Source organism: Persicobacter diffluens (assembly GCF_036244895.1).
GTDB lineage: Bacteria > Bacteroidota > Bacteroidia > Cytophagales > Cyclobacteriaceae > Persicobacter > Persicobacter diffluens.
The window spans coordinates 461,372-519,042 of record NZ_BQKE01000002.1; the positions used below are offsets into that span (position 1 = coordinate 461,372).

At 41.7% G+C, this 57,671-nt stretch carries 35 protein-coding genes (1 of these 35 cut by a window edge); 13 read left to right on the forward strand and 22 right to left on the reverse strand.

Features of this window, described 5'->3' with window-relative positions; genetic code table 11:
- The 3 genes from AAA970_RS16495 to AAA970_RS16505 all read right to left on the reverse strand — a co-directional run.
- Positions 1–205, reverse strand: the 5' end (the start) of a protein-coding gene (locus tag AAA970_RS16495; protein ID WP_338237989.1) for an SRPBCC family protein. It extends 323 nt beyond the left edge of the window; 205 of the gene's 528 nt are visible here — the first part of the coding sequence; it begins with the start codon at positions 203–205; its stop codon lies off the left edge, out of view.
- Positions 206–432: 227 nt separating this feature from the next.
- Complete coding sequence (locus AAA970_RS16500) at positions 433–3,468, reverse strand: PAS domain S-box protein (protein ID WP_338237990.1); 3,036 nt, start codon at positions 3,466–3,468, stop codon at positions 433–435.
- 1,080 nt (positions 3,469–4,548) lie between these two features.
- Complete coding sequence (locus AAA970_RS16505; RefSeq protein ID WP_338237991.1) at positions 4,549–6,087, reverse strand: arylsulfatase; 1,539 nt, start codon at positions 6,085–6,087, stop codon at positions 4,549–4,551.
- 1,037 nt (positions 6,088–7,124) lie between these two features.
- Between AAA970_RS16505 and AAA970_RS16510 the strand changes: the two genes are divergently transcribed.
- Both AAA970_RS16510 and AAA970_RS16515 read left to right on the forward strand, forming a co-directional pair.
- Positions 7,125–9,638 (forward strand): glycoside hydrolase family 2 TIM barrel-domain containing protein, encoded by a 2,514-nt coding sequence (locus AAA970_RS16510; RefSeq protein WP_338237992.1) that lies wholly within the window; start codon positions 7,125–7,127, stop codon positions 9,636–9,638.
- A 518-nt stretch (positions 9,639–10,156) separates the two neighbouring features.
- Positions 10,157–11,314 carry an acetyltransferase domain-containing protein gene (locus tag AAA970_RS16515; RefSeq protein WP_338237993.1) on the forward strand — a complete coding sequence of 386 codons (1,158 nt, stop codon included), beginning with the start codon at positions 10,157–10,159 and terminating at the stop codon, positions 11,312–11,314.
- A 490-nt stretch (positions 11,315–11,804) separates the two neighbouring features.
- Here the strand turns inward: AAA970_RS16515 and AAA970_RS16520 are convergent, their stop codons facing one another.
- Positions 11,805–14,705: a triple tyrosine motif-containing protein gene (locus tag AAA970_RS16520; RefSeq protein ID WP_338237994.1), complete on the reverse strand. Its 2,901-nt coding sequence runs from the start codon at positions 14,703–14,705 to the stop codon at positions 11,805–11,807.
- Positions 14,706–14,924: 219 nt separating this feature from the next.
- On the opposite strand from AAA970_RS16520, the gene AAA970_RS16525 reads away from it, so the two are divergent.
- The gene (locus AAA970_RS16525) at positions 14,925–17,207 is read left to right on the forward strand and encodes a family 20 glycosylhydrolase (protein ID WP_338237995.1); all 2,283 of its coding nucleotides are present in this window, start codon (positions 14,925–14,927) and stop codon (positions 17,205–17,207) included.
- 412 nt (positions 17,208–17,619) lie between these two features.
- Here the strand turns inward: AAA970_RS16525 and AAA970_RS16530 are convergent, their stop codons facing one another.
- Positions 17,620–17,880, reverse strand: a complete 261-nt coding sequence (locus AAA970_RS16530) for a PID-CTERM protein-sorting domain-containing protein (RefSeq protein ID WP_338237996.1) — start codon at positions 17,878–17,880, stop codon at positions 17,620–17,622.
- Between the two features lie 15 nt (positions 17,881–17,895).
- Positions 17,896–21,330: a hypothetical protein gene (locus AAA970_RS16535; RefSeq protein WP_338237997.1), complete on the reverse strand. Its 3,435-nt coding sequence runs from the start codon at positions 21,328–21,330 to the stop codon at positions 17,896–17,898.
- 627 nt (positions 21,331–21,957) lie between these two features.
- Between AAA970_RS16535 and AAA970_RS16540 the strand changes: the two genes are divergently transcribed.
- On the forward strand, positions 21,958–22,365 hold the full coding sequence (locus AAA970_RS16540) for a DUF4174 domain-containing protein (protein ID WP_338237998.1): 408 nt from the start codon (positions 21,958–21,960) through the stop codon (positions 22,363–22,365).
- Between the two features lie 37 nt (positions 22,366–22,402).
- Here AAA970_RS16540 and AAA970_RS16545 read toward each other — a convergent pair whose 3' ends face one another.
- The 3 genes from AAA970_RS16545 to AAA970_RS16555 all read right to left on the reverse strand — a co-directional run bounded on the left by AAA970_RS16545 (position 22,403) and on the right by AAA970_RS16555 (position 26,801).
- Positions 22,403–23,803, reverse strand: coding sequence for an alpha-amylase family glycosyl hydrolase (locus AAA970_RS16545; protein ID WP_338238000.1), 1,401 nt, complete (start codon positions 23,801–23,803; stop codon positions 22,403–22,405).
- Between the two features lie 780 nt (positions 23,804–24,583).
- Entirely contained in the window at positions 24,584–25,741 is a 1,158-nt protein-coding gene (locus AAA970_RS16550) for a hypothetical protein (protein ID WP_338238001.1), read from the reverse strand.
- Between the two features lie 187 nt (positions 25,742–25,928).
- Positions 25,929–26,801 (reverse strand): hypothetical protein, encoded by an 873-nt coding sequence (locus AAA970_RS16555; RefSeq protein WP_338238002.1) that lies wholly within the window; start codon positions 26,799–26,801, stop codon positions 25,929–25,931.
- Between the two features lie 409 nt (positions 26,802–27,210).
- Here AAA970_RS16555 and AAA970_RS16560 point away from each other — a divergent pair, with 409 nt between their 5' ends.
- The gene (locus tag AAA970_RS16560) at positions 27,211–29,133 is read left to right on the forward strand and encodes a tetratricopeptide repeat protein (protein WP_338238003.1); all 1,923 of its coding nucleotides are present in this window, start codon (positions 27,211–27,213) and stop codon (positions 29,131–29,133) included.
- Between the two features lie 233 nt (positions 29,134–29,366).
- Here AAA970_RS16560 and AAA970_RS16565 read toward each other — a convergent pair whose 3' ends face one another.
- The 5 genes from AAA970_RS16565 to AAA970_RS16585 all read right to left on the reverse strand — a co-directional run bounded on the left by AAA970_RS16565 (position 29,367) and on the right by AAA970_RS16585 (position 37,324).
- Positions 29,367–29,870 carry a DUF3347 domain-containing protein gene (locus tag AAA970_RS16565; RefSeq protein WP_338238004.1) on the reverse strand — a complete coding sequence of 168 codons (504 nt, stop codon included), beginning with the start codon at positions 29,868–29,870 and terminating at the stop codon, positions 29,367–29,369.
- 10 nt (positions 29,871–29,880) lie between these two features.
- Positions 29,881–31,623: an efflux RND transporter periplasmic adaptor subunit gene (locus AAA970_RS16570; protein ID WP_338238005.1), complete on the reverse strand. Its 1,743-nt coding sequence runs from the start codon at positions 31,621–31,623 to the stop codon at positions 29,881–29,883.
- Between the two features lie 15 nt (positions 31,624–31,638).
- Positions 31,639–32,859, reverse strand: a complete 1,221-nt coding sequence (locus AAA970_RS16575; RefSeq protein ID WP_338238006.1) for a TolC family protein — start codon at positions 32,857–32,859, stop codon at positions 31,639–31,641.
- The gene (locus AAA970_RS16580; protein WP_338238007.1) at positions 32,856–36,686 is read right to left on the reverse strand and encodes an efflux RND transporter permease subunit; all 3,831 of its coding nucleotides are present in this window, start codon (positions 36,684–36,686) and stop codon (positions 32,856–32,858) included. Before AAA970_RS16580 ends, AAA970_RS16575 begins: the two co-directional genes overlap by 4 nt.
- 233 nt (positions 36,687–36,919) lie before the next feature.
- Complete coding sequence (locus AAA970_RS16585; protein WP_338238008.1) at positions 36,920–37,324, reverse strand: HYC_CC_PP family protein; 405 nt, start codon at positions 37,322–37,324, stop codon at positions 36,920–36,922.
- 632 nt (positions 37,325–37,956) lie between these two features.
- On the opposite strand from AAA970_RS16585, the gene AAA970_RS16590 reads away from it, so the two are divergent.
- Complete coding sequence (locus tag AAA970_RS16590; protein WP_338238009.1) at positions 37,957–38,400, forward strand: hypothetical protein; 444 nt, start codon at positions 37,957–37,959, stop codon at positions 38,398–38,400.
- A gap of 431 nt (positions 38,401–38,831) precedes the next feature.
- Here AAA970_RS16590 and AAA970_RS16595 read toward each other — a convergent pair whose 3' ends face one another.
- Positions 38,832–39,656 (reverse strand): head GIN domain-containing protein, encoded by an 825-nt coding sequence (locus AAA970_RS16595; RefSeq protein ID WP_338238010.1) that lies wholly within the window; start codon positions 39,654–39,656, stop codon positions 38,832–38,834.
- A 180-nt stretch (positions 39,657–39,836) separates the two neighbouring features.
- The gene (locus AAA970_RS16600) at positions 39,837–41,105 is read right to left on the reverse strand and encodes a hypothetical protein (protein WP_338238011.1); all 1,269 of its coding nucleotides are present in this window, start codon (positions 41,103–41,105) and stop codon (positions 39,837–39,839) included.
- Between the two features lie 267 nt (positions 41,106–41,372).
- On the opposite strand from AAA970_RS16600, the gene AAA970_RS16605 reads away from it, so the two are divergent.
- The 3 genes from AAA970_RS16605 to AAA970_RS16615 all read left to right on the forward strand — a co-directional run bounded on the left by AAA970_RS16605 (position 41,373) and on the right by AAA970_RS16615 (position 45,220).
- The gene (locus AAA970_RS16605; RefSeq protein ID WP_338238012.1) at positions 41,373–43,151 is read left to right on the forward strand and encodes a L,D-transpeptidase family protein; all 1,779 of its coding nucleotides are present in this window, start codon (positions 41,373–41,375) and stop codon (positions 43,149–43,151) included.
- A gap of 91 nt (positions 43,152–43,242) precedes the next feature.
- Positions 43,243–43,947, forward strand: a complete 705-nt coding sequence (locus AAA970_RS16610; RefSeq protein WP_338238013.1) for a thioredoxin domain-containing protein — start codon at positions 43,243–43,245, stop codon at positions 43,945–43,947.
- 916 nt (positions 43,948–44,863) lie between these two features.
- Positions 44,864–45,220 carry a DoxX family protein gene (locus AAA970_RS16615; RefSeq protein ID WP_338238014.1) on the forward strand — a complete coding sequence of 119 codons (357 nt, stop codon included), beginning with the start codon at positions 44,864–44,866 and terminating at the stop codon, positions 45,218–45,220.
- Between the two features lies 1 nt (position 45,221).
- Here the strand turns inward: AAA970_RS16615 and AAA970_RS16620 are convergent, their stop codons facing one another.
- The 4 genes from AAA970_RS16620 to AAA970_RS16635 all read right to left on the reverse strand — a co-directional run bounded on the left by AAA970_RS16620 (position 45,222) and on the right by AAA970_RS16635 (position 50,181).
- The gene (locus AAA970_RS16620) at positions 45,222–46,025 is read right to left on the reverse strand and encodes an ATP-binding cassette domain-containing protein (protein WP_338238015.1); all 804 of its coding nucleotides are present in this window, start codon (positions 46,023–46,025) and stop codon (positions 45,222–45,224) included.
- Complete coding sequence (modB, locus tag AAA970_RS16625; protein WP_338238016.1) at positions 46,012–46,683, reverse strand: molybdate ABC transporter permease subunit; 672 nt, start codon at positions 46,681–46,683, stop codon at positions 46,012–46,014. Before modB ends, AAA970_RS16620 begins: the two co-directional genes overlap by 14 nt.
- A 16-nt stretch (positions 46,684–46,699) precedes the next feature.
- Entirely contained in the window at positions 46,700–47,482 is a 783-nt protein-coding gene (gene modA, locus AAA970_RS16630) for a molybdate ABC transporter substrate-binding protein (RefSeq protein WP_338238017.1), read from the reverse strand.
- 251 nt (positions 47,483–47,733) lie between these two features.
- Complete coding sequence (locus AAA970_RS16635) at positions 47,734–50,181, reverse strand: DUF5916 domain-containing protein (RefSeq protein WP_338238018.1); 2,448 nt, start codon at positions 50,179–50,181, stop codon at positions 47,734–47,736.
- A gap of 128 nt (positions 50,182–50,309) precedes the next feature.
- Between AAA970_RS16635 and AAA970_RS16640 the strand changes: the two genes are divergently transcribed.
- The 4 genes from AAA970_RS16640 to AAA970_RS16655 all read left to right on the forward strand — a co-directional run bounded on the left by AAA970_RS16640 (position 50,310) and on the right by AAA970_RS16655 (position 54,656).
- The gene (locus AAA970_RS16640) at positions 50,310–51,170 is read left to right on the forward strand and encodes a phosphatase PAP2 family protein (protein WP_338238019.1); all 861 of its coding nucleotides are present in this window, start codon (positions 50,310–50,312) and stop codon (positions 51,168–51,170) included.
- 321 nt (positions 51,171–51,491) lie between these two features.
- Positions 51,492–53,459 carry a cyclic nucleotide-binding domain-containing protein gene (locus AAA970_RS16645; RefSeq protein WP_338238020.1) on the forward strand — a complete coding sequence of 656 codons (1,968 nt, stop codon included), beginning with the start codon at positions 51,492–51,494 and terminating at the stop codon, positions 53,457–53,459.
- A 1-nt stretch (position 53,460) separates the two neighbouring features.
- Entirely contained in the window at positions 53,461–54,090 is a 630-nt protein-coding gene (locus tag AAA970_RS16650; RefSeq protein WP_338238021.1) for a GDSL-type esterase/lipase family protein, read from the forward strand.
- 110 nt (positions 54,091–54,200) lie between these two features.
- Positions 54,201–54,656, forward strand: a complete 456-nt coding sequence (locus AAA970_RS16655) for a hypothetical protein (protein ID WP_338238022.1) — start codon at positions 54,201–54,203, stop codon at positions 54,654–54,656.
- Positions 54,657–55,080: 424 nt separating this feature from the next.
- On the opposite strand, the gene AAA970_RS16660 is transcribed toward AAA970_RS16655, so the two are convergent.
- A complete protein-coding gene (locus tag AAA970_RS16660; RefSeq protein WP_338238023.1) occupies positions 55,081–56,793 on the reverse strand; it encodes a sulfatase family protein in 1,713 nt (570 codons plus the stop codon).
- A gap of 539 nt (positions 56,794–57,332) precedes the next feature.
- Complete coding sequence (locus AAA970_RS16665) at positions 57,333–57,533, reverse strand: hypothetical protein (RefSeq protein ID WP_338238024.1); 201 nt, start codon at positions 57,531–57,533, stop codon at positions 57,333–57,335.
- Positions 57,534–57,671 lie beyond the last annotated feature (138 nt).

The following is a 57,671-nucleotide window of genomic DNA, read 5'->3' on the forward strand; positions in this document are numbered from 1 at the left end:
GGCCCACATCAGGGTTTTGACTATCCCAGGTGGAAACAAATCCAACGGTGCCATCCTCCCCATTATAAGTATGGTGCTGGTCCGGATCCATTTTTTGCCAAACACTATATTCCTTTTGGTGCTTCAAATATTTGACATAATCAAAAACCTGCTCCACAGGCTTTTTTATAAGCACTTCTCTGGAAACTTTGTATTCTTTTTCCATGAACAAGGCAAAAATTAAGGGTATTGCAATAAACAAAACAATGATCACTCCAAGGATCTTCAAAAAGGTCTTCATAATTTTTAAGTTCTGAGGTTAGAAAAATGGTATAAATCATATAGAGCTCCTTTAATTATTGGGGGAACCGTACGGCAGCAACAGGAGTTCCATATTTTTTTTGCATTGTAAGTTTAATAGATAAACACAGTCACGTTATGTTAAATACATTATCATTTGAACACTACTGTAAATTCGGCGCCTTTATTAGGCTGACTTTTCAAATGAACACTGCCCTCCATTGCTTCTACCTGCCGCTTGATCATATACAGCCCCATGCCCTGGCCGGTACTAATCTCATGCATTCTACTGCCTAATTTAAAAAGCCGATCTTTAAATTTGTCCAGATCAATACCCAGACCATCATCTTTTACCACAAGAGCAATTTCTTTCTCCCCTCTTCTGGATGCTGAAAGAATGATCTTACTATTTTGATCTTTTAGTCCATATTTTAAAGCATTCGAAAATAGATTATAAACAATTGACTCTAAATAAGCAGGTATTACCCTTAGCTGAATCTCTGAAGCAATATTAATTTCCCACCTTTTCTCTTCCATTTTAGCCTCCTTCTGACAAAAATCTACCATCCTATTCACCACCTCTAAAAGATTAATGAACTTCATTTCCTGTGGATCAAATCGCTGTTCCACGTGTAAAATGTCTGCAATATTTCGAATAGTGGTATCTAACTTCATGGTCACCTGCTTCATAAGGTGCACATATTGCTTTTCTTCCGGATTTTGAATTAACAAATCCGATAATCCCATTAGGTTCGCTACAGAGGAGCGGATATTATGAGAGGTAATAAAGGCAAAATCTCTTAAACGTTCATTTTGGTCCGTGGTCGTTTTTAAAAACCGCTCAAATTCGCGCTGCTTATCCATTAAACGGGTAACATCACGACAAATAATAATGGAATAAAGAAAAACACCTTCCTGCTGGTAAATGGGTGTGGCTTCTACCTCCAGCCAATAGGGCAAACCATTTTCTACCTGAAAAGAAAGGATTTTCTTAAAGGGCCGTCTTGCCTTTAATGCCAGATCCAGGGATTTCCAATCCTTACTTTTCGCATCCCCCTTCGAGAGTAATTCACCCGGCAGACTCCCCAATAAGGTTGCCGCAGGCTGCTCCAATACCTTAAAACTGGCCTCATTTCCCCAGGTGACTTTCCCCTTTTCATCACAAATCAGCATTAAATCGGATGCTTTTTGCGCCACCAGGGCCAGCATTTCGATCTCCTTTTCCAACTTCACTTCCTCTGTAACATCCTGAAGGATTCCATACCAGGAAACGGAGCCATCCTCCCCTTTTTCTGGTTGAGACACCAAACGATGATACCGGAATTCCCCGGATTTCAATTGCAACATACAGGTTTGACGAAAAGGCCTCAAATTCTCCATAGTCGCTTTCCCCAACGAAATCATTCTACTCCTATCTTCCGGAATCAAAAGATTAAAGTAATTCATGGCATCAGCCTGACAATCCTCAACCGTTAAGCCTGGTACCAAATCCCTGAGATTTTCACTCACAAAAGGAAAGGTAAAGGTCCCGTCCGCCATAAGTTTTAAAACATAAAGCGTACCCGGAACAGAGGCCATCAGCTTTTCGAATTGTTGCTTGGTATGCCATAAATCCTCCCTGAGATGAATGGTTTCGGAAATATCAAAGGCCAATCCTCCAACAACGGTTTTACCGTTAGGAAGCTGGATTGGAAACTTATATTCTTCTAAAAATATTTCAGAACCATTTTTAAGATATTGCCAAATAAACTTGGTGAGCTTCACCCCTTGTTTCAGTACCTGTTCATCCTGCTCCTCCAACTGCAAAGCCACATCAGCAGGAAAAAGATCAATTGCCCTTTTTCCGTTAATTTCTTGTGGGGAAAGCTTTAAAAATTCTGCGGATTTAGGATTATTATAAATATGAATTTTTTCATCATTTTTCATATACAGATAGGCGGGTATCTGTTCTGCAAAGGTTCTAAATATGGTGATACTTTCCTCTAATTCGATTTGCATTTGCTTTAATAATGAAATATCTGTGAGCGTCCCCGACACAATTTCAGCTATCCCCCTTTCATCCCTTTGCACCACTTTACAGGTGCTTAAACACCATATCCAATTCCCGGATTTATGTCTTACTCGAAATTCCACCTGAAAAATACTAGCATCTCCAGCCAAATGCCCGTTTAAGAGTAAATTTAGCATCGCTCTATCCTCAGGATGAATACTTTTTGTCATTTTATCCCAATCAAAGGAAGACAACTCCCCATTCTCATAGCCCCGAATTTGTTCAAAGCGTTCATCCACTAAAATCAAGCCTGTTGCCACATCCACCTCCCACACCCCTGTGCTGGTTAATTTTAGGATTTGTTGTAGCTTATCATTCTCTTTTCTGTAAGCCTCCTCTCGTTGTTTCCTGACACTAATATCTCTCGAAACCGCCACTAAATACCCCTTCCCTGAAATTTTCTGATAAGTGACAGAAATCTCTACCGGAACAGACTTACGCTTTTTAACACTGAAATTCCTGCTTTCGCCTACCCATTTACCTACTCTCCTTACTTCTTCGACGTGCTTTTCCCACTCCCCCGCTACTTCAAACAAGGGTTCAAAATCTTTCACAAAATATTGATTTACTTCACTTTGCGGAATCTCAAGTCTGCGAGAAGCAACTTTGTTAATATACACCAGGCGGCCACTTTCATCCGCCACCTGAATGGCGTCAATGTTTGAATTGACAAACCCCTCTAACAATAATAGCCGATCAAATTCAGGAATGGAGATTGAAGCATTTAGATACTGGGGTGGAAACTCCTCCGGATTACTTTGTTTGAGCAGATTAAAAAAAAGCAATAGAGGTTGGTTAGCACTGGCATTCTGCTGTTGGGAAATTTGAAACCACTCCCAGTTTCCCTGCTCCACCTTTAATCGAAGCATTAGGGAAGAGTTCCGATCGTCTCCATGAAGCAATCCATTCCAAAGGTACAAATCAGCAGGATGTAATAGACCAGAAAATGTCAACAAATCTAAACTTGAAGCCTCAAGCCCGGTGATCTTTTGAAACGATGGATTTATCCAAACCTCCTGAGTCTCGGCCTCATACAGAAGGGCACCATCCTGACCAGCCTTTTCATAAAGTTCAAATAGCGCCTGATCTTTAGAAAGTAATTCAAAAAAAGTGGTTTTTAGAGTATGAGTTAGCGCCATATTGTAGTAGACAAAAAAATAGTCAGTAAAATTTATAAATAAAATAATCAAAATTATAACAATTTACAACTATTCGTTCGAACAAGCAAATATGAAAGGCATTCCCAATGATCTTTAGCCGAATTATGCAACGGAAGAAACCGGTGATCTAATCGAGAGGCATGTTGACAGCAAATTATAGTTGTCTTTTCATGCTTTTGATAGTTCAATTATGTAGGAGCTTACTTCTGATTCATCTGCTTTCTCGGAAAAAAAATCAAAACAAAGCATTAATCACTCTTTTGTCCCACCATTCAATTCATATGGAGTTGAATCCAAATATTTACCGCTGGATTTAGTAAGCCAAACTAAAGTGATTGATACCAAAGCTTCATAATAGATTTTCTGATTATCTAATCGTTTAAATTTTGGAGAAACTGGCTTTCTCTTCATTCCCTTGCTTCATTGGAGCAAACAAAAAATTGGAAACTATCTCTTCATTCTTCCGGCCAGGCGGCAAAACAAGAACTCAAGCATGAATAAATCGGGTGAAGATGGATGGGTTCAGTGTATTGATAATATTCATAATGCAAAAACCCGGCGGTAACCGGGTCTGTTTTTTTAAAGAAACATTTGTTTGACCAATAATTATTCACCTATTTTTTTAATAGGTATTCTCAGCCAATACTTTTTTGAGAATATTGACGTTGTTTTTGGGATTTTTATACCCCTCAAATAGGAATGAGCTTACTCCTTATTCATTTGTTTCGTTATAAAAATTCAAATGCGGGAGAAATCCATGAAATTCCCTCAACTTGCAATTACAGTTGGATTTCATCTTGCTACATTTAGCTTAACAGCGTGTTTAAAAACATTTCATCTGGCTTCAAATCAGAATGATTGAAAGCGATATTGGAAAATTTCACCACAATAGCGATTCCATTCTTTCAAAAGAATCGGGTATTGCTTCTGCAATATTTCAAATATCCGTTTCGAATTTTGGCTTTTAAACACGCTCTGAGAATTATTATTTAAATACGCCCTTTCAAGATCACAATTATTCCTGCTTTTGAAAGGGCGTAATTTTACTCCCCAACAAAATTATCTACTCTGAGATCCTTTCGTCATCATTTCCATTACCTGGTCAATGGTAAAGGAAGCGGCTTTTTGTCGGGGAGGATATTCTTTAAAGGTTTCTAAAAATTCTGCAACATAGCCCTGGGCAGGAACCATCAAAAAGACATGATCCAAATACCAATCCCAATAAGTATTAGAAGTAATAGTGGCCCTTTCGTATGGATCCTGCCTTAAATTATATAAAAGAGGGATCCGAAGGGGTACGAAGGGTTCCGCCCACACTTTTAAGGTCCCTTCCATCCGTTGTTCCATGAATATGGCTTTCCAGTCATTATAACGAAGCGCTGTCAAATCGCCATCATCCGAGAAATAGAAAATTTCCTTTCGCGGCCCTTTTGCTTGCTCTCCCATGAGATAAGGCAAAAAGTTATAGCCATCCAAATGCACCTTATAGGTCATATCTCCGGCTTTCATACCTTTCAGCAATTTATCTTTTACCGCATCATCGCCGGCAATAGCCGCAAAGGTGGGCATCCAGTCCATATGATGCATGATTTCATTACTTATCGTTCCCGGCTTAAATTTCCCCGGCCAACGCACCATCGCCGGCACGCGCCAGCCACCTTCCCAATTAGTGTTTTTCTCACCACGGAATGGCGTCATCGCGGCATCTGGCCAAGAATTCATATGTGGGCCATTATCAGTAGAATATAATACGATCGTGTTGTCGGCGATCCCCAATTCATCCAGTAAGTCTAATAATTCGCCAACATGTCGATCATGTTCCACCATACCATCACCGTATTCAGCCTGACCGGAAATACCTCGATTTTCTGCCTTAACATGGGTTCTAAAGTGCATCCGCGTACCATTCCACCAGCAAAAAAACGGCTCGCCGCTTTTACTTTTCCGGCTGATGAAATCTTTCGCCGCAGCAATAGTTTCATCATCAATGGTTTCCATTCGTTTTTTGGTCAATGGTCCCGTATCCTGAATATTGCCATCAGCACTGGATTTGATTACACCTCTAGGCCCATAACGCTTTCTAAATTCCGGATTTTTGGGATAATCCGGTAGCTCCGGCTCTTCCTCCGCATTTAAGTGATAAAGGTTTCCTAAAAATTCATCAAAACCATGCGCAGTGGGGAGGTATTCATCCTTATCGCCTAAATGGTTTTTACCAAACTGCCCGGTGGCATAACCCATTGGTTTCAAAATCTCCGCAATGGTGGGATCTTCTTTTTGCAGGCCCAGGTCTGCCCCCGGCATGCCCACCTTACTTAATCCTGTCCGAAAAACACTCTGACCGGTGATAAAACTGGATCTACCCGCCGTACAGGATTGTTCCCCATAATAATCCGTAAAGATAATTCCCTCTTTGGCAATGCGATCTATATTAGGGGTTTGATAGCCCATTAAACCCATCGTATAGGCTGAAATATTGGACTGACCAATATCATCACCCCAAATCACCAAAATATTGGGCTTTTTAGATTTTTTCTGTGCCATCGCCGGTATTACCAGTAAGGTCAGCATTAAAACAAATAAATTTTTAATTTTCATAAGGTAGGCATTTAGTTTTTAATGTAGGCTACGCCTTTAAAAGGGTGAGCATTCAATTCTTAATGAATAAAAAATGTAACTGATCAAGTTGTTATTCAAATTAAATATTTCCAATAATTAAAAAAACAGAAATCGGGCACTAAAGTTACATTAACCCCTTAGTTTACAGTGATTTATTTTCAAGGAGAAAACAGACCTCTACATTCCCCGAAAGAGCTAATGGAAAAACATTTCCGGAAAAGTCTTAGAATACCCGCATTGGTTAGCTAGTCAAAATTCCTCTCTGCTTAAAAACACTTCAAGAGACATTAAGAGCAAGTTTAAAAGCCAAAATTCGCAGCGAAAATTTGATTATTGCGGAAGCGATAAAGGATCATTTTGAGAAAATAGCATCGCTATTGTTGGGAATTTATCCAAAATCCCTCCCACAAATTCGAATTAGCAGCCAGATGGAGCCCTTTATAAACATACTCTGAGCCACTGACCAACCCATGGTGATCAGATATCTACCAAGAAATCTCGTCATGGACTAGGTTTCAGCATTGCCCAAACATTTACCCAACCTCAATTATTCACTGATAAATTTAGGATATCGCGCTGAGGAAATTGCTTTCAATACCTTATGGATATTTTACTTGTTTTTTATAGCCCCAATTAGGCTAGGCTTACTTTCGCCTCCTTTCTCTGCATCATGGAGGGTAATTTTAAATATTAAATTATCCTTTGTTTTCTCCGCCTTGCAGCTAAACGATGATTTAAGCAGGAATAATCTGGCTTAAGTAAGAATAATTCGAGATATCATTAAAAAATAGCCATCAATAATTTTTCTAATAAATAATGGCCATCCGCTTTTGGCCAGCTTCAATGGAATCCACCCCAATATTCAAATGGGTAGTTGGCTAATTTTTTTAAGGGATCGCTGAAAATATTTATAAACAGAAATTTCCCGAATATTTTTTCAACCCCTAAAAGGAAGGAAACACTTCCCCCCTCCTTTATTTTCTATCCCTTAGATTTCGAATATGAATTTATTTTTTATGAGACCGATATATTTTTTATTATTGATTATAGGAAATTTGGCTTGCCAAAGCACACCAGAAAGTCGAAAAGTGGAGGATTTTAATTTCAACTGGAAATTCCATTGGGGAGATGTCGGAGAAGCCTATCAAATGACTTTTAATGACACAAACTGGGAACAGCTCCGGCTTCCCCATGACTGGAGCATTCAATTCCCTTTTACCCAAAAAAATGCGGCAGGCGCCACCGGATTTTTACCGGGAGGAATCGGATGGTACCGAAAAAATTTTAGGGTACCTAAAACCGATCAGGGCAAACACGTATTCATTTGCTTCGATGGGGTGTACAACAATGCCGAGGTCTGGATTAATGGGCATTATTTAGGTAAACGACCCTATGGATATGTAAATTTCGAATATGAACTGACCCCTCATTTAAAATGGGGAGAAGAAAATATCATTGCGGTAAAAGCGGACCGTAGTGCTTTTATTGACAGTCGTTGGTATCCCGGATCAGGCATTTATCGAAATGTGAAATTAGTGACCACCCATGACCTTCATATTCCGATTCATGGCACATTTGTAGAGACGCTATCCATTGAGGAAGAGCGGGCAGAAATCAACATCGCCCTGGAATTGGTCAACTTATCCGCTGAAAAAGAAAATATCAAGCTCATCAATGAAGTCTGGTTTGACGGAAAAAAAATCACTCAAAAGGAAGAGAAGCTCAAACTTAAGGAGCAGTTTACACGTTCACATGCTTTAAAAATGGATATTGAGCAAGCCGTACTTTGGGATATTAGCCAACCAAAAATGTACCAGCTGATCACTAAAATTGAAATTCAGGGACAAGAGGTTGATCAATATACTACTCCCTTTGGCATTCGAACATTTGAGTTTACCAAAAATCAGGGATTCTTTTTAAACGGGCAAGACCGGATGATCAAGGGAGTCTGCCTACACCATGATGGCGGATTAGTCGGGGCTGCCGTGCCAAAAGGCGTTTGGAAACGACGACTAAAAAAACTAAAAAACGCGGGAGTAAATGCGATTCGTACGGCTCACAATCCCCCATCAGCGGAATTCCTGGACCTTTGCGACCAAATGGGCTTTATAGTCCAACATGAATTTTTTGACGAGTGGGATAACCCTAAAGACAAAAGACATAATTACAACCAGCAACAATCGGATTCTCTCACCATAGGCTATACCCGGTACTTCCGTGAATGGGGAGAAAGAGATCTGAAAGCAGTAATGAAAAGGGATCGTAATCATCCTTCCATTGTCATGTGGAGTATTGGCAATGAAATCGAATGGACCTACCCTTCTTATGGAAATGCAACGGGCTATTGGGGAAAGCATAAAACCGGCAATATCAATTATTACTGGGATGAACCGCGTCTAAACAAAGAAGAAATGCAGGACATTTTCGCACAATCAAAAAAGGATAATCCCGCATTAACTACCACTGCACAGCGACTTTCCAGATGGACCAAAGAGATGGATAAAAACCGACCGGTGACCGCGAATTTGGTAATGCCTACAGTAAGTAATTTTAGTGGGTATTCCGAAGCTTTAGATGTGGTAGGGCTAAGTTACCGACAAGCGGTATACGGGTATATGAGCCGCAACTATCCGGAAATGACATTCTTGGGCACAGAAAACTGGACCCGTTACCACGAATGGAAAGCCATTGAGGAGCATCCCGCCATGACCGGAATTTTCTTATGGACCGGCATCAACTATATGGGGGAATCCCGCTCCTGGCCCAAGAAAGGCTCCGGCAGTGGCTTATTGGATTTCGCAGGTTTTGAAAATCCTTCCTATCATATGTTCAAAAGTATTTGGAGCGAGGAGCCACATCTGTATATAACCACTCAGACTGCAGAAAAATCTCCCTATCGATTAGCAGGTAATCAAATAATGGAAAAGGAAGAGAATTGGGCGATAAGACAAAAGTGGGGATGGCAGGAAGTGAATGAGCACTGGAATTATGAGAAAGGAGCATTAATCGCGGTGGAGGTGTATACTAATCAAACAGCCATTGAATTATTCTTAAATGAAAAATCTTTGGGCATTCAAAAATTAAGCGATGTAAACGACCATATTTTAAAATGGATGGTACCTTTTCAGGCAGGAAAGCTGGAGGCCAGAGCGGTGAATGCGCCCAACATTTCGACTATTATTGAAACCGCCAAACAACCATCCAAAATGAAGCTCAACATGGTCGAAGGAGAAATCACCAAAGATCCTTATGCGGTAGCGCACCTTGAAGTACAATTGATGGATCAGGAGGGCCTACCGGTAAAACATAGCGAAGCCTATATTCAATTTGAGATTGAAGGCCCCGCAAAATTATTAGGCGTTGACAATGGCAGCCCGACAAACGTTCAAGCTTACCAAAATCACCAAATAGAAACACACCAGGGTAAAGCTTTAGCCATAATTCAGTCACAGGGAAAGGCCGGGAAGGTAAAAATCAATATAAATGGCGAAGGACTTGAACCCATAGAGAAGCACATTTACCTGAATTAAGTCAGATTATTCAACCTTCAATCCTCTTTTAGCGGCAAGGCGGGAAAAATGAAGGAATAGTTTCCTATTTCGAATTTTTTCCAAGGAAGCAGATGAATGAGGATTTTAGCATGAATAACCCGGCTTAAAACGTGTTTAAAAGCACACCATGCGGCTGCAAATTTGAATTATTGGAAGCGATTTTGGATTATGTATCAACAATAGCAATGCTATTCTCTCAAAAAAATCGGGTATCGCTTTTTCAATATTTTTAATTTTCACCACGAGTTTTGGTTTTTTAATACGGGTAAAAAAAAATGCGTTAAAACTATAAAACAGATTTTTTTATCAAATATATTGTACAAATAAACTTTAATTAAATAAGAATAAATAACTCATTCTTATTGATAAATCTTATTTCGGATAGTTTGTTATTATAACCCTCGCCTGATAAGGAGAAATAGATTAAGTCTTTTTGCATTATGTTAAATAAAATATAATAACTTTAACAAAAGTGCCAAAAGTTTAGTTGGCTCGGTGTGAAACAAACCAGAAGAATCAAAAGTTTAGACCTCCTCAAGGGGATTGTCATAATTTTAATGGCCTTGGACCATAGCCGCGATTTTTTCCATTATCAAGCCTTTCTTCATAGCCCCACAGACCCTACCCTAAGCAACCTGGCTACCTTTTTCACCCGCTGGCTCACACACTTATGTGCACCGGCATTTAGCCTGTTGGCGGGAATAAGTATATTTTTAAGCCAGCAGAAAAAAGGAAAATACCACAGCTCAGTATTCCTACTTAAAAGAGGTATTTGGTTAATATTCATTGAATTTACCCTCGTGAATTTTGCCTGGTTTTTCAATCCGACGTTTTCCTATTGGGCCTTTCTGGTCATATGGGTGCTAGGCATCAGCATGATCATAATGGCAGGATTAATTCACCTTCCCGTCAAAATCATGTGGTTCCTTTCCCTGGGGACCCTCATTTTTCATAACATTTTAGATGGACTACCAGAACCGACTCATCTAGGGGCAGCCCTCTGGCACCACAAATTCTTTCAAACACTCCCAGGGGGAGATAAAATATTGGTAGGATACCCTATCATCCCATGGTTTGCCGTGATGAGTCTGGGTTATTGTATAGGAACATTTTACAAAGCTGACTTCCCTCCAGCCAAAAGAAAAATCATTCTCTACCGAATGGGAACAGGCGCTTTACTGGGCTTTTTGGTTATTCGAGGTCTTAATGGCTATGGCAATGTTCAACATTGGAAGTGGCATGAAAGCCTAAAAGTAAGTATGATGGATTTTCTAAACCTTGAAAAATATCCCCCATCTCTCTCCTACCTGCTCGTGACCTTAGGCATGATTTTTATCCTACTTGCCTTATTCGAAAACCGAAGTTTTCCCATATTTGAAACCTTCGGCAAAGTCCCCTTTTTATTTTACGTTTTGCACCTATACTTCATACATTTACTGGCATTAATCGCCGCTAGCTTATCCGGTTTTGGATGGAAGAGCATGATTCTCAGTAGCTGGGTGAATGATAATAAAGCGCTGGAAGGCTACGGCTACTCCCTTTTTGCCGTCTATTTAGTAACATTTATAGTCGTATTGGCCCTATACCCTATCTGCCGGAAATTTCACCAATACAAGAAAAATTATCCTGATAAAAAATGGCTGTCCTATTGGTGAGGCGGAACAATAATATTGAACGCAAATCATTCATTTCCAAATTCATTTCCGCTGGTCATGCCATTCAAGCTCATCCTAATTACGGGAATTGCTCTTTGATTATTAATCACCCAAACTTAAGCAAACTAGCTTGCCCCTTTTTGAACAGCTTAGGAGGGAAAACTCATAAACGGCGACGACTCCTTCTTCCTTCCGACTAAACGTAATTTTAACCCGGATTATTCCTGCTTTAATCCTCCTTTAGCTGCATGGCGGGAAAAATGAAGGAATAGTTTACTATTCCGAGTTTTTTCCAACGAAGCAGATGAATGAGGAGAAAGCAAGCTTGACCAAATTTGGGCTATGAAAAAATCAGTCAGCAGGAGAATAATGAATTGATAATAAGTTGTTTACGGCAAACCGCTAAATCTAGCGGTGAATAATTCGGATTAAGCCAGTAGAATACAGCTCATGATAATTTAAGATCTGGCCTTGTATTGAATAAAATAAATCAAATAGTCAATATAAACTCCTGAAGATTTTCCTTAATTGTTAATCCTAATTTTTTCTTTAGCCTATACCTTGAAGTCTTAACGGAATCCGCTGAAATCCCTAATAAAGAAGCACATTCTGCCAGAGAAAGATTCAATCGAATCAGTGCGCAGTGTTTCAAATCCTGTGAGGAAAGATCCGGATGATTCAGTTTGAGCTTGGAATAAAAATTAGCATGCAATCCTTCAAAATAAAATTGAAATTCCTCCCAATCCTGATCAGTGGCATAGGACTGATCAATGAGTGTATTCAGCCTTTTGAGTTGCTTTTGCACCTGAGGAGAAATGGCCTCAATGCCGGAAATTTCCTTTTTTAAGCTCTCAAGAAAGGCATTTTTTTGTACCAGATTCAGGGTATGAGAAGTCATCTGGCGGTTTCGCCTTTGCAGTTCTCCCTCCAATTGAGTCGCCTTCATTCGGGCATTTTTCACTTCTGCTTCCGACAACGCTTTTTCTGTTTGATGAATCTGCTCTTGCTGACTCATCATCTCTTCCTGTTGTTGGATAATTTGATTTTTCTGTTCTACCTGAAGAGCTGTGCTTTGCTGAAGTTCCCGCGTTCTGTCATTCACCATCTTCTGTAATTCCACTGCCCTCTTTTTTAATCTGTTTGCATAAATTTTGAAGCCCATCCACAATAATAAAATTATGAAAATAAGCATCAATATTCGGAAAATAGAAGTGGCATACCATGGGGTTTTTATATGAAATGGCGTAACTATTACTTCCGAAGCAAATTTCCCCTTTTCCATTAACTGCACCTCTAATGCATAATCTCCGGGATCAAAATTCAAATAGGAAAGCTCATGGTTTTTACTCCATTTCGACCAGCTTGAATCCGTAGGCAAAAGACGATAGCGATAAGATAAACCCGCTGCGGGAAAAGTATTAGATTGAAAATTAAAAGTTAAATCCGCACGAAAAGGTAATCCCGCCAAATCAGGGCTTGCTTCAGCATTACCCGCGATACTTAAGCGGATTTCAGGCTTTGCAGAAGTCCTCAGTCTGAAGTCTATCATATTGCAATACACCAAAGATTTATCCGTCGCCACCCATAAATCACCCTGATAATCCACCTCTAAGCCACGCTCCTTAATTGAATTGGAAGGCAAGCCATTCGTTTTATCAAACCAAGCCAATTGACCATTTTGATAACAAAAAAGCCCGCGATCTGTCGCCACCCACAAATAGCCATTGGGAGTCCGGGCAATTCCGAGAGCATTAGGGCTTCCTAATAAATCAAAATCCAGCATTCGCTCCAGCTTTTGCTGAACATCTCGATGAATCTTCCAGAGACCATCAGAGGTAGCCAAAAAAATAGCCTCGGGACTCAAAAGCATATCCCGAATTTCAATGGACTGCCCCATAGCGGCTAAGGACCAATTTTCCCATTGTTGTTCATTATAATTAAATTTTTTAAAAAAAGGGCCCTCTGTTCCGCTACCGGCAGCAAATAAATCCCCTTCCAAATTAGATCGAATCACACTGGTGAAATTTATTCCATGAGCCGAGTCTTCAAAAACCTGCCAGTCTTCATTCACCGTTAAAAGACCCGCATTCCGATTGCCCGCTGCCCACATTTGCCCCTGCTGATCTTCCTGTAAGGCCGTGATGGCATAATCGGGGCGTCTATTCCCTAATGGCTGTACTTGAGCCGTATTTGAAATTCGATATAATTGTCCACCATAAGTCCCCATGATCCAGTCCGACTGGAATGGGCGCACAATACGACAACTAAATTTTCCTGTAGAAATGGTTTGTTCCAATTGCCACTTTCCTTGGCGATGTTTCAACAACCGCAATCGCTGCCCTTCGGAAAATATTAAATTCTCTTCATCAATCGCATATATACTTTCTACCAAATGGGATTTTCCCGCTATCTTAAATTGCTGAAAAGGACGCTTACGCAGTTGCCCCAAGGCTTCGGAACTGCCAATCCACCAGCCTTCTTTTCCGGCTTCAATGGCAATGATATCCTTGGCATTATTAGAGGTGGGAATACCCTCTACCTCCCCGGTAGAAAGATTTACTTTATACAATCCTTCCTCCCAGGTCCCTGCCAAATATTCCTCCGGAGTCACCATAGCGAAACAGCTGGTTGCAGGTAGTTGAGCCAAAAGCTTCACCCTTTTAATTTGACGATCCCTGCTCACCTCCATTTTAATTAAACCGCTTTCACAAGCCAGAAGAAAATAATTAAAACCGATTTGTTTAACTTCGCTGATCCCCTTTAGCGGAACGGGGGAGGCTACTTTCTCAAAAGTATCACCATTTTCGTTCAGCGCCATTATTTCTCCGGTAAAGGAGAAAAACCATTGATGTCCAAAGCCATCTTCGGCCATCAAATGGGACCTGATAAATTTCGGACTACGCGCAATCCCCGGCATAGGGACCCTTTTCATTGTTCCCTGCTCCAGCCAAACAAAATTACTGTCCTCCGCCACCAACAAGCGTTCTTTTTTACCCTTGAAAACCATTTTTGGGTAATACAGCGTACTGTCCGAAAACTGAAAACTTCCGGGCCAAAACGACTGGAATTCAGCAGACCTCCCATGATTTAAAAGTATTTGTCCCAATCCTAAATCATGGACAACCCAAATATTGCCATTTTCCTGCTTATGTAATGATTTAATATGTAAGGTGGGAAAGGCCGAAGGGAAATATTGGAGCTCGATCCCATTAAAATGAAAAAGTCCATGGTCTGAGGCTCCCCATAACATCCCCTGTCCATCCTCCACTAAACTCTTCAGCTGATGCGTGATAAGTCCCTCCTCCACAGGGAAGTATTGATACTGAGTATCCTGCGCCTTGATAAAAAATGATATCGATAAAAAATAAAAAAATAATATCCTCTTTCTCATAGACTACAATTATACAAAAAAGGCGAACGCCTTCCTGATCATTTAAGGTTTTTACCCAAATATTCTAAGCCGAATCTTTTTAGTACACCTTCAAAAACATTGCGGTGCCTATTTTATGAAATTTCCTTTCATCTTATAAGAAATTATCCCGTTTATATGCGAGTTAATATCCCAATTATTGATCTTGTCGGTAATTTCGCTCAGAACTATTTTAAACATATGAGATATCCCATTTTTTTGATCTGTTGTCTGATCCTGTTTGGATCCTGCCAACCACAAGCGCAAAATATGCCTGCCCCTGGAATCATTCCCGAACCCATGAAAATTATTCATGCGGAGGGAGGATTAATCCTTCATTCCCAAACACCGATCACCATCAATGATCCATCTTTACATTTTTCCGCAGCACAAATCCAAAAGTGGATCGGAAGCCCCACTATTCAGGAGGGCAGCAGCGGAAAAATTTTATTGAAAATTGATCCCTCTTTAGATTCTCTGGGGCGAGAGGGCTACTATTTAAAATCCGACCGGGAAAAGCTCCTCATCGTTGCCCCGGCAGTGGAGGGTATTTTTTATGGCGTCCAAACCTTAAGGCAAATGTTACCCTCGGAAATTGAAAATTCCAAAGTAGCAGATCCAACAATTCCTTTGACGGAAATTTGGGACAGCCCAAGATTTAACTGGAGAGGCATGCATTTGGATGTCTCCCGACATTTTTTCAAAACTGACTTTATCAAAAAATATATTGATTACCTGGCTTTACATAAAATCAATACCTTTCACTGGCATTTGGTCGATGGCATCGGCTGGCGCATGGAGATCAAATCCCATCCGGAATTAACCGATTGGGGCGCATGGAGAATACAAAAAGAAGGTAACCCCTGGGATTATTTTGAAATTGCCAAGCCTGAAGACGATCGCCCAAAATATGGCGGCTTTTATACGCAGGAGGAAGTCAAAGAGATTATTCAGTACGCGGCCGAGCGTGCCATCACGGTTCTTCCGGAAATTGAATTACCCGGTCACTCTAAAGTGGTCATGAAATGCTTTCCGGAATTGGCTTGCTTGGATAAAAATGGAAAGCATTACCCCTCTACCCATGTGTATTGCGCCGGAAATCCTGATAGTTATCAACTGTTGGAAGATATTCTTGCGGAGGTATGTGAAATTTTCCCAAGTGAATATATACATATTGGTGGCGATGAAGTAGATAAAAAATATTGGAAATCATGTTCTAAATGTCAGCGCTTAAAACAAAAAGAGAAGCTTAAAAATGAACATGAAATCCAGTCCTATTTCGTTAATCATTTCGAAAAATTCCTCCACAACAAGGGCAAGAAACTCATTGGTTGGCATGAAATTTTAGAAGGCCAATTAAGCCCGACAGCCACTATAATGTATTGGAAAAGCGACAAAGAAAGTAAGGAATATATACAAAAAGGACATCCCATTATTTTAACCACGGAAAATAAATATTACTTCAATTTCTATCAGGGAGACACTCCATTAGAGCCTGTAGCCTGGGGAGGTCACACCACCTTGAAAGACGTTTACCAATATGAGCCAATCCCGGAGGGTTTAAACGAAACGGAATTGGCTAATGTATTGGGCGTACAGGCCAACCTCTGGACAGAGTACATTGATACCGAGGCACTGGCGGAATATATGATCCTTCCCAGAATGTCTGCTTTGGCTGCCACGGGATGGAACCAAAAGGAGCAAAAAGATTGGGAACAATTCCGCAATAAATTGCCGAAACTATTAGAACGTTACGATCAATTGGGGATTCATTATGCGAAATCCGCCTATATCCCGGAGATTAAAATTGAATGGAATGATGAACTGGCATCCGCCACTGCAAGCCTTTCTACTGAACTTCCGGCCACGATTCATTTTACCTTAGATGGAACAACACCGACTATTGATAATGCGATCGCCAATGATTCTCTTATTCAATTAGGACAAGCCAAAGAGATCACAGCACAAGCCTTTGTTGATGGAAAAGCCGTTGGGCCGGAATTGAAAAAAGCAAGTTTAACAAATTTGGCAATGGGTAAATCTGTGGATTTAAAATCTAAAACCTATGGCCGTTATAAGGCGAAAGGAGCACAAAGTTTAACGGATTTAAAAGTAGGCGGTGAAACCTGGGGCAGTGCAGAATGGCTTGGTTTTTTAAATACGGACCTACTGGCCATTGTTGATTTAGACAAGGCGCAAAATATATCAGCCGTTCATTTAAGGTGCATTGAGCAACATAGTTCCGGCATTTCGTTCCCCACCCAAATAGTGGTGGAAGGCTCTAATGATCAGGTTAATTTCCAAACTATTGGATCCATTGACATTAAGGAAAGTGGAAACGATAGCGGCCAGATAAGCACTGAAATATTCAAGATAGCGAGCCAAAAAAACACCAATTATCGATATATTAAAATACGCGCCAAGTGTAAAAGAAGTAAAACTCAGGGTTGGTTTATTTTCACTGATGAGATCATGATCTATTAAAATAGGGAATTCAGGAAATTAAAATTTCACCAACCAATTTTCAAGTGATTTCAAAGTGATGTTGTTTCGGCGATGCCTTGACAGCATCACTTTTTTTTGAAAAATCATTTAAGGCAGATTATTCACCCTTCAATCTCCGTTTAGCAGCTAGGCAGGAAAAATGAAAAAAAATTTTCCCGATTTCGATTTTTTCCCAAGGAAGCAGATAAATGAGGAAATAGCCAACTCCTCCGAATTGGTACAAGTTAAAAAAAAGGATGATCTGAGAAGGTGATAATCCTTTAGTTCTGAAAAATGGGGAATATTCTGTTATAAATTTTAGGGAGATAATAGTTGGGTGCCTTCTCACAATTCCACACCTTCCCATCGTTCCAAAAACAAATCCTGCTTCAATGTATGAAGCAGGATTTTCTTATTTAAATGGAGCAATCATTTTCCCCTTTAACTTTTTAAATCCCAGTACCGCCCCTGCAGCCAATAAAATCCCGGTGCCTCCATCAATGGGAACGGCATTGGTTCCATCGGGAAAAGGCGGCAGTGGTGCTAAATCAGAGTTTGTCATTGTCAAAGCACCCGAAGACCGTCCGCTCTGAGTAGGCCGCATCTGCAATCCCTCCTGCCTACGTGCGGCAGGCTGAATGATAAACCAATTATTTTCTATAAAATGATCCATTTTTCCTCCTTTCCATTACTTCACTAACACTTTAATTTGCTCCAGCTTTCCTGCATAAAAAAACCTTAATATCACCAGGCCCTGAGGCAAATCCTGCAGGCGCAAAACGTAATCTTCTTTTCCAGGGATAAGTGTTCCTTGGTTCAATATTTGGCCGGATAGATCAATCCACTGGTAGGCTACAGGCTTTTCAAGTAGGGTTGGAAAATGGAGCGTCACCCAATCTTCCGCTGGATTAGGACTCAATGCGAAATGTTGCATTTGCTCAGCACCCAGTACCATCGCTTTTCGAAATCGAAACTCTTCTCCTTTCAATAAATATGCTCCTTCCAGAACCAACGCATTTGCAGCACCCGCCCGAAGATTGAATCGAAGCGTATCCGCTGTTTGCCAATCCAGTAAAACAGCTCCTTTTGTACCTTCCCATTGAGGTTTGAGATTGCCCCCCAGCCAGTCCGCTTCATGAATGGTCATCTGCCATAGGGAAGCCTGCAATCCCTCCTTCGCATGGAATTCGAAATAGGCCGTATCTCCAGCGACTCGTTTTTCAAAGGAATAAGGAAAATCATTTAATTCCGATCCCCCCTTATTAGCATTCCAACTATGATCCACATCCCCTCTTAATGCTAGTTGAAAAGTCCCTAATTCCTCCTGCGGCTTAATGATCCAGTCTGAAGGAATTTCCAAATCTCCCAGGTAATGCCGCTGCAATAATTGTTCATCCACTTTATTCAATTGACCATTCCGGTCAATATCTCCCCACGGCAGTCGCTCTGCACCCTTTTGCGAGATAGCAGCGTGTAGAAGTGCGATATCCTTAAAGGAGATCATTGGTTTTACTTCCTCCTTCACCTCCACCGAAAGAGGAAAAGCCCTATTCAAAACATATTCCTCATTCCCATCGGGATAAATTAAGTCACCACTTTGATATACATCAAAATTCAGTCCCGCTGTCAGCCCATTTCCATCAAATAAAGTCACCGGCACCCTTTCCTTTTTACCAATTTTAAGCTCATGAGATTCCGAATACAGCGCAATGACCTCCCCATTTCTTTGGGCTTCAGAGACAAAGGAAAGATTGGCATTTTCCCACTGGTCACTAATAATTACAAATTGTAGTCTGGCCTTCTCCTGTGAGAAATCACTTAAATCTCCCTCAATATTCCATTCAATTTCACCTTCCTGAACACTCAGTGAAGCTTCCTCACCCACGGTTCCACTGAGGTAGGCCAATTGCTGTTGATCAAAACTCAACACTGCCCGCAAATTGGACAAAGAAGTCCAATAGTCTCCACTAAGTGTAACTTCTAAAGTATCGCCTTTATTTCCGAAATCATCTCCCGCAACCAATAGCGAGGGATAAACGGGCTTTTCAAAACTAATAAAAAACCGATCCTGATAATCTCCTGCCTGTAAATCAAAGGTAATGCCTTCCTGATCAACTAAAGCATAGCTTCCATTAAGTTTATCCATTAAAAATACACGTTCTATCCCCTCCTGGCGCTCCACAGAAAATGTAGTATTTCCCGACTGCCCGATCACTAGCCTCAGAGGAATACCATTTACAGGTCGCTCCCTCATTAAGTTAACCGCCAAAACCTCGCCCTCCTTCTCCGTTCCGAGCATAATGGACGCATTGGCTTGCCACTTCATCACTTCATCTTCAAATCCATAACCCAAAACTGTTTGGTTAGACTGTCCACTCTCCTGCTCGACATTCAGCCATAATTGGGAAGTTTGCCCCAATCGGAAAAAGTCCATATTTCCTTTTTCTCCTCTCATGCTATTGGTAAAGCGGATTACCCCATCTGATGCTGCTTTTATATAAAAACCCTGGGCTGCCGGAATATATCCCTGAGCAGGTTGATAGCCGGAGCGTGCCGCCACCCACAATCCTGTATTCGGGCTCAGTGTCGCATAATCAAAAGTGGAATTGGAGAAATCATCCCCGCTGGTTTTATTATCCCAAAAATAGAGACCGGTCCCTTGCACGATCAGGGCTTGATTTTCGGCATAGAAGGCCTGCACATCTACGGAAGAGGGATAAGGATTACCGATTGCATTCCAGCCGGCCGTCACAGGAATATCAATTGTCCCATTATTGAAAGAAACTCCTTTAAAAGTGCGGTCAAAATTACCTCCGGAAGAATAATCTCCATCTTTCGGTGGCTGAACCAAATAAACAATCCCCGGTTGCATGATTTCCTGACCACTCACCCGCTGATATTGCTTCCGCTGATTATCGAATTTGTAAAGCCTATCCTGATTAGCGCGAGGAAACACCCTTTCCATCGTCACGGCTAAGGGGTGATCAGGATCTGATGGGCCATTCACGGGGCTAGTCCAAAATTGATAGCGATTGGCATCAGCCAAAGGGCCAGTATTACGATGATAAATTACCGAGGGCAATTGCTCCTCTGGCAAAGACAAATCTACTAATGAAGTGGATTGGATTCCTCCCTCTTCGATCACCAAATTCCCGGAATTCAGAATTTCTAATGTGCTCCCATTGGGGATAATCAAACAAGGGTCCGCCTGACCAGCGGCAGGAGCCAGCTTAATGGCCCAATTCCCTGCGATCACAGTCTTTTTCGCCTGGGCAATTTCCATACATCTCCAGGTTGGGCTAAAATTGGCTAAATCAGCGGCAGGCAATTCATCAAATGAAAATCCTTCATTAAAAACCACCTGGGCATTATCCTCCGGCAAGACACCCGAAAGGGAATCCACTCGTGTACCACTAGAGGAAGAAATTAAGTATTCATACCAGGAATTCTTTGAACCCTCAAGCGTTTTGACACTATTTTCCTTAAAACCCCACCAGGAATATAGGCGGCTAGGGACATAGTTTTCCTCCTGTACAATATTGGTTTTATCATCAATAAGGTTTCCACTTTCATCTATTACCTTTCCATAAGGGGCCTCATTTTCAATAACGGGATAGAAAGTTTCCGCAATAATTTCACATAAAGCCGGCCAAAAGGAAGTCGAACATTCGGGAAGCTCTTCCGCAGATCTTATCTGAATGGTACCACTATTAATGATGGTAAAGCTGGAATTCAGCATTTCCGTAGAGAGGTATCCCTGATGGTGAAGGGTCTGGTTGCCATACGTATACACTTCGGCTGTGGTGTAGGCGTTAAACTCATCAGTGAAAGTAAAAGGTCCGTTTAGCTCATAGTAATTAATATGGAGGTTCTGGCAAAGTAATGGCCCATTTAAGCCCATATTTCCTACCATTGTTGCTTCGGAAAAAGCAAAATAAACATCATGCCCCTCAAAGAAGCTTCCCTCGCTTGGCTGCGGACTCAAAGTCCTCCAACTGCCATTATTTCGAAGGCGGTGCCACTCCAGTCCATCATACACATAGTTTCTTGCTTGCAGGAAGCCAACAGTTTGAAATACAAAAACTAGGGCAAAGAGTATGGTTTTAGTATAGCGTTTCGTCATAAGCCTGGATTATATTCTTATTAAAAGAGCATTAAAATGATGACATGAAAAAATCAGAGCTATTCACCGGCATTGCCTTCCTCGCAAAAATTAAAAAAAACGGATCAGGTGACTAGATACTGGCGTGGTCTTTTAAAAACGCAACCCATTAAGTCCAAGCCTTTTAGACGCCACTTTTAAAATCAGCCAAAATGATATAGGAAAAATCTTTACTCCTTGCGGAAAAATCTATCGACCAAAACCACATAAAAAAAATATAATTAATTATTGATATGGTTAATTAAAAACTGGATTGTCGTTATAAACCCACAATTTAAATTCAATATCTCCTTGATAAAGGTACACCTAAAGCATTTCTTTGACCTCTATGTATGTTTTTGACGAAAAATCATCTTTTTTGCAAAGACTAAAACCGCGAAACTAAAGACCTTCAATCCTTTACCCAAAGACTAAAATCCATAAAAACGAGGAATACCGGGCAAAAACAGCTTTCTTAATCAAAGAAAATTGATATAAAAAATCAAAAAGTGTCAAATACTTTGTTTAAAAACACAAAATCCATTAAAATTGCCCACCAGAACAATTCACGCATTTTTACGTAAATATTACCAGTCAAAACACCTGAATATGAAACCTTTAGTAATCTTCATTTTGGCAATTGCTCCTTTTTTCGGAAGCAGCCTTAAGGCACAGGATTTAAGCGCTCTTCAAAAGGAACATCATATCGTTTTAATTTTTCCCGGAAATAAAACAGATTATGCAGAAGCGCAATTGAAAAGATTTGACGACGAAAAGCAGGAACTTAAAGATCGCGATGTCATCGTTTTTGTGGTGGAAGGCGATCAGGTAAAGGCCTGGAATGCCGATTTACAACTAACCGAAAGTGTTGAAAAATTGCACGCCCATTTCAAGCTTCCAAAGAACAGTTATAGAACTTACCTGCTCGATCATGATGGAACGGTCAGGTTAAAAGCTACTCATATATTTCATCCCGAATCCATGTTTGCCATGTTGGATGAAGACATTAAGGAATAAAAAAAGGATCCATTCGGATCCTTTCTTTTTGGAAATTTTATTTCACCAATACCTTATAGCCCCAGGGCTTTAAGCTAAATTGATCATTCCCTTTTAGTTCAACGGTATCCCCGCTAAACCAATCCTGATAATTGCCTTTATAAGGTGCACTCTTCAGGCTCACCTCCACCGGAGAGGCACTGTAATTCATCACGATGATCACCAGATCTTCCTCCGCCTCCCGGCTAAAAGAAATGACCTGATCCATTTTATCAGAATAAATCCTTACCATCTCGCCCCCCCAGGCGCCATTCCACAAAGCATGATTCTGATGTTTTAATTTGAAAAGTTTCTGATATAATGCTGCGTTGGGATGATCTTTCCACGCTATTTCATCTTTATCAAAAAACTTTAAGGAACGATCCAGGCCCGCTTCCTGACCGCTATAAACTAAAGGCATTCCGTTTACCGTTGCGGCCAACACCATCGCAGCTTCTAATCCCTCTCCAAAATTACTGTACATATTCCCTTCCCAGCTGTTTTTATCATGGTTGTCGGTGAAAGTCATCCGATAGGCATTTTTAGGAAAAGTGCTCACATCATGTGCCATATATTCCACTAAGGGAGCGATTGAGGTTTTACCTAAGGCTGCCAAATGCATTTTCTCCCACAAGCTCCAGGAATAGGTCATATCAAAGGCCTCCTGATGAAGGTCTCGTGACTCCCACTCTGCCAGCATAAATACCGGTTTAATAGCATCCAGCTCTTTTCTGGCATTATTCCAAAAGTCGGTCGGCATAAATCCCGCCACATCACAGCGGAAACCATCAATATTCGTTTCTTTCACCCAATACTTCAGGGCGGAAGTCATATACTCCCGAATACCGGGCTGCTCGTAATCAAAATCAATGATATCGTCCCAATCATACCAGGGGGTAGGCTGAAAGTTGCCTTCGCGGTTTTTACTGTACCATTCCGGATGTTCCTCCGTTAAAGGATTATCCCAGGCAGAATGATTGGCCACCCAATCAATGATCACATACATGCCCATTTCGTGAATTTTATCCACCAAATGCTGGAAATCTTCCCGTGAACCAAATTCCGGATTTACCCAATAGTAATCTTTCACCGAATAATAGCTCCCCATTTCTCCTTTCCGATTTTTCTCTCCTATCGGGTGAATAGGCATTAACCACAAAATATCAATGCCCATGGCTTTTAATCTCGGCAAATGTTGTTCAAAAGCCTTAAAAGTACCCTCCGGTGTATATTGCCGGATATTCACCTCATAAATGGTCGCATTCTTACTCCATTCCGGATGCGACAGTTTCACATAGGGCTGAGGTTGATAAGGATCAACTTGCTGCTCCATAGCATTTTCCTGAGTGTTGGATTGGCATCCCCATTGACCTAAAGTAAACAGGGTCATTAATACCATTCCCGTTTTAAAAATTCTCATACAATTGAATAGTTGGTAAAAAAATAACAAATCTTGGCGTGTATTCAAAAGCCGGCAATCGTTACCAAAATTTAATTATGAAAGCAACGATGCCCGATGATTAGGCCCCTATAGCCTGACGATCATAAAACAATGACATCAAAGCGATTTCAATACTCCGCATTCGCATCGGCTGGCTTCATTATTAACACACCCTAATGTAAATCAGAGCAGACAATTTTTCAGATAATCTCCAATAAATCCTACTATCTTCCCCACAAACGATTTCGAAATGGGATATTCCAAGTTATCAGTATTGCCTTTTTCCAAATCAAAAAAAAGAGAGGAATCCTAATTTCAGCCAAAATCTAATGCGCATCAAAGCGTGTATAACAGCCAACATTCGCAGCGAAAATTTGATTATTGCAGCAGCGATACCCGATTATTTTGAGAGAATAGTAATGCTATCATTGAAAAATTATATAGAATCACTTCCAATAATTCTAAGTCTGATAGTGCGATTTTAAAGACACTCTTGGAAAATATCGAATAAAAGAAGACCATATGGCCTAGCAGCAAGGAACCCATTAAGCCGAAAAATGTATGCTTTAATCCTCATTTAGCTGCTAGGTGGGAATAGCAGGGAATAGTATCCTTTTTTCGAGTTTTTTCCAACAACGCATCGGAGGGAGAAAAAGTAAGCAAACCCAAATTTGAGCTATTAATAATCAAGCGCAGTGCATTGAAAAGCGTGATTTGTGAGATCCTGATAAATTTAGCGGCGAATAATTCGCGTTCAACCTAACGGTCCATGATTAAGGATAAAAAAGGGCTTCGGGCTTTTGGAAAAACCATTAAGCAAAGAACGAGCGTCAGGATAGCCGAATAGGATAAAACTGAGACGATCCCGATGATCTGGCTAATTAATAATTCCGACGAACCATACATAAATCCAGACCGCTCCCCTAATATGGGCGAAGCAAAACAAGCCGTCACCAATGCCCCCACCAAAGCTGGTGGAACAATTAATAAAAACGGATAATAAGAAAATTCTGATTCAAGGGCTTTTGCCCAATAAACGATCAAATATTGGGAAAGCAGGCCACTGAACAGTCCGCAAAGCAATGCGCCTTCAAAGGTCAAATAGCCCGCGCCAAAACTGATACTAATCAAAGCCGCCATAAAGCCATTACCAATTCCTTCAAAGGAGGCTTTCCCATTCTTCAATGCTTCCGGAATTAACCAGGATAAGCCCCCCACACAAGCGCAAAAATTGGTGGTCATAAAAGCATGAACTGCGCTCGCATCCGCTTTCAGACTACCCAGCGCATGTAAAATCATCAAGCCTAACCAAATAAAAGCAAAGCCCAACAAAAAAGTACGTAAACGATAACCCTGCTCACTATATCGTATCGCTGAGCCCCCGGTAACGATCACCACCACCAGCGTGGAGATGCCCGCCGCCAGCCAAAGGAACCCGCCTGAAAAATCATACAATGAAAAATTGGAAAAGGGAGAATTCCAAATCAACCTTGCAATAGGCACGAGCACCATCGAAAGCCATAAAAATACGAAAAGTACCCAATTCAAGATCGGCATACGATGCGCCAGGTTGATACCAAGCATCATGACGACCACAATGACCTTCATCATTATTACGCCTGCAAAAAGAATTTCAGGAATTTCACCATGCTTTTGGCTTATGCCTATAGATAGGAAAAAAGCCTTCGAAAAAGGCCAGCCAAAACCCTCATTAATATCGGAAAATACCCAGCTATAGCCCACTGCTACCCACCAAATGACCACCAAGCAGAACATCGTAAGGGCGGTCCCCAAAACCTGTAGGCGCCTTCGGTCAGTACCTCTTCCCAGAAAGAATAATTTAATGCCCAGTGGACAAATAATGAGCGTCCAAACAAGCCCTAAAAAAACCCACGCAATATTTCCAGATATTTCCATAATCAAAAAAACAGGGGACCGGATGCTTCCACATAACCGGCCCCTTCTAATCCAGACTGACGATTTTTAATATTATAATTCAGCAGTATCCAGTCATTGCTAATCACCCGTAAAGAAAATGAGGGGCTGTATCCATAACAGCCCGCTCCAAAATCAAGCGATTATTATGATAGATAAAACTTGTGCCTTATATGGCACTATGAATAATTTCCTGCTTTCGCTCCGCACTAAAAATATAAGCGTTAATCGCATAAGGATTTGCTATACAGCATGGCCCTCCCTTCTCTAAAAATCCCCGCCAATGACGCTCCATGAGTTTCCAGGGAATCCGTATGGCCACTGCATGGCCTTTTAAGTCCACGAAAAATTGGTCTCGGGGATGTAAAAAACGATAGGACCCTAAACGATTGATCCCACTTTCATCTTCCTCCTCATGTGTGCTCCCCTCAAAAAGTGCCTCAAAGTATTTTTCATTTCCCAGCCCCTCCTCTTTAGCAAAACTCATAAACAGATTCAGCCGCTTTTCCATTTCCTGTCCGGGAGCAAGTCCGTAATCAATTTCTAATTCACATTTTTTCGCTAATCTCTCTAACAGATAGCGGGCCACGATCAGGTCATCACCGGCAGCTTGCCCACCCTGACCCAACAAACAGAAAACCCACTCGCCCTCTTTTCCGGAAGGATAAATTTGCTTCACCTCTAATCCGGCGTCGATGCACAAATCCAAATGCTGCCCCGCGAAATGCTCCATAAAAGCCTTTCCCAGGAATTTATTAATGCGATAATGCTGCCTGTAAATAAACGAAAGATCCTGCTCGTCATTTAACTCATCACGCAACAAGTGTTGAAATGGATATCCGTTTTCATCAATGGCCTCTGCATATATTAAATAAGTATCCTCCTTCAATACCTTCCCATATGACCTGATCGGCCTTAAGCTGTATCCGGCATTCCCGATTAAGACATCCTCCACCGCATCATTATGCACCACAGTACTCATTAATTCTAAACACTGCGCCTCAGGATTTATCCAGATATACTCTAATTTCTTGATGCACATATAAAGCAAAAATTTAAATTCATCCAGATCAATATTTGTTTAATCACAAGCTTTAGGCAAGCCTCTTTTTTACTGACCTGATCGATATTCGACGACACAATGCTAATGAAATCCTAATGCGCACCAAAAAAAACACAGGTTGCAATTGGTATGCATACCACTTTTAAAGAATGCATGAGGACGCACACTAATTGCACATAAAGGCCTCCAGAGGCATAAAGAAGATATTCAGGGAATGCATTGAGGTTGCATACCAAAATTGTCTTTTATTAAAATTTGATTAGTTTTGAATTAATTCTATCCTTCTCCAAAGATTTTAATGATCCGAACTGCCCTTACTACCTTCATTTTTTGTCTCCTGCCGATCTTTGCTCATACTGCTTTTGCTCAAGATCAAACCAAAAGCTTATTGAAAAATTATGCATTATTGGAAGAGCGATTAAAAGCTGGTGCACGAGACAGTGTCTGGGAGGTCACCTCTAAACTACTGGAGCAAGCTCAAACCAGAGCGGAATATATATTGGCCAAAAAATTCTTGGGGGACATTAAATTTTTCGATCGCGAGCATGAAAGCGCAAGCCTGCATTATGAATATTTACTTTCGCTAGCCAGGGAAGATTTCGATGGCGAAATCCTATCAGTTATCGGCAGGGGCATCAATGATTTAGGAATCATCTATTATAGAAATGGAGAATTAAACAAGGCCCAAAAAGCCCATTTCCTATCGATCAATTGGTACGCAAAGGCAAAGGATCTTAATGGACTGGCATATAATTACAACAACCTGGGGATCATTTATAAAGAGAAAAAACTCCTGGATTCTGCCATTATCAGCGGGGAAAAAGCACTTTCCTACGCCATTACATTAGAAGACACCCTGGGAATGGGGTACAATCACCTCAATTTGGGCATCACCTATAGTGAATTTGGTGATTTGGGAAAAGCACTGGAAGAATTCTTTTTGGCCCTGGATTTTTTTGAAGCTGTTGAAAATCAACATACCCAGTGTCAGACTTATGGCAAAATCAGTCAAATCTACCTCTCGGTTAATGATATGGTAGAGGCTAAAAAGTATTTGGATCTTCATATGGCCCATTTAGATATCGAAAAACATCCTTCTACCCATATCAGAGCGCTCCGTACGCAGGGACAACTACACTCAAAAACCGGTCAACTTGATAGTGCTTTTTATTATTTAAATCAATGTGAGCAGCTGGCACAATCAAGGCCCTATTCAAAATTATACATCAGCAGCCTAATCTCCATAGCCTTTGCCCACCAAAAAAAAGGGGACATTGCCCAATCAAAATTGTATTTCAATAAAGCCTTAGAAAAAGCGACAGACAAGTTTTTGGGAATGGAAATCACCTGTAAATCGAATTTGGCCAACTATTTTTTAGTGGAGGGGAAATTTAAAAAAGCCGAAACACTCGCCCTGGAGGCTTACGAAAAAGTACCCAAGGCCAATATCAAATATGAGCAACGGAAAACTATACTCAAAATATTGTACCAAACCCAAAAAGCTTTAGCCAGGCCCTTACAGGCGCTCCACTACCTGGAGTTATTGCAAGAGAACAGGGACACATCCAAATTGGAAAACCTGCCTCTGGATTTGGCTAAGTTAGAGTTTGAATATTATCAAAAACAGAAAGACCGGGAAAATGTCCTGTTAAGAGAAAAAGAGCAGATCGCTTACCGATCAGAATTAAAGCAAGCGCAATTAGTACAAAGCACCACCCTTGTCATTACGCTATTTGCCATAGTCCTCATTATCATCTTATATTCTTTTTATCACTCAAAAAAACGACACAACCGATTACTACAATTAAAGGCGGAACAGCTAAAAATCAAAAATCGGCAATTGGACGAACTCCATCAAAAGGAGAAAGCCCTGATGACGCAAAATTTAGGTGAAAAAGACCGACACATTGCGGCTATGACCATGAGTCAGATGGAAAAACTCAACGCACTCAAGAAAGTACAGGAAAAGGTCGTGCAACTGGAAACCGTCAATGAGGGAGGCGAAGTAAAAAACATTCAGAAGATGTTGAAATCTACCATGAGTCAAGAGGATCAGTGGGACTCATTTGTTCACCAATTTCATGGTGTGCATCCGGAATTTTTCGAGAAAATTAAAATCTTATATCCAGCATTGAGTCTCAGTGATTTAAAGATTTGTGCCTATATAAAAATCGGTATGGACAATAAGTCTATCGCTGGTGTGACGAACCTTTCGCTGAATACAATCAAAAATCGGATTTACCGAATGAAGAAAAAAATGGAGCTTTCCCCCAAAGATAGTATCCGGGATACCATCTTCGGGATTAGCTAAATTTTATAAAATGGAACTTTTAGGATGTCCTCTTTTTTACGAAGATATGAGGTGCTGTCTACGTACTGATGCTCTTAGAGCATTGCTTCATTTTCCCATTCTTCCCTATTTTTGGAGCGGACGCTCCATTAGTTTTGGGTCGTAGCAAAATGCTACAACCATTGTTGGCTTTCTCCCAAAGATAGTATCCGGGATACCATCTTCGGGATTAGCTAATAAGATTATTATTTAAACTAATACTCTTCCTTCACATAACCACAGTGCAACATTTTATCACCGAAATAGGGGTTATTCACCTCTTTCTCGGCAGCTAACCAAAATGCGCCTTTATTATCGAAAGCCATTGGGCAAAACTGCTGATAGACCTGTATGCCCGTGGGATTCGCTTTGGTGAAATCATAGACCGCTTTAGACAAATCTTCAAAAGCCACGCGTTGTAATTCCACATCGGTAGCGGTGGCAATTTTATTGGCCACTTGAGCCGCTTCATCCAGGCCTACAGTCTTCAGTGAAGCTTCTAAAGGAGCTGCTGCCAATTGGGCATTCTGGGCATTGGTTAACACCAAGGCGTCTTTTAACACAAAATATTGCTCCAATAACACTTTAGGAGAAGCGGTGGTATTTGCTGCTGTTTCCACTTCAGTGGTCGTGTTCGCTTGACTTTCTTTTTGCTCTGTTCCACAGGAAGCGAAAGCGATCAGCGCAAAAAACATCAGCATAACATTCAAATTTTTCATGATTCTATCTTTAAGGTTTATCGTTTAGTGTTGCTTTATTATAACCGCATTTGAGCATTTGACTCCCAAAATACGGATTTAAAATTTCTGTTTGATCATCCAACCAGTCCGCTCCTTGGTCATTATTGACCATCGGACAATGATTGATGTACAGCGTCGGGAAACCCTCAAATCCTTGCACCAACCAGGTCATTCCTTGAGCCACTGACTCAAAAGCCTGCCTTCCTTTTTGCATCGATTTGGCCTTATAGATCGACCCTGTGGCAAAATCCAAATAAGGCTTAATCGCCATCCATTGCTGATGACTTTCCCCTTTAAAATCTTTCATCCTGAAGGTTTTCAGTTCTTTTTGAAAGGTTCCGGCAGATTCATGCGCCCCGGCCCAATCATCCGCGGCCAAAGTCTTTTTCATTTTCAAATAGGCCTTCAAAAGCGATTGGAATTTCAATTGCACCTGATCCGTAACGGGCAGTTGGCGCTCCGGCCAGTCCGGGATCGACACCTGATCTTCCGGAGTCGAAGTTGCCAAAGTCATCATACTGCTTTTGCCTTCCAGCTGAGCGGCCGCATCAATGCTAAATGCACCTTTCACCGCGATCTCTTCTCCGACCTTCAAGCCTTCCAATATCTGATAATCCGTGCCTCTTTGCTCGCCCAGCGTTACTGCTCTGGCCTTAAATCCAACGCCGGCTTCGGTCTCCTGCATCACATAAACCAGCGATCGCTTACCAGTCCAGAGCACGGCAGAAGCCGGCACCACAATATCCGAGGACTGCTCAACAGCCGTCATTTGAAGCGCCCCGGAAACAAAGGTCTCCGGCTTAAGCGCCATTTCAGGATTTTCCAAACCAAATCGGGCATAAGCCACCCTGGTTTTGGGGTCCACTACTCGATCCACAAAATCCACTTTCCCCTTTCTGCTTCTGGACTCTCCGGCAATCCGATATTGCACCTCATCGCCGGCTTTCACACGAGCCAGTTGTGATTCATAAATTTCAAATTGCACCCATAAATGTTTCAAATCTGAAATCCGGAATAAAGGTTGCCCCATTTTCAGATGATCGCCCACATTGACCATCTTTTCCATTACCACCCCCGACACATCTGCGCGAATAGGAAAAGCCGTCTTCACCTGACCACTTTTTTCAATTTGATCAATTTCTGTTTCCGATAATTTCCAATTGGCTAATTTCCGCCTGGCGGCTTGATATAGCGAAGGCTGTACAGATTTCAAGGCCACCGCCTGCAACAATTCTTCCTGAGCCGTCACCAGTTCAGGAGAATATAGGGTGGCCAAAACAGCACCTTTCTGCACATAATCACCAGTAAAGTTGACGGCTAAGGCTTCCACGCGACCACCAATATGGGTCACCTGAGAAGAGGTACGTGTTTCATCCAAAGTCAATTTACCATTCAACTCCAGCTGCCCCTCACCGCTTTCCTGCCCCACTTTCATGGTGGCTACTTTGGCCAATTCCATCGCCACTGGAGACATTTGTAATAACTGAGGATCCTCATGCTGTCCACCCGATGCCACCGGAATTAAAGCCATGCCACAAATCGGGCAATCTCCCGGCTCCGCCTGCCGGATCTGCGGATGCATGGAACAGGTATATTCCTGCTGCTGATGTGCATGATGATGCTCCCCTTCCGGTTCAGGAGAAGATGATCCACCAAAGAAAATATAACCCAGCACTAAACCCGCCAAAAGGGGCAGTACCATTTTGATATATGATGATTTAAATAATTGCATAATCATTAATTTAACCTATTCCTGACCCGTTTGTAAATACTCATATTTGGCCCAAATCTTTTGAATACTGGTAAGGGCCTTCACCCTTTGTTTTTCATAATTCAAAAGCAATTGTTGCATGCGAAGGACCTCCTCAAAGTCCTTCCCATCATTGGCGTAAGCAGTATACAATAAATTTAAAGCATGCCTGCTTTCGGTCAATTGTAACTCATACAAGTTCAATAATTTTTGAGCCTTAGTCAGTTCAAACAAGGTATTTTCCAAATCCTGTTGTAAGGCATTCCGGCGGGCTGCTTCCCGGAAAGCCCATTCCTCCACCACCAATTCTGCTGCCGCTTTTTTAGCCTTATACTTCTTCCGGAATATCGGCAAAGTGATCGCCACCATAGGCATAATGGCATCCTGTCCCGAGTTGGGTGCTTCCAGGGGAGTTTTTCCTACAAACATATAGTCCAGTCCTAATTTGAATTGGGGCATTCCGGCCTTATGCGCGGCTTTGAGCGCCATTTCCCCAGAAGATTGCATTTGCTGTGTCGCCACAATTTCCGGATGTTGATCTGAAATACTATCCAGGGGTTGATAATCCTGCTTCAGAGGCACCAAAGCATCCGAAAGCTTCATGACCGTATCCTCGGGCACATTGAGCAAAGTATAGAAATTGGTCTGGAGGCTTTTACGTTGTTGCTGTAAGATTTCCACCTCTGTAATGGATTGTTGCAACATCAGATCCACCCGCAAAACATCCACCATACCGGCTTTATTATTTTCAAACTGCCTTTCCGCCATGGTCTTATAGGCCGTTAACACCTGCTGGTTTTCCTGTTCCAATGCTAAAAGGTGGGCCTGCTCCGCAAGCGGAAACCAGGCTTGGGTCAATGCCACCTTCAAAAGGGCCTTCTCTTTCAAAAATTCCTGATAGCGAGCCTCTGCTACTGCCGCCCTACTCGCATATTGGGCTTTATAACTTCCGAACCAGGGAAACATCTGCATAAGCGAAAGCTTGGCGACCTGCGGTCCATTACGTGTTTCTATGGGCTGAATGAAATAGCCGATCGATAATTCAGGATCCGCCATGTTCTTCACCTGCGCCGCCTCCTGCACACTTCTTTCAAAAGCCTTATAGGTCGCCAGCAATTTGGGATTATGCGTATAGGCGTAGGCTTCCAGCTCTTCCGGCACCTGCGCAACCGCCAGCATCGGAACCGCCATAAAAATCAATAGCAGTAAATTTCTCATAAATCACCTCCTTTCGATAAGTGTTGCTTTTTAAAATTGCGCTCTGCCCGCCAGCAATACAGCACAGGCACGATAAAATAAGTGATGGAGGCCACCAGCATTCCACCAAAGGATGGTATGGCCATCGGAATCATGATATCTGCTCCTCTTCCGGTGGAAGTCAGCACCGGAAGCAAAGCAATAATGGTGGTAGCCGAAGTCATTACGGCGGGTTTGATTCTGCGCATTCCGGCTTGAATCGTTGCCTGTCGAATGGCGGCTACACTTTGCAGTTGCTCTTTTTTAAATTGCTGATCCAGATAGGTGGCAATCAACACACCGTCATCAGTGGCAATACCGAAGAGGGCGATGAAACCCACCCAAACCGCCACCGAGAGATTCACCGGATGAATCTGGAAGATGTCCCGAAGATTCAAGCCTAGCCCCCCGGTATTCAGAAACCAGTCCTGCCCATAAAGCCAAATCATGATGAACCCACCGGAAAAGGCCATAGCGATACCGGCGAAGACCATCAGAGAAGTCCCGACCGATTTAAACTGGAAATATAAAATCAGAAATATTATGATCAATACCACTGGCATAATCACCGACAGGCGTTGTTCCGCCCGCAATTGGTTTTCATAGCTACCCGAAAACTGATAGGTGACTCCGGGAGGAATAATAATTTGCCCGGAAGCTATGGCGGTCTCAATCGCCCCTTTGGCATCCTGCACTACATCCACCTCGGCCTGTCCCTCTGCTTTATCAAACAGCACATAGCCCAGCAAAAAGGTATTCTCACTCTTGATGGCTTGCGGTCCTCTTTCAAAGTCAATGTCGACCAATTGTCCCAGCGGAATCTGAGCGCCGGAAGCTGTGGTAACTAAAATATTACGCATGCTCTTCGGTTGATCCCGCAATTCTCTGGGGTAGCGCACGCGGACGGCATAACGCTCCCGCCCTTCCACAGTTTTGGTCATTTCCATCCCACCAATGGCCACCGCAATAACCTCCTGCACTTGTTGGAGGCTCAAACCATAACGGGCAATTTCCTTTCGATTAGGCTTAAGCACCAAATAAGGCTTGCCGACTATCCGATCTGCGAAAACGGCAGAGGCTTTCACCGAAGGCACTGCTTTCAGTATCGGCTCCAGAGATTGGCCAAATGCCTCTATGGTCTCCAAATCGGGTCCAAAAACCTTGATGCCCATGGGGGCCCGCATACCGGTTTGCAACATGACCAGCCGTGTCTCTATCGGTTGCAATTTCGGAGCGGAAGTCACTCCCGGCACTTTACTCACACGGGCTATCTCCTGCCAAATATCATCGGAGGATTTTATTTCCTTCCGCCAGTTCCGGTAAAAAGCACCATCCTCGTCCGTAATCAAATCACTGACCTCCACCCGGTTTTTAATCGCTGCTTCATTGGAGTAGCGCATACCATTTTTAAGGATAAATTGCCCTTCCTCATCTGTTCGAAATCTGAGGCGCTTTCCTTCCCCATCCACGGCATATTCCGGCTTATAATTGATCACATTCTCAAACATGGAGATGGGGGCAGGATCCAAAGCCGAATTTACCCGGCCGAGTTTACCCACTGCCATTTCTACTTCCGGTATGGTCATGAGCTGCATATCCAGCTGCCCCAACACTTCTCGATTATAGGTCAGTCCGGAATGGGGCATAGAAGTCGGCATCAGCAAAAAACTCCCCTCATCCAATGCCGGCATAAACTCCTTCCCTATTCCCGGAAACTCCTGATCGGAGGCCTTCCAAAAGGCAGTATTTTGCACCTCCCAATTCAGCTTTTGACCAATCCATTTTACAGGCGCCAACATAAAGGCACTGCCATTCCATATCAGACCGCCAAAGAATATCAAAGTGATCGGAAGGGCTAAAAAGAGGGCTTTATGCTCCAGGCAGAAATGCAATAGCTGTTGATATCGCATTTGCAACAGGAAGAAAAAACCAAGAATCAATCCGCAAATCAACACCACGAAACCAAAGTTCCCTACTAACCCACTGGATGGGCCAAGTGGTTCCCAATATTGCGCCAGCAGCATCAAAACGGCCAATACCGTAATCATGAGCGTGCCCTGTTTTATTACAAAATTACCCACCTTGGAATCTTGTATTTTTGGAAAAAACAAGGGTAGTGCAGGAATTACTGCCCAGGCTAAGCCTAATAATGCCCAGCCCATTTTACCGATCCAAAAGCCGGTAATTGCTAGGGCTGTTGCGACTCCAATCCCCCAATAGGATTTCGACTTAGCGGAGGATTTCCAACCAAACAACCAGTAGGCGAAAGTCGGCAAAACCAAAAGCGCCACCAACAAGGCCGCCAGGAGTGCAAAGGTCTTGGTAAAGGCCAACGGCCGGAATAACTTACCCTCAGCGGCCTCCATTAAAAAGACCGGAATAAAGCTGATGATGGTCGTTGCTACCGCGGCTATAATGGCGGAAGCAACCTCCACCGTGGCTTTATAAATCACCTCCACCAAGGTCTCCTCCTTTTTCAACTCCAGATGCTGAATAATATTTTCAGATAACACAATCCCCAGATCCACCATAGTACCGATGGCAATGGCAATACCGGAAAGGGCCACAATATTAGCATCTACCCCAAAATAGCGCATGGCGATGAAGACCATCAAAACGGCTAATGGGAGCAAACCTCCGATCAGAATACTCGCGCGAAGATTCAACACCATCACCAAAACCACCAAAATGGCGATTAATATTTCCAATGAAAGGGCCTCATTGAGCGTGCCGAGGGTTTCCTGAATCAGGGTGGAACGATCATAAAAGGGAACGATGGTCAGCTGACTTTTTCGGCCATCTGCCAGCGTTTTCACCGGCATCCCCGTTGCCATTTCCTGCATCTTTTCCTTCACTCCCTCGATCACCTGCATGGGATTTGCCCCATAACGCGCCACGACGACTCCCCCGACCACTTCCGCACCGTCTTTATCTAATAAACCACGACGATTCGCCGGACCCAATTTTATGCGGGCCACTTCCTTCAAACGCACGGGAACATTTTCACTGACTTTGACGACGGCCTCTTCCAGGTCTTCGATATTTTTGATCAGCCCTAAACCACGAATCAGGTATTCCGCCTGATTGATCTCCACCGTTTTCGCGCCCACATCTTGATTAGCGCCTTTTACAGCCACCATCACCTGCGCCAAAGAAACACCATAGGCATTCATGGCCTCAGGATCAACATCCACCTGATATTCCCGGACGAAACCACCAATAGAGGCGACTTCGGAAACACCAGAAACGGCACTCAAGCCATATTTAACGAAGAAATCCTGCACGGAGCGGATTTCATCCAAATCCCAACCACCGGTGGGCTTTCCGCTTTCATCCCGCCCCTCAATGGTGTACCAGTAGACCTGCCCCAATGCTGTTGCATCCGGACCTAATGCCGGCCGGGCACCTTCAGGTAATAAATCGGCGGGTAAAGCATTGAGCTTTTCCAAAATTCTGGAGCGGGACCAATAAAATTCGATTTCCTCTTCAAAGATGATATAGATGGAAGAAAAGCCAAAAATCGAAGTCGAGCGAACGGTCTTCACCCCCGGAATGCCCATCAGGTAGGTGGTCAACGGATAAGATATCTGATCCTCAATATCCTGAGGGGAATGTCCGGCCCATTCCGTAAAAATAATTTGTTGATTTTCCCCGATGTCGGGAATGGCATCCACCGGAACAGGATCCCGGGGTAAATTGCCCAATTTCCAATGAAAGGGCGCAGTCATGATACCCCAAGCCACCAAAAGCAGGAGCATCACCACCGTTAGTAAACGGTTTTCTAGAAAGAATTTGATTATACGATTCATAAATGATCAGCAAAAGGCCATCATGCTTCATCATTTATACCCACTTCCCGCTTTGCGCTACATCAAAAAGCCTATTAAGACTTCTAGAATTGACTGGAAAGCATAAATAATGAAATAACGCCTTATTCAACATCCAAAGAGATCCCAAAAGGGAATTATACCTGAAAATCTCAGGCATGGGAACGTGGAGTGATCCGCATAAACAATTGCCGGGAATCACTCATTGGAGTTGGCTAATAAAGAAAGGATTGCACAAAAATCGGGATTTCCGACTGTATTTTGAGCAATGGAGGAGGCCCCTCAGGGACAAAATAGTGAGTAATTGCTGTTGCCTGAATTCGAATAAACTGTTGCCAGATATCCTGAAAATCCTGCACCACGAAATTGAGGGAAGTGTAAAAATCAAAATGAAAATCTGCCTTTTGGAAAGCATCTTTCAGCTGATGCCATTCTGCCTCATTATGACAGCCGTGGGCTTCCATATCAGCAGCATCCATATTTTTACAGCAACTTTCGGCCGTGGAGAAAAAAGCCACCGTCATCACATGACCACCCATATAATGCTTATCAACCACCACGCCAACGGTGGAAAACATTAACAGAAAGGAAAGGGCGATATGTAAGGTTTGCTTAGGCATTTGTTTCAAAGAACGGAATAAATTTAGATTAGGACAAGGTTAAGGCTGATTTTTACAAAAAAAAGACAATATGCACTTCGGCCAAAAATTCATGGTTTATGTGAAGCGAATGATGCAAGGTTCTATTTAAAACTGCTTATTCTCAAAACCATGAATAGCCTGCTTAACCGGGATTATTCATACTTAAATCCTCGTTTAGCCGTAAGACGCAAAAAATGAAGGAATTTTTCCTATTTCGAGTTTTTTCCAACGAAACAGATGAATGAGGAGAAAGCAAGCTTGCCCAAATTTGGGCTATTATAATTCAAAGAAAATAAGTTTTAAAGAAATGAAAACAAACCATTTGCGCTTGGTTAATAAATATTCGGTGAATAATTCGGGTTTATGTCTTTCAGCTGTGGCCAATTGGGATAACTAAGCTTTCCCCTCCATCGTCTACACCATGGGAAAATTTATATAGGAACCCACTCCTTCCTGTTTCCCGCTCTGAAGCTAAGAGAACATTCATACAGGCATCATCAGGACGAATAAAAAAAAACAGCTCGCAAAATGACGAAATTCTACTCATAGGTACTATCTCACAACATATTACACTCAAATCGATTAGTAAAATAGACATAAACGAATTGACCATGGACAAATTAGCCCTCAAAAAATTTCTTATACAATCAGAATCAGAAAAAGCGCAGCAATCTGAAATCGAGTATGAAAGATATCTCTCCGATAATAATTCTGCCGAAAACGATGTAGTGGATATGGATGCTCAATCCCACCATCAGGAAAGTTTAGACATTGCCCAAAAGCTGGAAGAACAAATTCATTTGCATGAAAGGCATATAGAACAAATCAAGACCATCGATTTTAGCCCAACAGACCTCATAAAGCCGGGGGCCATCATTGAAACAGCCAACATCCATCTCATCATTGCGACCTCCATTCCGGCTTTCACATGGGAGGGGAAAAAATACATAGGCTTATCGCCTCAGGCTCCCTTATACCAATGTATCAAGGACAAAAAAGTAGGAGAAAAATGCACTTATAACCAAACCTCTTTTGATATCAAAGCCATATATTAATCAACAATTATTATCTGAATATGCTCCATGCGTGAGCTTAAACAATTTCCAACAAAGCGCATATTGATGGTGCTGTGCTCGCGTAATTTCGGATTTTAGCTACCAAAATTTGATTAAGCTTTCTTTTTCCAGATTCAATACTTCGCTGAAAAAAAATCGACAATGGAAAAAATACTTCTTTATTCCGGCTTTCCACTAAACGAGAAATTTAATATGCATAATTCGGCTCAAATTGTTTTCCTCCGCCTTAATTGCTGCGGTTCAAAAAGAAAGAAATGGCACCTGCTTTCCTTCCTTGCCACATAGGAGAAACTTATTATAAACTATGGGATTTTTAGTGTCTGACAACATCCTAAATACGGTTTAGCAGAAAGCAAAAAAACAGCTACCCACATGAGTAGCTGTTCAAAATCAGTATAGCATTTTTGTTATTACAAACTACTAATTGATCCACTGCCGCTGATATTACTGGTAATTTCCGGATTTCCTTTATAGCGAACTCTCCCACTTCCACTAATGGACACATTCAGTTCTTCCTCGGCCCAGACTTCCATTTCACCAGAACCAGAAATATGAACTTCACTCTTTTGGGTTTTCAGATCTCTGCATCGATATTTTCCCGAACCGGAGATTTCCAATTGCTGAGCATTGGATGTTCCAAAAACTTGAATATTACCGGAACCTGAAATTTTGGAGTAAAACTGATCGGCCTCCACACTACCATTTATACTCCCGGAACCCTCCAATCGAAAGCTCACATCCGTACCAGCCGCCCGGATATCCACGGCTTTACCGCTGCCACTTTTCTCCAGCAACACTTTATTTCCCTGCATCAGGGCCGTGTCCGCATCCATAGAGACAGTACCACTACCGGCGTATCCGATATAATCAATAGGATCTTTCAGGCCGATATTCACGGTGACGCCTGCATGATTGCCCACTCGTTTATTAAAGCGGATTTTTAACAAGCCCCCATCATTTACTATTTCGGTGATATCCAAAATATTCCCTTGCCCTTCGGCATTGACGGTCAGATCCTGATCACCCGTCAAATATAAATGGATACCATCTTCCACCCGAATTCCGGTAAAGTCTTGTACCGGGATATTACGACGCTCGATCGGGCCACTACCGTCAATGCCCATACTGCCACAGGAACTCAGGGCTAAGACCGCCCCGAAAAGCCATAAAAATTTTCTCATCGTCTTCATGCGCAATAATTTACAATAATAGAAGGTTAAAGAACTTACTTTCATTTATTGCGTGTTTAAAAATAAACCAGCCGGCTGCAAATTCGAATTATCAAAAGGGATTTTGGATAATTTCTCAACAAGAGCAATGTTATTTTCTCAAAATAATCAGGTTTCCCTTCGGCAATAATCAAATTTTCGCTACGAATTTTGGCTTTAAAACAAGCTCTTAACCTCCTGGCGTGATTAATATTTTGATCGATCTAACTTCCTAAAACTTCCAAAACGAATAGAGGCCTGTAAACCACCCCAGACAGCCATATATAAATCGCCATTTTGTTCCGACCACCAATTGGGGAATACGGACAAGGCTGGAGCCGGATAGCCCTGGGTATCCGTTAAATTCCCTTGATCCACATGAGAGGTTAGCAAGCTAATGGCCGGGCCCACAGACATGGTCATCCAAGGCGCAATTCGGATATCCACTCCCATATGAAAACGGGACATCAAATTTAGTTGATCCGTCCAACCTTCATCTTCATTGATATGCGTGGCGGTTAACTCCATGAAGAAGTGATTCTTTCGGCTGATGTGAAATTGCGTACCAATACCATATCCCAAACCATAACGCTGATAATTGCCATCCCACATATAACCCGCAGTAAAAATATTATAGAAAACAGGGGATCCCATCCGATAGGTCAACATTCCTCGCCAAACTTCATTGGATTCAAAAGCGACCGAACGATAACCATGCCTTACGATGTTTAATACTCCGAAGGGAATGCCCTTTACGGAATCCGCTACATTGATTACTCCAACCATGCTTCCCTGTACCTTGCCCCCCACATTGATGGCACCAATCTGACTACCTTTCAATGTACCGGTATTTACGTTTATCGCCCCAATTTGAGCTCCTTCCATTTCCGCAATAGCCACATTTATAGGAGCAGCCTGCAAACCATTCATATAACTAAGGGCTACGTTGACCCCACCAGCCATCTGCAAGCCCTTAATCTCGTTAATGCCCACATTTACAGCACCACTCAATTGGGCACCTTTGACCTTCTTTTCGGCAATATTCACCGCTCCTGATAATTGGGCACCCTGCACATTCCCCTGAGCCAAACTGCTCACCCCGGACATTTGAACCCCTCTCAATCGATCACCACTAGCATTAAACACCCCGGCCATTTGCACACCTTGCGTTTGTCCATTAACATAGTTCATAATGGGTGCCATTTGAACTCCGTACATGTCCTGGTAAATGTAATTGGCCAAAAATGAACCCTCAAAACCGTTGACCCCACCATTCTTTCCCAAAAACATATTAAAGGAAAAATTGTGGATGGTTTTTTCCGGATCCAGCTCATTAATCCTATCTGTGGACAGTGGTGTCACCACAGAAAATTGAATAGGATAAGTGGGTAAGGATACAGTATCCTGTTGCTGGGCAAAAGTCTTTGCAAACGCAAGGACGCAAAATAAATGAACCAATAATAAACGAACCTTCATGCTATTTTTGAATTGTAAAATTTAGTCTCTTTCAAAAATAAGATGTGCTCCCCTGCTTTTCCCCCTACTCTGTTTGAACCTTTTTTTCTATTTTTTTGAAAAAAAGGTTCAATACAGGGACAAAAACCTCACCATCAACCCCTTACATAAGTTAAATTTTTAAAAAAAACACATGAATAGAAAATAAAGACCAATATCAGAAATTCCATACTATTATTGCCTTGAATTTTGTAGCTTCAAAATACATTCAAACGACTCCCACGATTTATGAAAAAATGGTTACCCTACCTGGCTGGTTTATCAGCAATTTTTTTCCTATTTGCCTTTTATAAATATTTTACAAAAAGGGAAGAAATAAAGACCTATAGTTCTCTGGCTCATCCCATTGCTCAAAAAATACCAGTCATCACTCCTCAAATTTCCGGTGAAATAAAAGCCATCATCCGACAGGAAGAGTCACTGCCTGAAAGCGATACGGTCATTGCTAATTTCTTTGTCCCACAAATTTACGCTTCCAGAGATTTTGCCCCTTATTGGGGATCAGCCAAAAATCGAAAAGACATGCTCTCCTATATCGAAAACATGGACAAGCATGGGCTGAGCCCGGAATTTTATCATTTAGCAGTTCTGAAAAAGCTGAATAACATTCCCGAAGCAACGAAAACCGAACTCCAAAAAGCACAGGAGGATGTCTTGTTAACAGACGGACTCGTAACGATTATTTTCCATTTTCTTTATGGAGCCCTGAACCCAAAGGATATTTTCCCGGACTGGAACTACGGCATGGTGGCCCTGCCGGAAAATATCGTTCAAACCATGTATTTGGCCTTATTGAAAGAACAAATTCCCGAACAACTGAATAGTATTGCTTTTCGGATGCCATTCTACGAGGCGCTATATCATTCCCTGGAAAAACACCGGCAGATTCAGGCCCAGGGCGGATTTATAAAACTCCCGGCTATTGATAAAGCCATTCATCCCGGAAACAGGCATGACCTCATCCCGTCCATTAGGACACGAATTGCTCAAATTCAGGAAATCGAAAAAAATACAACTGATTCCACCCTTTATGATGATCATTTAAAAGCTGCGATAATCACCTATCAAAATCGGCATGGCTTAAATGCCGATGGTATTATTGGCAAAGGCACCATTAATACCCTGAATGTTGCTTGTAAAGATCGCATGAATACTTTATTGGTAAACCTGGAAAGAAGTCGTTGGTTGTCCCGGGAAAGTCCCAAGCGGCATGTCACCGTGAATATTGCAGGTTATCAGCTCTATTTAATTGACAACCGAAAGGTGACCTTTGCCACCAGGGTGATGGTAGGCAAAAAATACCATAAAACACCGGTGTTTACCGATACGCTAAAGTATATCGTGCTCAATCCCTATTGGAACGTTCCAAAATCTATCGCTGTAAAGGAAATGCTTCCCAAATTAAAAGTAGACCCCGATTATTTGGATCGCAACAATATGAGCTTGGTGGAAACAGACGGGACCGTCCTCAACCCGCATAGCATCCCTTTTGAAGAGATCAATGAAAATAATTTTCATTTCATGGTTAAACAAAAGCCCGGGCCAAAAAATGCTTTAGGGCAAGTGAAATTTTTATTTCCCAATCAATATTCGGTTTATCTTCATGATACCCCAAGTCGTTACTTGTTCAATACCGAAAACCGGGCCTACAGTCATGGCTGTGTCCGGGTAGAACATCCATTGAAATTAGCCAGTCTTTTGCTTCGAAATACCCAATGGGACCAAAAAGCCATTGATGAGCAAATCGCATCAAAAGAAAATAAACACATTCGTATGCAGGAAACGGTACCCATCAATATTGTATACCTGACCGCACAACCCGGTAAAAATGGACAGCTGCATTTCTATAAAGATGTGTACCAAAGAGATCAAAAAATTCTCAAAATGCTCAAAGAGATCAAATACGATGTATCAGAAAATCGTCGGCCGCAAAATGTAGCGCATTATTTTATGGAAGAAGAAACCGAAAATGCCATTGGGCATATAGAAAAAAAGAAAGATATTTGACGGTCTGTAAGAATTAGGATTTCTTAAGTGACAATTGTCACACAGAGGAAATAGGCACAGGATTATATTTGTTAGAATTGAATTTGATAATATGCCATTAAGATCATTTTTATTTTTATTACTTGTTGTCGCAACTGCCTGCCAACCCGGCAGTAGTCAAAGCGTTAGCGTGGAGGAATTGCACCAAAACATAAATCAGCAGGAACTACAACTACTGGATGTGAGAACGCCCAATGAAACCGCCTCAGGAATCATTAAAGGTGCTCAAGTCATTGACTTTAAGTCCGGAAAAGTAGTAGAAAAGGCAGAAAAGATTTTCAAAAAGGACGCTCCGCTTTATGTTTATTGTCATTCGGGTGGCAGATCTGCGCGTGCCGTCAAAGAATTGCAAAAGGCTGGATTCCAAAAAGTGATCAATGTAGAAGGAGGCATCAGTGCCTGGAAGAAAAAAGACTATCCGGTGAAGACCAAAGCAAATGCTTTCGAAATTAATCAACATGAGGTAGAGGCTTTTCAGAAAGCGCTCAAGAAAAATGATATTTCTGTAGTTAATTTCTACGCAACCTGGTGTGGAAGCTGTAAGAAGAATAAACCCTTTTTGGAAGGATTATCTAAAAATTATAATCAAATTGTATTTCAACATCTGGATGTAGATCAAGAAAAATCAATATACAAAAGTCTAAGTTTACAATCCGTTCCGGTAATTTTGATTTATAAAGGAGATCAAATCATCAGGCAGTATGACGGACTCCTGGAGCAGGCTTCCTTTGAACAAGAACTAAAAACGCTAATTTAGCAAGCACACATACTTGAATAGCAGCTTCTCCCAATGAAGCTGCTATCATTTTTTCCCGTCCCCCCTCCTTTCCTCTCAAAGCTTTTCCCGGAGCTCCACCTCAAAACCTTCCTGAAAGCGGAGCCGTCTGCTTTAGTGATCCAATGCTTCTGGCAGCTTTTTAAGAACAGGACATCTTTGCTTCAAAAACAACATCGTTATTTCTTATTCCATCAGCCCCTTTGATACCTTAAAGCGTATTTAAAAGTCATTCTTCGTAGTGAAAATTTGATGATTGCAGAAGCTATACCCGATTATTTTGAGAGAATAGCAGCGCTATGGTAGAGAAATTATCCAAAATCGCTTCCAATAATTCGAATTTGCAGCCGGATGGTATGCTTTTAAACACGCGCTTAATGGTTATTGATTATAGCTTCGATAACCAGCCGAATTTCCCGATATTATTAAAGGTAAGCTGTCGAAAATCCTTTAATATGAGGACAGCCACCCCTATTCTGAGCACGCCAGGGCCATTTGTTGGGAAGAAACCATCTATCTGTCCGAAATATTAGACAGCCTATTTTATAGGAAAGATTTTTTAAGCCGGAATATTCATACTTAAATCCTCGATAAGCTTCTGACGGGAAAAATGAAGGAATTTTTCCTATTTCATTTTTTCCAACGAGGCAGATGAATCAGGAGAAAGTAAGTTTGCCCAAATTTGGCCTATTAACAAATGAATAATCATAATATTATTGATTTGAAAAAAGTCAGCGAAATCAATTCACATAATTTTACAGCGAATAACTCGGATTAAGTCTACTTTTATCATAACTAACGAAGTCAAATATTCAAGGAGCGTAGACCCACAGTTATATTTAAACCAACTGAAATATGATTTAAAAATCGTATATTCAATCAAAACCATAGACAACATATGACTGCTAAAACCAACCGTATAATCTACCTTATTGCTACCGGATTATTAAGCCTGATGATGCTGGGCTCTGCTGGTATGTACATTTTTAATCACGAGGAAATGAGTAAGGTTTTTGAGTCGCTGGCTTATCCTACCTATATTATTTACCCACTGGCAGCCGCTAAAATACTGGGCCTGGTAGCCATTTGGACCAAAAAATCCCAAACGTTAAAAGAATGGGCATATGCGGGCTTTTTCTTTGATTTTGTATTGGCATTTATGGCTCATACGGCAGTCGGGGACGGAGAAGCAGCCCCTTCCGCTGTGGCAACCCTTATTCTTTTGGTCTCTTACTATTTTGAAGACAAATTCTAATTTACAATTTTCCTTCCAGGGAAATACGACTGCCCTTTTCGGCTTTCGGATTTTCCCCGGAGGGAATTTTCACCAATTGTTCCCCAAGCATTACCCAAATTTCCTTACCTGTATTTTCCAAAACAATTCCCTCAAGCGCATCTTTAGTGAAGAAATCCTTTACTTGCTGTACTTTCCCCCCCAGCCCATTAGTCAATGGCAATACCTGATCACATAAATACATGACCTCAGAAGCATCATGACTCACCAATATCACCGTGCAATTAAAGGCATTTAGAATTTCATCCACGGACTGCAGCAGTCTTCTTTTAAGGGACTGGTCTAAGCCCGAAAATGGCTCATCAAGCAACAAAACCTCAGGCTCCTGAATAAGGGCTCTCGCCAAAGCCAATCTTTGCTTTTCTCCACCTGAAAGCGCCGCAGGATACAAATTCCGCTTATCTGTTAACTCCACTAATTGCAACATCTTCGCTACCTGAGCAGGAGATTGACCCTTTTGCAGCGCAAAGGCCAACTGATCTTCTACTTTCATATTGGGGAAAAGGGCCAGGTCCTGAAAAACCATTCCCACAGAACGAGTACGGGAATTCAAAAAAAGTCCTTGGTGAGCATCCTGCCAAGTTTCGTTTTTTACCTGTACACTTCCTGCTGATCCGGCTTCCAAACCCGCCAAAATCCGTAGTAAGGTCGTTTTGCCAGCACCTGAGGGGCCAAAGACTGCCAATCGGTTTCCTGCTGAAATTTGGGCATTTACCTGCAGTAAGGTACCATTGGGCATTGGATATTGAAGATCAATCTGCATCATAATGTTGCTGGAGCTTAGAGGCCAAACGAATGGTAAAAAGAGATAAAAGACTTAGCCCTAATAATATCAAAGAATATTGATGTGCTGCGGCATAATTAAGCGTTTCCACTTCTTCAAAGATCATGATACTCACCAATCTGGTTTTTCCGGGAATATTACCGCCGATCATGAGGACCAGTCCGAATTCACCCAGTGTGTGTGCAAAAGTGAGCATAACAGAAGTCCAGAAAGCAGGACGCATATTAGGCAACAACACTTTCCAGAGCGTTTCCAAATGCCCCTTACCTAAAAGGAAAGAAGCCTCGCGCAAATGTTCGGGTAGATTTCGGAATCCTGCAAGCAAGGGCTGCATCATAAAGGGTAAGTTATATATGATACTTGCCAGTAAAAGGCCGGAAAAATTAAATACTAACTCCCAACCAAAGGTGGCTTTCAACCAATGCCCGAAAAAGTTATTAGGACTGAAAAGCATCAATAAATAAAAGCCCAGCACCGTAGGCGGGATAATCAGAGGAAGGCTAAAAAGGCCATCTGCCCATTGCCCCCATCTCTTTTTATTAAAAGCAAAATAGTAGGCCATTGGAATACCTGCCAGCAGTAAAATAAGGGTAGTAAAAAAGGCGAGTTTTAAACTTATAAAGATGGGATTCCAATCCATTGGAGACAATGCTATACTATAAATCTTGGGTTAAATATCCATATCTTTTCAATATAGACAAAACTTGCTCATCCTTCAGAAAATCAAGAAAATCTTTCGCCTCCTTTTTTTGACGAGCGGATTGATGCCTGTTCACCAATACCGCAGACTGGAAAATCGGCTCATAGTCCTCCGGTGAAATATTAAACCAATGCCCATTCTCCTTGCCCTGCAGCATTTCCTGAGAGGAGCGGGCAGTGAGCCCGGCTTGTAGCCCAGCGGTCGCAATAAAGTGGTTGGTCTGACTCACTCCATCAGCAATGACAAATTGCTGCTCAAAAGCTTCCCACAAACCATTCGCCCTTAAAAATTGTACCGCCGCACGGCCATAAGGCGCAATATCCGGATTGGGAACCACCAGCTTACCCCCATTTTCCAATACTGCCCTGACATGATCGGCCGGACGCTTGCTATCTATCTCCTTGATTGTCCACAACACCAACTGTCCCTGAGCATACCGCACAGGTTTTCCCGAAGTAACCCCCCTTTTTTGAAGGACTTGCGGGTATTGTTCATCAGCGGAAATGAAGATATCAAAAGGAGCCCCATTCAAAATTTGATGGGTCAGCTTACCACTACTGCTGATGGTCATATTCACTTTGGTGTTATATTGATGCTCATAGGCGGCAACCACTTCTTTTGCCGGTAAAGCCATATTGCCGGCCACAGCGATCAACAACTTCTCCTGCTCCTGGTGATTTTTACAGGCTCCAATACATATCAAACCAAAGCAAATGAACGCATACAGTGGTCTACTCATGGAAATATATCATTTAAATAAAGTCGAAATGAGCTGATTTTATGGAAAAAATCTCTGCAATTCAAAAAGGTCAATACAAATATAAGCTTTAGAGCGTGTTTAAAAGCCAAAATTCGCAGTGAAAATTTGATTATTGCAGCAGCGATAAAGGAATATTTTGGGAGCATAGCATCGCTATTGTTGAGATATTATTCAATTATGCAGCCGGATGGTGTACTATTAAACATGCTCTTAGGCCATCCCTGCCCGCCTTACATCCAATCTTTCACCTGTTGAATATCCAAAAAGTAGATTAATCTCACTGAAAAACTATTGATTTGATTGGCCGTCAATGTATTAGATAAATTTTCCAGGTATCTGATATTAATTTCGTTATCATCCGCATATATCTGATTTTTCCAGAACACGGTCAAAAAGCTGGATGGTGCGAATTCCCAACTATAGCCCAATTCCATATTAAAAGCATTGAAATTCGTATTATATTCACTACTACCGTCTTCATTGAAACCAGTAAAATCTGTCGGATATAGTTTTCCATTTTTCCCCAAATCGTAAAATTGACTATAGGCCACATTAGACCAATAATGGCGTAGTCTAAGGTTGATGCCCATTTTATTGGTGATGGCATAATTTCCCCAAATTGAATTACCAAACTCAATTCGATCCCTTTTCCCATATATGACTGCCGACCGTTCCCCCTGATCATTATATTGATGATCAACAAAGCCACGTTCTGCTCTAATTTTCGCCAGGTCGACTTCTGCAGAAAGGGTAAAACGATTATTGAACCGCATCCGCGGAACAATTCCAAAGCCATTGTCTAACTGTTGCATAGAAGGACGGCTCCAAATCCAGCTAAATCCTTCTACCGCGAACCTTTTCCTTTCATCAGTGCCCATATAAAAACCGGTATTAAAAGAGGGCTCCCGGATGAAATAGTATTCAAAATCAGCGCGAGGGTCAAAATAATCATAACCACGGATAGGGTTTCCCTCCAGCCAGATATTGGCCCGGTAAAAATTTTTAAACTCCATAAAATAATTGGAGGCAAGCTCAAAATCTGCGAAAGCAAAAGGCGTCACAATATAATTCAGCTGATAGGTAGTATTCCATTGAACACTGTTAAAAATGCCATGTGGTTCCTGCTTGCTATAGGTAAATCGCATCCCCTGATCGATATAATTGTTCCGTCGAAGAAAACCCATATCATTGGGATTATATTCATCCGAAATAATTTGAAACCACCCTACATACTGATAAGTCCCTGAAATCTTCCCACCATCAATCCCCAGGCTATAGCCCGTAGATAAATCATCCCCCGTTTTAATATAACTCCCCGCCGCACTACCGCGAAATGACCACACATTTTCCTGATCATAAAAACGCCAATCCAACCGGCTTACATTAGCCATCCTTCCTTCTACTCCCCGGTAAACATTGGTATTCATAAAGCCAATGTTGGAGTTATTTTTCAGGTTTTGCTCAATGACCAGGGCATTAAAATTCGTTAAGGGATCCACCTGAATTTTTCGTCGCTCATCGGATAAAGTATCCTGCACTTCCGCATAAGTTGCCTCGGTTACGGCATTGAATACACCAATCCCTAAACCACTGGAAGTCCGTCCACTCAATTTGGTGGCATTTACCAGCGGCGCATCCGCCGGCTGACTGATAACCTCCTCCTGGGACTCGTAATCAAAACTTCCAAAAGATTTCCCCACCCTACGGGAATAAAACATGTCTGATCGATTAAACAGCTCCGTTCCTTCAGTAAAAAAGGGGCGATTTTCATCAAAACGCACCTCAAATGCAGAAAGATTCAATACCCGGTTGTCTGCTTGTACCTGGCCAAAATCAGGAATCAGCGTCATGTCCAAAGTAAAGGCCTGGTTAATTCCCCACTTCACATCCAGCCCTGCTGAGGTACTGAAATTGGACGTTTCTGAAGCTTCATCAATATCATAATAAGTAGACAGATAAGGAGAAATAGCCAATCGTAGCGGTGGTTTAATCTCCTTTAGCTCCAGTAATTTCCCGAACTGATTCACAAAGCCATTCACATTCGGATCTACATAATTCCAGTAACTTTCCTCATTCAGACGCTTCACCACCCTTTGAACATTCATCCCCCAATTTTGCACCTCCATTTTTGGAAAACGGAGCGCCATATAGGGAATTTTCATCTCCACGGTCCAGCCTTGTTCATCCACTTTGACTTCACTGGTCCAGACAGCATTCCAGTTAAAATCTGTCCCGCCGGGCGTCTCATACATATCCGTTTGCGTTCCGGCAGCAGAAACCATGAAATGGAAAGCATTTTGACCGTTGTTAAAGGTATCAAAAGCAATGGAAAAGATGTCCGCATTGTTCTTTCCGGTATCCCGCACCCCCATTTCCTGAAAAATGCTGTCCGGTTGAGAATCAAACATTCTTGCGCCAACATATATGGCCTGATCATCATAACGCACCATAAATTTGGTGGTATGATTAGATGGCTTGCCATTATTCGGCGAGATTTGAACAAATTTATTTTCGAATTGATCTGATCCGTTAGTCCAGATTTCTTCTTCCAACCGGCCGTCAATCTCGGGCGGCTGGCTTATTCGAAAAGCATTCAGCTGTAATTTTTGGGCAACAGAAAAAACAGGTAAAAATAAGCCCAGCATAAAAAGCAGGCTTTTCACAAAAGTAGGTTTCATTCAGATGTTGGTCATAAAAATAATGCGAGGGTGAAAATAGTGCTTTTTCTATGATTTATTAATCAAACGTTCATTTATCTAAAAGTTAAATTTTCAGCCTTGTTCAATTCTACATCAACTGCAGCACTATGAGAGCATCCATCAAATCGCATCCTATCACATTAATCATCTTATTCTTATTCACTATTACACCTGAAAAACCGTTATGGCCACAACAATCGGATGAATTTACAAACAAAAAGGTTTATGCTGTCAATCGCTGGATAACGGGGGGGATTGGAACAGCTGGCTTGGTCGCTAATGTAGTTGGGATTCAAATGCTGAATAACCGATCTGACATTAATACCAATGTGATTATGGATCTGGACATGCGGCAGGTAAACCCCTTTGACCGTTGGGTTTTCGATTTACCAAGAGATCAACTGAATCAGGCACAAAGCATTTCTGATTGGGGTTTAAATATTACAGTGGTTCTTCCCTTTGCGCTATTTCTTAATTCCAAAATCCGTAAAGACTGGATAGATATCACCCTGATCTATTTCGAAACCCAAATGATCTGGGTAAATCTTTACAATTATATAGGCGCTGGTTTAGTGACGAGGTACAGACCTCTGACATATCTACATGATATTCCAGTGGAAGACCGAAAAGATCCCAACAATGCCCGTTCCTGGTTCAGTGGACATACCTCCAATACCGCTGTGGCTTCCTTTTTCATGGCAACAATTTTAATCGACTACCATAGTCATTGGTCCAATTGGCAAAAAATTGGCATTTATGCCCTGGCCAGTATCCCCCCTTCCTTTGTTGCGCTTTACAGAATGAAAGCTTATAAACATTTCCCCACGGATGTCATCAGTGGTTTTATGATCGGGGCATTAGGCGGTATTTTGGTTCCCAGCCTTCACAAGAAAAAGAATCAACGGCTTTCTATTGGCCCTGTTATTCATCAAGATGCGCAGGGACTGTATTTTACCTATAAATTTTAAAATAGTCTTACAGCAACCTCCTCTTGAATCTGATTTTTATTGGAATATACACTTTTATAATTAGGCAAAAACACCCCAAAACCAACCATTATGTTAAACAAAAGCAATCTTACTCCTTTTTCCGATCCGGCTTAATGGTGTTTAAAATAGCTGAACCATCTAAATTTTAATGGAAATATGACAAAAATCACCTCCTTTTATGCTAACATTTTTTGGCAAATGTAAATTTTTCAAACACTTATAATATTAATTTAACACAAATACTCATTCCCCGTTATTTTTTCTATATTCAAATTATTGGTTAGTTAATTTTTACGCCATATGACGAATTTAAACGACGTAAACTTAAGTAATGGGGAGGTTTTTGAATCTATTATTCCCTTTTTTAAGGAAAATATAGATTTTAAGCCTCAAAAAGTAACCTATAATTCAGGAGACCTTATCACTGTATCCCACGCAAAGACCAATTACATTCATATATTAATTCGTGGTAAAATTCAATTTTACCTTCATTCCTCTGAGCTTCACAGTCAAATTCCCATTGCAAAATTTCATTCAGAAGGCACCCCAATTGGTTGGAGTGGCTTCACTCCCCCCTTCCGGCATAAGACCACCTGCAAGGCCATTTCTAAGGAAGTGGTTTGTTATCGATGGGAATTAGAAACCATCAGGGAAAAGATGGCCAGTCATTCCCACTCGGTAATGGAATTCCTGAATTTAATCATTGACCTTAGCCGGAATTTGATTGGGGAAACCATGATGTCGCTTTTTCTGCAAGCAGAAATGATTCCCTTCGAAAATCCCATTGCGCTGGAGCCGGAAAACTACGAAACACTCAAACAGCCTTCTCTTATTGAAATTGCAGGCTTTTTGAAAAGGACGCCTTTCTTTGAAATATTTAAGGAGCAGGAAATTTTCGCCTTAGCGCCTTTCCTCGAGCGCCGACATTACCCCTGCAATTCTACTTTATATGATCAGGGGGCCTTCACAGATGGTTTATATTTTCTGATTTCCGGAGAAGTAACGCTTTCCGTACATCCGGAGGAGGAACCGACTTATTTCCTCTACCGTAGCATTGAAACCGAGGGCTTGATCGTAGGATTTTCAGGAAAGGAAGATTTACCCAATATGGTGCGTGCCACGGCTTCTACTGATGCTTTGGTTTATTATTTGCCTTATGATTCCTTATTGAATCTGATGGAACATGATGCGGAATTTAAAACAAGATTTTTGTTACGCATTTTATGGCTGAGTAATCATCAATTGCAGGATGCGCGCTGCTGGCAGCTGGCCTTGCAAACGGAGCAGGAACAATATGCCATGGAACAGCTCATTAATCAAAATGCCTTACAGCTGAGCCTGCAGTCACCATTGCATAAATTACCCGCCCTAATTCAAAGCCCCACCACGCTGGCGGATGCCTTGCAATTGGTCAAATTTCAAAAAATGCATGGCAGTCCACTGGAGCGTAAAATAGCGGCCCTGGCAGATGACATTTTAAGGGAACGCAAAAAGGAACAAGCCTTCTTTTCCGGCTTGATCCAAACTTATGAGGCGGTAAGCCAAACACCTGCCGGCACATTACCTTCCATGGTCCGGAATACCTGTGCGCAGGGATTTAAGGACGCCTGTAAAGGAGTACATTTTAAAATTTCAGGTTTGGAGCATTTGCCTGCTGATTCCGGAAATATCTTTATCTATAATCATTTATTAAATCACCCCTATTATACGCTACCCAATCATTTTCAAATCACGCTGGACTCTCATTTTATTAGTGCTCAAATCCTTCAGGAATATTACGGGGACAGTGGGTTACGGATAGTTCGGGTGGGGAAAGACATCGAATACGGTCATCAGGACTATTATGAAAAACTGGGGCATATAGATGTATACACCTCCGAAAGTGAACGGAGAGATCTGACCGATGAAAAACTGGCCTTGAAACGACAGGAAATATTTCAGTTAGCCGGGGAATATTTAGCGCAGGGAGGGAATCTGATGATTAGCCCGGAGGGTACCTCCTTCCCTACTGATGCTACGCCGGGAAAATTTAAAACCGGCGCATTCCGTATGGCGGCCTCTTTGCCATCACAACCCTTATTGGTCCCTATCGTCATGCTCAATTTTGACCGGCGGATCATTAACAATCAATGGATTTGTAGAATATTACCTCCTGTGGACATCCGGGAAGCGATAAAACCTTATGGAGGAGACATCAAACAATTTGTAACCGACTTCCACCAATATTTTAAAAGCAAGGTGGAAGAAACCAAAGCAGGGAATTATTAGTATGCAGGAAATCAATCCTCAATTATTCGAAAAAGAAATTCAACAAATAGAAGCCATGCTGAAAAGCCAAGCCCATAGCGAAAACTGCATTGCATTTTTTGGTAGTTCCACTTTCCGAATGTGGTCCACCATGGCGGAAGACCTGAATCCTTATCCGGTTCTAAATTTGGGTTTTGGCGGGAGTTCTTTCCCCTATGCTATCTATTATTTCGATCGCCTTTTCAAGGACTTCAGACCTAAGGCCATCATGTTTTATTTCGGAGATAATGATTTGGGAAGAGGGGACAGTCCTAATGCGATCCGTAAAAATTTCCTGAGATTATGTGAATTAATAATGGACAAATGGCAAAAGATGCCCCCATTTTCAATCATCAGTGTCAAACCGAGTGTAGAAAAAGCACACATGCTGGACAAAATCGCTCAAACTAATGCGCTCCTACAACATGAAGCCCGTGCTTTAAATGGCAAATGGGTAAATATATACGAAAAAATGTTAAACGAGAATGGAGGGGCAAATTCAGCCTTATATTTAGCCGATGGCCTGCATTTGAATGAAACAGGCTACAAAATCTGGCAAAAAAATATCAGAGAGCATCTTTTTGATGAATATCAATGGGTTTTAAAGCAGTAAACCAAGTTTTTTTATCGATTCAAATTTTAAGGATTTAGCACATCTCTCACACAATCGGAGCATTGTCATGTTCTTATCCTTAAGAAAATAAACTTTAGTTATTAACCCATATGGAAGTAATCAATATTCAATTCGCGCTTGCCCTACATGAAAAAAGAATCTTTACCCTCGGGCAGTGTGAACATGCCTTATTAGAAAGCTGGGAGGAAGAGTTCCATCCCAATGGGGTGGTGAAAGGCTATAAAAATAGCTGGAAAGTGAGTACGGTTTGGGAAAATACCTCAGAACCAGCCATCCCAGCCCCTACTTTAACCGAACTTAGTCAACGATTAAGAAATGGTAACTTTATGGTGGAACTCTCTTTGCTGGACAAGGAACCCAGTTTAAAAATCGGTGATCAATTAACCTACCATGGCAAGGACATGGTAAGTGCCAAAATGGTGGAATTGTTATTACGCGCCCCGGAATATTACAGAAATGTAGGCCTGGGGATCACCAATCAGAAAGATTACCCCAATAGTAAAAAAATGGAACAACTGGATAATATCCGCATGTATCAAGCCTAGGCAAGCAATCAATTATATCAAAATCCCCTGAAACAGGGGATTTTTTTTAGCCAGATTATTCTTGTTTAAGCTCTCGTTTTGCTTCCAGGCGGGAATAAGAAAGGAATGGTTGCCTATTTCGAGTTTTTCCCAACGAAACAGATGAATGAGGAGAAATCAAGCTTGCCCAAATTTGGGCTATTATAAATCAAAGAAAACAAATTATAATGAATTGCAAATAAGCTACTTGCGCTTAGATTATGAATTTAGCGGTGAATAATTCGGGTTAAAATTGAGTCAGTAAATAATCGGCAAAACCAACCATATTACACTGATATGAAGCACCCTGAAATAATCTACTAAATCTAGCAGTGAATAATTCGGAATAAAAATGCCCGGGCCATATCTGACCCGGGCAAACTATATTAACCAACTATTGCTCCTATTATTTAGCAGCAGCTTCTTTCTTCGCCTTTTGCTTAGCTTCCCAGGCTTTACGGCGCTTATCCATCTTTTTCTTCTCTGCCGGATCCCATGGACCTAATTTATTCTTAGGCCCGCTAAATGGCTTTTTGAATTTTTCCTTCCAGGTATCGAATGGCTCTAATTCATACTGAACCATCAATTTGGCCAACTCCTCATGCATCATCGCGATCTCTTCTTTATACTCAGGATCATTGATGGCATTGCGAACCTCTTGAGGATCTTTCTCCAAATCATAAAATTCCCATTCATCTACATCCTGGTAGTAGAAGTGCATCAATTTATAACGCTCTCCGCGAACACCATAATGACGCTTCACACTGTGGAAACCAGGAAACTCATGGAAGTGATAGTATAAAGATTTTCTCCAGTCAGCAGGTGTTTGACCCTCAAATAAAGGCACCAATGACTGACCCTGCATTTTATCAGATGCTTCAACACCGGCAATGTCCAGGAATGTTTGAGCGAAATCCAAATTCTGAACCAAGGCATCAGAAGTAGAACCAGCCTTAATTTTACCCGGGAATTGCATCAATAATGGGGTACGCATAGACTCCTCATACATGAAGCGTTTGTCAAACCAACCGTGCTCGCCCAAGTAGAAACCCTGATCAGAAGTATAAACTACCAAAGTATTTTCTGCCAAGCCTGTTTTCTCCAGGTAATCCAATACACGCCCGATAGACTCATCTACAGAAGCAATTGTCGCACAGTAATCCTGCAGGTAACGCTGGTATTTCCATAACGCCAATTCCTCTTCATTCAAATTCGCCTGATGCATGGCATCATTCTTCCCACGGTAGGCGGCATCCCAGGCTTTTCCCTGTTCCTCGGTCATACGATCACGCCCCACATGTGGCCATGGATCATAGCGGTAATCTGAAGAACCATATTCATTGGACATTTTCAAATCATGTCCCTCGTACATATCACGATATACCGTCATCATTTGCTCGCGAGCAGCCGTACGATCTTCATTTTTATCAAAATAAGTAGCCGGTACCGGAAACTCAACACTGTCGAATTTATTCAGGTGTCTCAAGGCTGGCATCCAGTTACGGTGAGGTGCTTTGTGGTGCATCAACATCGCAAATGGTTTATCTTTATCACGTTGCTGTTCCAGATAATCAATGGTCAGGTCCGTGATAATATCCGTCGCATATCCTTCAATCTGCTCTTCCCCTTCTGCGGTAATAAAATTAGGATTGTAATACTCTCCCTGATCATCCAGGATTTTATAAAAATCGAAACCATTCGGTTCTGACACCAAATGCCATTTACCAATTACGGAAGTTTCATATCCCTGATCATGCAATTTGGTAATCCAGGTTTCCTGAGAACCATCAAATACAGAAGAGTTATGCTCAAAACCATTGATATGAGAATGCTTACCCGTCAACATCACTGCACGACTAGGTCCACATAAACTATTGGTAACAAAACCCTGATCGAAACGAATACCGTTTTCACCGATTCTATCGATATTAGGAGTTGGTGCCAATTGAGACACCGGATGGCCATAGGCACTCAATGCCTGAAAAGCATGATCATCCGTCATGATGTAAAGAATATTAGGACGCTCGGCCTGCTTGTCAGCAACAGTTTTTCCTGCCTGGCAAGAACCTAACATCAGGCTCACTGCAGCTCCTAAAAGGAAAGTTAATTTTTTGTTCATACGAATAGGAATATTTGTACTCAATGCCTGGCGTGTCTTCACCTTCCTTCGATTAATAATTGGGTTCAGATTGTGGACCGCCGTTGAATGTTGATCCAAAGTATAGCCAAATCAAGAACCCCGCAATTATTTTTCAAAAAACCATCACAAAAAAAGCTTGCAATGGTTAAATGTTTTTGCGAAAAAATATGGAAAACAAACGAGACCAAAAGGGCTATTAAGGCGCAATACAGCCTATGTAACCCATGTTGGGACGTAAAAAAAAACGAGTACATACACCTAAAAAACATTAATCCAGAGACGACACACCTCCCCTTTTATCCACAAGAAGAATATAACATTTCTAAGAAGGAATATCTCTTCTAACCGCTGAAATTAAGTTTAACACCCAATTCCCCCTAACTAAAGCCTATGCCGAATAATTCACCGCAAGATTGATCAGATCGACCTTAGCGCATTTTTAAAACCGCACTACCCGACTACAAATTCGAATTATTAAACGCGATTTTGGATAATTCCTCATCAATAGCGCTGCTATTCTAGCAAAATAATCGAGCATCACTGCTTCCTAACTTCAAATTTCCGTCATGACTTTTGGCTTTAAATCCGCTCTGAACAACTAATTCACTAAGTATAAAAGTTGAACATTTTGATTTTTCAATAGCCCAAACTAAGGAAAGCTTGATTTCTCCTCTTTCATCTGCTTCGTTTGAAAACAATGAAATAGGAAATACCTTCATTTTTCACGCCTTTCAGTTAAACAAGGGTTCGAGCATGAATAATCCGGCCTTAACTAGCCACCCTTGGCGCAAAAATTACTTAATGCAGATCCTACAATACGGATTTTATAATCAAACTTAAATTTTTTGCCTTTTTCC

Bases quoted from the DNA above. Each gene is read 5' to 3' on its own strand.
- AAA970_RS16500 (WP_338237990.1), bottom strand. From the start codon at position 3,468: ATGGCGCTAACTCATACTCTAAAAACCACTTTTTTTGAATTACTTTCT.
- AAA970_RS16505 (WP_338237991.1), bottom strand. From the start codon at position 6,087: ATGAAAATTAAAAATTTATTTGTTTTAATGCTGACCTTACTGGTAATA.
- AAA970_RS16510 (WP_338237992.1), top strand. From the start codon at position 7,125: ATGAGACCGATATATTTTTTATTATTGATTATAGGAAATTTGGCTTGC.
- AAA970_RS16520 (WP_338237994.1), bottom strand. From the start codon at position 14,705: ATGAGAAAGAGGATATTATTTTTTTATTTTTTATCGATATCATTTTTT.
- AAA970_RS16525 (WP_338237995.1), top strand. From the start codon at position 14,925: ATGAGATATCCCATTTTTTTGATCTGTTGTCTGATCCTGTTTGGATCC.
- AAA970_RS16530 (WP_338237996.1), bottom strand. From the start codon at position 17,880: ATGGATCATTTTATAGAAAATAATTGGTTTATCATTCAGCCTGCCGCA.
- AAA970_RS16535 (WP_338237997.1), bottom strand. From the start codon at position 21,330: ATGACGAAACGCTATACTAAAACCATACTCTTTGCCCTAGTTTTTGTA.
- AAA970_RS16540 (WP_338237998.1), top strand. From the start codon at position 21,958: ATGAAACCTTTAGTAATCTTCATTTTGGCAATTGCTCCTTTTTTCGGA.
- AAA970_RS16545 (WP_338238000.1), bottom strand. From the start codon at position 23,803: ATGAGAATTTTTAAAACGGGAATGGTATTAATGACCCTGTTTACTTTA.
- AAA970_RS16550 (WP_338238001.1), bottom strand. From the start codon at position 25,741: ATGGAAATATCTGGAAATATTGCGTGGGTTTTTTTAGGGCTTGTTTGG.
- AAA970_RS16555 (WP_338238002.1), bottom strand. From the start codon at position 26,801: ATGTGCATCAAGAAATTAGAGTATATCTGGATAAATCCTGAGGCGCAG.
- AAA970_RS16565 (WP_338238004.1), bottom strand. From the start codon at position 29,870: ATGAAAAATTTGAATGTTATGCTGATGTTTTTTGCGCTGATCGCTTTC.
- AAA970_RS16570 (WP_338238005.1), bottom strand. From the start codon at position 31,623: ATGCAATTATTTAAATCATCATATATCAAAATGGTACTGCCCCTTTTG.
- AAA970_RS16575 (WP_338238006.1), bottom strand. From the start codon at position 32,859: ATGAGAAATTTACTGCTATTGATTTTTATGGCGGTTCCGATGCTGGCG.
- AAA970_RS16580 (WP_338238007.1), bottom strand. From the start codon at position 36,686: ATGAATCGTATAATCAAATTCTTTCTAGAAAACCGTTTACTAACGGTG.
- AAA970_RS16585 (WP_338238008.1), bottom strand. From the start codon at position 37,324: ATGCCTAAGCAAACCTTACATATCGCCCTTTCCTTTCTGTTAATGTTT.
- AAA970_RS16590 (WP_338238009.1), top strand. From the start codon at position 37,957: ATGGACAAATTAGCCCTCAAAAAATTTCTTATACAATCAGAATCAGAA.
- AAA970_RS16595 (WP_338238010.1), bottom strand. From the start codon at position 39,656: ATGAAAGTAAGTTCTTTAACCTTCTATTATTGTAAATTATTGCGCATG.
- AAA970_RS16600 (WP_338238011.1), bottom strand. From the start codon at position 41,105: ATGAAGGTTCGTTTATTATTGGTTCATTTATTTTGCGTCCTTGCGTTT.
- AAA970_RS16605 (WP_338238012.1), top strand. From the start codon at position 41,373: ATGAAAAAATGGTTACCCTACCTGGCTGGTTTATCAGCAATTTTTTTC.
- AAA970_RS16610 (WP_338238013.1), top strand. From the start codon at position 43,243: ATGCCATTAAGATCATTTTTATTTTTATTACTTGTTGTCGCAACTGCC.
- AAA970_RS16615 (WP_338238014.1), top strand. From the start codon at position 44,864: ATGACTGCTAAAACCAACCGTATAATCTACCTTATTGCTACCGGATTA.
- AAA970_RS16620 (WP_338238015.1), bottom strand. From the start codon at position 46,025: ATGATGCAGATTGATCTTCAATATCCAATGCCCAATGGTACCTTACTG.
- modB (WP_338238016.1), bottom strand. From the start codon at position 46,683: ATGGATTGGAATCCCATCTTTATAAGTTTAAAACTCGCCTTTTTTACT.
- modA (WP_338238017.1), bottom strand. From the start codon at position 47,482: ATGAGTAGACCACTGTATGCGTTCATTTGCTTTGGTTTGATATGTATT.
- AAA970_RS16635 (WP_338238018.1), bottom strand. From the start codon at position 50,181: ATGAAACCTACTTTTGTGAAAAGCCTGCTTTTTATGCTGGGCTTATTT.
- AAA970_RS16640 (WP_338238019.1), top strand. From the start codon at position 50,310: ATGAGAGCATCCATCAAATCGCATCCTATCACATTAATCATCTTATTC.
- AAA970_RS16645 (WP_338238020.1), top strand. From the start codon at position 51,492: ATGACGAATTTAAACGACGTAAACTTAAGTAATGGGGAGGTTTTTGAA.
- AAA970_RS16650 (WP_338238021.1), top strand. From the start codon at position 53,461: ATGCAGGAAATCAATCCTCAATTATTCGAAAAAGAAATTCAACAAATA.
- AAA970_RS16655 (WP_338238022.1), top strand. From the start codon at position 54,201: ATGGAAGTAATCAATATTCAATTCGCGCTTGCCCTACATGAAAAAAGA.
- AAA970_RS16660 (WP_338238023.1), bottom strand. From the start codon at position 56,793: ATGAACAAAAAATTAACTTTCCTTTTAGGAGCTGCAGTGAGCCTGATG.
- AAA970_RS16665 (WP_338238024.1), bottom strand. From the start codon at position 57,533: ATGAAGGTATTTCCTATTTCATTGTTTTCAAACGAAGCAGATGAAAGA.